Origin of the sequence: Gilvibacter sp., assembly GCF_013214815.1 — a bacterium.
Classification (GTDB): Bacteria; Bacteroidota; Bacteroidia; order Flavobacteriales; family Flavobacteriaceae; genus Gilvibacter.
This window is the reverse complement of record NZ_JABSPU010000019.1, coordinates 1-42,901: the sequence shown is the minus strand read 5'-3', so window position 1 is coordinate 42,901 and position 42,901 is coordinate 1. Positions and strand designations below refer to the sequence as shown.

Sequence of the window (42,901 nt, the reverse complement as noted above, 5' to 3'; positions counted from 1 at the left end):
AAAGAGCGTTTTCCAATGCTTGCGGTTCAGGAAATCAAAGAAGCGTTTTCCCTTTGGGCCTCGAAAAAATACGATGCCAATTGCACGGCCTACGGTGGCCGCCTTCCAATAGGCGACATCGGGAATGTGCTAAGCGCCTACCTCCATTTCAGAAAGTCCGTGCTTGGCGCCTATAGTCAGCAACTCGATTTGCTCCAAGCTCGTAGCAAGGACGCCGAGGCAGAGCAGAAAAATAAGCAAGTTCATGAGCATGTGCTAGTAGAGTACAAAGCAATGGTCAAGTATTTCAACGAGACAGGCGATTTGACCAAGGCTGAGGAGAGTATCAAGGCGTTTTGGGGGAAGATCCTAGTGCAGGAACTTGGGGTCATTCAATTCAGCGAAGAGGAGAAAGCCGAGATCGTCCAAGAGGCTAAGGCTTTGATTAAAAAAGAAACGCTTGAAAAGGCCAAAAATCCAGATTTACCCAAAACCGAGCGCGAAGATATTCGCAAGATGGTCCATTATTGGCAAAAGAAGGCTGATTTAAGCGCGTTTCGTGATGAATACGACCCCAAGTCTATCGCATCTATTTTAAAGCCCTTAGAAGACGGATTTAAGGAATCGAGCTTTCGAGACAAAGTTGTACAGCGGTATTCAATTCTGATCGTGCTTAAGGGGATTGTTAAGGAGTCACTAAAAAACGAAGAGGAATGACAGAGCAAGAAATACTACAAAAAATACAGGAATCATGAACAAAGAACTATTCGACAACGCCAAGCAATTGGTAGTTCTAGACACTTTCAAATAGACTAACCATGACAACCAACAATAAATACCAATTCTACGCCACGCCGCCAGAAGTGGCACGCAAAGCCTTAGAGGGCATTGACCTAAAAGACATCAAGACCGTACTAGATCCAAGCTGTGGCACAGGCGCCTTCTTGGACCAACTGAGGATCTATCAAGGCAAGTACTACGGCTATGAGATTGACCCAGAAAGGCACCTAGTGGCACATGGCCGCGACTACGGACACGGCAGAACCATGACCATGCTAGGTTATGACTTCTTAGATCAAAGCCAAGGTATCGCACCCATTATTGATTTGGTGGTAATGAACCCACCGTTCAACAAAGGGGCCGAGCATTTCCTTCGAGCGTATGACTTGATGATGACGCAACCCAAGCAGTCTACCATCGTTTGTTTGCTCAATCAAAAAACTATTGACAATCCCTACACCCAGCAAAGAAAGCGCTTAGCGGATGTTATTAAGATGCACCAAGGGACCATTGAGGAATTTGGACCCTGCTTTGATAAAGTGCGCGCCAATGTAGCCTGTATCAAAATCACTGTGCCGGGGCGAAGCATTGACCGCGATTGGTCAGGGATCATTGATTGGGATAAGTGGGAAACGCTCAAGGACCAAGACGGCAATGCACGAACAGACCTAGCACCTTACACCAAGGGAATCGGCATTGCCAAGGATGAATTGCTCTTGATGGTGGAGGCGTACAATGCTGCCATGAAGACGCACGCTGATTATGTACGCATGTATGAAGAGTTGGATAAGTTTTGCGCTGTCTGTGCAGGTAAACAGAATTATTTACAAGGCTATCGAAGCCAAGGGCTAAACATTGACTTTCATGAGTGGCGCCTTCAATTCACCAAGGATGCATGGCTAAATCTGCTTTCTAGATGCACCCGTGGTCAATACATGACCAGAGCCGTACGTACAGAGATCACAGATCGCTTCGAGAACGGGCACGCTGGATTGGCATTCACACTAAAAAATATTGAGAACCTGTTCTTGGTGGTGCTCAATATGCGTCCTAAGATCATCGAGGATACCACCAAGCAAGTGTTTGATTTTTTGACCAACCATGCCAACGGGTACGGTAAGAAGTTGCGCCACAATCGCACTAGTAAAATGGATTCCAAATTTATTGTTTTTGGCGCTATTGGAGGGTATATTTCACGACCTAGCATAGTCTATGAAAAGCGAGACAACATACAAGCAATTGATAAGCTATTATGCCTACTGAGCGGAATGCGCTACGAAGACATTGACAACATTCAAGATAGCGTAGAGAAGGCCATCAACAACGGTCATCCGCCACGAGGAAAACACGAGAAGGACGCCATTGATACGACATTTTTCAAAGTCCTTTGGTATGAAAATGGCAACCTAAAATTTTGGGTCAAGAAAAGTGCCGCGCCTTATTGGCTTGAGGCGAATCGTAAAGCTGGGTCGATACTGGGCATGGCTCTAGCTGATGGAAACGATTGGAGAGTAAATCATAAATGGGCACCAAATTATTAGCACTATGGACAGCAACCTAAAACACATTCATGCCACCGAGCTCAAACAAGCCGTGGACAATGTGACTAGAAACTTAGATGGTCAAACGTTGACCTACATTAGGAGATATTTCGACAAGCCTACCAAGGACTGGATGCGCAAGCATGACATCGTTGTAGTATGGCTTGATAACAAATTCAACCTCAATGTTGACGGGGCGATAACCAGCAGAGTGTTTGACTTTCAAATCCCAAATAGCGGGCTTACAATTGGACTTATGGAGACGGTAGGATGCACTGATGTGCCAATGATCGTCAAGTGCTCAGAAGATTTAGAGTTGTCGGCCAATATGGAATCCAAGCGATTTCAGACCAAGGCCAAGAATGGGGATTATTCCACTTGTAGAAGTGGCATTGTGTTTCACTTAGAACAGTTTTAATCATGGACGACATTGACAAAATAAAAGAACTGCTTGAGACGCACGAACAAGCTAATTTTGAACTAGCTCTTAACATGGTGATGGGATTGGATATTCCGATGTTTTTAGATGGATGTCAAGCCGTACGCGTGTATGTCAGCATTCTATGCTATGAGTGTGGGATTGCCGTAGAGGATGCCATTAAGGAAAGTAATGATATGCCAAAGGGGGCTGATTCAAGGATGAGTGTAGCAGACCTCTGGAAGCATGTCCTTGATGCGACAAATCTGTTTGTAGACATCATGAAGCGCCACATGACCGTTTCCGTTTTCTGTCAGGAGACAATCGAAAAACTTATCAAGGGCATTGCCTTCGTTGAACTAATGCCTGATCAAGTCAAAGGTAAGCACCTTGCAAAGATATTGCTTGAAACTCTTATTGTTGTCCCTTCGTTCATGCTAAGCGAGGAACTTGGAGCAGAGATAGATAAGTTTGTGCAGCCCAGAATGCGCGCTTTAGGGATAGTTAAAAGCAAACCTGATGCCTAAGCGATCCCTGCTACCATACGACCCACAAGCCCCGCTCCTACGCGGCCACATCGTAGGCGTTGCAGCACGCGCATACCGAGAGAATCGGGCGGTCTGGGCAGAGCTGTGGCTGAAAGTGCTGCACTGTGTTGGAGCGCACCTAAAGACGCCAGTGCCTGATGAACTCATTGAGTCACTGGGCGAGGAAGCTAGAACGTATACAGAGACAATGCTGATTGCTTTGGAGCAGCAGCGGATTGAACAAATTGCTAACGATGAAAAAGATAAACGACGTGGAAAAGCAAAACGAAGAAAACGGCAGAGGTGATGACAACCCGAAGCGAGACAACTACGTTTTGACGAAATAAGACCCCTGCCCTACTAATCAACTTGTTAAACGGGGATAACTCAATTATTATATTCCCCCATATATTTTATATTATGTTAAGTAGGAATACAGCCCCCAAAGGCTCCTACTTCGCCTCCTACTCTACTACAGAGAAAACACTAACTGAGGCTCATAATGCGTAATACACACACCAACGGAGGCAGCGCGAGATTGCTCATTTCGGATGTTGTTGACACAAACCGTAGCTACTCCGTTGGCTTTTTCTCGACAACTAATTGAAAAATATCATGGCATCAGAAATATCAACCAACAAAACAGAAATTTCAATAGAAAGAGTAAAAGACTGCCTTAGCGGCAAATCGGAAGACCTCATCAAGCGCTTGCTTGATGATAGCAACTCTACCGCACTCAGGGCAATGATTGGCTCTAGCGTTGACATTTACATGCTCAACAAGCAAGGGCAACCACAGGCGATAGTAGGTAGGCCAAACAAGTCTTTGACTGTGGATTTGATAGATGGTCAATATCGCATCAACAGCAAGGACGGAGGCATGCCCTTTCAAGTGCTGGACAAATTTGGACGCAAGCTTTACAAAGGTCTTATCCAGGACAGAATCCGCAATATTCCCCCAGAGCTAGAAGCAAAAACCAAGGATTTACTAAACGAGTATTCGGGCGCTCCGTTCCACATCCTTAGACAAATGGATGTTGAAATGCTCAAAAACAGATCTTTGGTTCTGGTGATACGCGACAACAATGGCAAGCTCTACATCAAGGGCGCAAGGGGGTGCTATGATTACCAAGGCACACAGGGTTTTATCGCGAAAATGCATTACGGCGCCAAGGTTACGAATGTGACCAATGGTGCGAATTTTACCACTAGCTCAGATGGTATTGAGTCTGAGCTGCCCATGGTTGCCTTTATGGTAAAGTGGAGGGCCATACCTTGTCACGCGGCTTTTATTTTGGTGTAAAAACAAGTAGTTATGAAAGATTTAAAGGATAAAAAGGAACTGGTCGATTTAATGACCATAGCATTGTTGCACGCTACTCAAGGCCTTGAGCAAGGTCGATTAATCGCGAACACGCTACTTTCTCAGACCTGTTTTAGTTACCACTGGTCAGAGTATTGCGAGATTGGATTGCAGGGCGTGCATGTAGCTGAGGGAATGGATGTGCCCACATACACACAGGTATTTATGTGGGTGTGTGCACTGAGTGAGCAAGCTACTCAAGGCTTCGAATTCACACCTAGGACGGAAAGTGCAAATGATGCGGCAAAACTCAGGGCTTTTGTGATCAATGTTTGTAGAGCGATTAAGCAGGCTATCCTTAGGAATGGCAATCTACCAGAGCAGACGCATGCTAATTGTATGCGTCTGGTACAAGTCGATTATGTGTATCTGATTAATAATAAGGTGTGCGGCCTAATGAAGGATTCGGAGGCCACTAGAGAGCGCTACTATAGGCGAACTGCACCAATGGGCATTGACATGAAGGTTGAGCAAGCTAACCCTAAGTGGAACTAGCTTCTACTCCGATTCATTCATAATGAACTACAAGTGGAGTCAGACAGCATCTGTTGTCTGACTTTTCTTTTTCAAAAGCCCTTGAAAGTAATCCATGCTGGTGATTTTGAGAAACGCCCAATCGCTCAGCCTCATCTCAAACTCATTGTGGTAAGTTGGTGTGCTAGATATACATTGTAGCTCATTCCACATGAAGTGATTGCACTCATGGTGAAGTGTCTTGAGTATGGAGTATGCGCCATATTGCTCATGCATGCCCTTATCAATGTTGATAAGAATCATCTGCTGGTCAAAGCGATTACTTATAGTGTACCCTCGGCTATCGATTAGATCCTGACGGCTTATGTTATGATCGCCTACGACCTTGTGTATTTTCTTGAACGTCTTAGATACTTCCTTTTGGATGCTTCCATCAAATACAATCGCGTGTAGCGTCACTTGTAGAAAGTCCGATTCAAATTTATTATACTCCATCTTGTCTTTGGTTTTTCCATAATTCATAAATCGAAAGTGCCGTCTCTACTGCCGCATGTAGTCGCATTTCATCCCCCTTTGAATTGAGAAGATACTTGGACACATCGGCCTTGCTGGTGTGAAATCCCCACTCCTCTAAGATGGCACCAAAGAACTCCCATTCGCCCGTATCGGTATCGCGCAGCAATTGGAAGTTGCCATCTTTTACGCCTCGGTAAGTCCACTCTGAGTTGGTCGCCGAGCGAATGTTGCGCATGTGCTCCTTGGCAATCATTCGGGAAAACTCCGTGCCTATCGTGTAGACGGTAGCACCCTGCGTGCGCTCCCTGAGCTCGTCCGAGTAGTCAGAAGGAACGGCATCCGAGTGGAACGAGTGTAGATACCCGCTAAAGCCTTGTTTCAACCAATCCTCTACCGTTGCCACACGCTTGCTGAGCTTGGTGTCTCTCCACGGGTGATAGGTTCGGATACATGGGATGTTCAAGTCCGTACACGCACGAATAAAGCGCTCTGCGAACTCTCGGTTCTTCACACCCTCGTAGTAATCTCCAATGCCCTCGTGGTAGTATCGCTTACCAGCCGTCACGTATCGCCCCTGTGCGTCCATCCCACCGTGCCCAGCATCGACAAAGATCACAAACTGACCATTGCCCAAGCCTTGGTATTGATCAGCCTTTTGCGCATACACACGATTGATCGAGGCCATGGTCTGAGGTCCAACGATGCCATCAACGACTAATTCGTCGATGCTGGTCTGATACATGCGCACAGCGCGCGTTGTGGCAGGGCCAAATTGACCATCAATAGTGAGGCCTAAGCCCAATACTGTGTTTAATTTACGCTGCAGATCGCGTACGTCTTGGCCTGCGCTGCCTTCTTTAATCAACTGACTCATAAGTTTGCGCAAAAATTTCAGGATCACAAGGGTAAAATTCGCCCTTGATTCCTTTGATGATGTAATGACCTACAGGTGCTCGCATTTCGCCCTCTAGCGTCTTGATGACCAATTGTCCTTTCTCAAGACGAAGCGACCTTTCGCTTCCACTAGCCAAGGCATCATAACACTCCTTGGTTCCATCCCAAAGTATGGCATCTATAACAACTGGTTTCTTTTTGTACTTTTTCATTGTATTGGTAAAATTAACACAGCACCGCTTGCAACGGCGATGCTGTGGAGTAAAAACAGATGAATCAGAGACATCCAGAGAAGAAAAGCGACTAGTTTTTAATCAGCTCTACAAGAGTGGTGATTTTAGACGACATCGTTAGAGCAATATCAATGCAGTGCTCGACAATGCGCTCAGCTTTTTGGTCGGACAATTCAAACTCGCGAGCAAAGCGTTGAATGATGATGTCTTTTTCTTGTATGGATAGATCAGCTAACTCCTGACCGATATCTTTGAATTTGGTCGCCAAGGACGTAGCCTCTGCTGTGTTGTCCCAGAGTCCAATGATTTCCATTAAGGAGAATTTGCCGTCTTGTGCTGCGGCTTCCACTTCGTTTACTGTTCCAGCTATCCATAGGAGTAGCTTTGTGGTGTTATCGATTCCGAATTGTTCCATGATTGGTGTTTTGTTAAAAGGCGTCGTTGTTGGTCAATGCCTCTTTGAGCTTATCGGCAATCCATCTAGCTAAGCGTTGAGGATTGATACCGTCCTGAGTGGACACAGAAGAAAGATCAAGAATGATCTCACCTTTATTGTAGACTTCTGCTCCTTGCGTGGCCACCCAATCCAGCCAAGTGACACCGTTACTGTCTCGGTAGATCGTTGCGGCAAAGCCTTGAGTTGATTCGCTATCTTCTAACGAATAAGTCATAGCAAAGGCTTGCACGCCATTGGAAGTTGTGCCGGCAAGTAAGAGGCTATCCATCGACAGCCCGTTTTGAATGATTGTTGACATTTATTTGATTTTCATTACGTAGTCATCGGTTGGGGGATCGCTACCTCTAAACGGGGCAAAAAAGTCGAATCTGAATTCATCGACAAATTGCTCCTCTTGCTCGTTTGTGTCTGCCATTTCAGTTACAAAGGCTTGCTCCGATCCAATAACAATGAGGCATATGACAAAGCCAATGATGCACCCCTTTAATAGTCGCCAATCGAATGGAAACACGTTGGCTCGATAATTTTCAATTTGTAATGTAAATCTATCCATCGTTATCTTGTTGCTTGTCCTGCCTTTCTGCATTTTGGGACGACTGCTCTGACAGGCTTTGAATTTGTTGCTTAAGGCATTCTATTGTGCTCTTAAGATCTTTTACTTGGTCTCTTGTGGCAAAGGTTTCAGCCATTTGTTTGCTCACAGCTGATATGACCGTCCTGCTGAGGTCGCCTATCATATTCTCTATAGACTCCCTGAACTGGGACAGAATCACCTCTATAATATATTGGTAATCCTCTAAGCTTTTGAATGCGCGAGTGTCATAGATAATCTTCCAGATTGAGAAGATTATTCCAATAAAGAATAACAGCGTCAGTATGTAGACTAATGTCAGCATTGTAGACTAAATATCCAAAAGCCGATTGAACTCATCAGCTAACTGCTGGTTTGTTGTTGCCGTAACAGTAGTGCCGTTCAGATAGACAAAATCCATTGTTTGATTGAAGCCGAGCGCTATTAAATCGGGGTCTTCAATGGAGACCTCAAGAGGCTGCGATCCGTCTTGGAAGTTTATGATAATCCCATTGGAAGCTGGATTTTGCACTAACATGGTCCCTACGGCAGAAAAAGGAATGGACTCTCTCAGGTACGAAGGGTCTACCACTGGGGATGGAGCAGCATGCGATGCGAAATCAATCTTCACTCCATTGTTCCCTTCGGTGATGGTGGCAATCAGTAAATTGGTCATTATTTGTAAATTGAGTAGATTATGTAATATCTAGATCCAGAGCTAGTTCCCTTTATTCTAAATAAACTAAGGTCTATGTTCTTAATAGGATTAAAACTAGCAGATCTGCTAGTTATTCTGGGGCTATTTGTATTATCTGGGGTGCTCCCGTCAATAACAAAAACTACACTACCAGAGGAGTATCCCGTAATGCTACTTATTTCACCCATTGTGCCCGACGTGAGCCCAAGATTGATAACGTCATTGCCATTGTATGCTGTAACAAAAGTTTGATCAATGGCTGTTTCATCAATCTGGGCTTTAATGGCATTTAATTCAGCCTTTATGTTGGATAGTTCTGTTAGCGCAGCGCTTTGGTTCGCACTCGTACTAAAGTCTGTCTGATTAGCTACCACCGTTACGGCACCTCCTGTTATACCTTGGACGGGCAATGCCCTCAAGTATGTCAACGCCTCAGCTTTTGTGTTTCCGATTGGACTGCCATTGCTGTCAATCAAATTAGTGTAATTGACAAAAAAAGCCTGTTCGGGTGTCTGAATGGCAAAAAGTCGTACGTCGTCTGTCAGCCCTACGAAATTAAACATAAAGCTATTGAGCGGAATTTGCTCCTCGTGCGTGGCATCTTTGATGATAATAAATCCACCCTCTGCCCATATTGTAGTACTCATTGTAATGTTTTTTTGCTTCTATAAAAATAGTAAAACTGCTATTGATAATAGCATTTCTATCAAACAATTAGCAATTATACTTGCGATTATCTTTAAATCGGTCTGATAATGTGATTTCTATGGTAGCCCCTCGGCTTGTTGTGTAGTATTCTGGTTCCTGAGTTGACGTTAACTCAACAGGATAGACCTGAAAACTATAGCTAGGATTATTCGTGTTGTAATCGCTTACAAACAACTCATTGCCCAAAAGGGTGAATTCCATTAGCTCATCCAATATGCAATCAGGCAATAATTGACCAGTAAACAAATACTGCTTGTCTACAGACATAGACGCTTGCTCAACCTTGTAAGAGCGCTTGGAAACATTGTTTTGTTCGTACTCATATCTTGGCCTGCCAAAAAAGCCCATAAAACGCTGAGATGTTTTAAATCCAGTGTTGGAAAAGTCGCCTATACGTAGCAACCGCCCGTCTTGCGTACAGTCTATGCGGACCGTATTATCTGCATTGGCGTTGCTAAAAGGAAGTAGTCTAACTGTACTATAATAGAAATCTTGAGAGATGCCAACGGTACTGACTTCCTTTTTTACCTGATAATACCCTTGTCCAAAAGCTGAAAGCACCGCACGCCAGTCTACTATGATGTAGCTCAAATCAGCATTATCGGGACCTCCAAAATCTAGGAACGTGCCATAGGTGTCGTCATTTAAAGTTGTTTCTGATCCGTCGGATTTTCTTACCAACTTGAAAACGCATGTTGAGTTGTTAGAGGGTCTAAAATGATAATATCCTGTAAAGTCGTTTTTGTAGGGATCGGCGTCGGACAGATCAGCAAGTACTTTGTTTTCAAAGCAACATTCGTCAAAGCCTTTGTCTTCTGGCGGGGCAGAGGGCAACTGAGCGCGAATAGCATATCCTATGGTTCGCTCACCACTTGCGCACAACTCAATGGCAGCGGCGTCTATACATTCTACACAGGTGGAGTATTCGACATAATTACTGATCAATTCGTCTGCATTGTTATCTTCTCCAACGTATTGCCAACAATCGCAATCACCTTCTTTTCTCAAGACCTGATTCGTAGGATCTTGCACAGAAAAAGCAAAGGTGATTTCCTCACCTGTTTTGCAATTTGCATATTTGAAACCGTATCCAAAACTAGGGCTACAATTGTCAAAAGTTGCAAAGTCAACCTTGGGTACATAGCCTTGGGATAGACATGCATTTTCTCCCAAGTACACAAGGTCATAAGTTTGAAAAGGATTATTCCCGGCTAGCAAATACACTATACTCCCCTCTAGAGGGTGCCTAGAGTCCCATGATCGGCAAATTATGCTAGGGTAAGAACTTGGATCGCAAGATATAAGGTCATAATTAAACATACTAAGCAGTTTTGCAGCCGATTCGACCAGTGACTTTGTATTGTGTTGCTACTCCTAGTTTGCTCGGATTTACCAAACAAATGGTTCGCACTAAAACAGGAGACACCAAAACAATCTCTAAGCGATTATTGAGTAGATTTGATTCAAGTGGATTAGATGATTGAGCAGCAAACTCGGTAGATATCTGCTGATATTGAGGCCGACCAGCGCCATCTTTTATTTCAATGCTTGTTAAGCTATAAATTTCAGAGACGTTTGCCCATACGCCTGTAGAACGTTCATATTCAATCTCAATCTGAATCTTTTCATCCGATAAAATTACACCCAACGGATCGCTGGTAATTGGGTCAATGCCCCCGCTTATGACGACTCCTGTTGATGCTACTTTGTAGGTGATTGTTGGCGTAATAGAAAAATTGGAATCATAGTCTTTGAATCCAATTGGCAGAGTATTGATGTAGCGTACTGCCCTGTTATTGAGCTGCGCATCCACATGCACAAATAAGCTTAATTGCCAGCCCGATGTTTGCAAGTATCTATACCAATCGTTGCTAAGTCCATTAGATGGAAGTGAGTTGTCATAAAACACATTGCGTACATCCAGCGGCACATTTCGCAGAGCCAACCAATCCTCCCATCGAATCATAAAGCCAAAGAAAGATTGAACCCCCTTTTTTGCACCTGAGTCCAATGCAGGATAGTAATTTACGCTTACTTCATCATTGGGGTTGCCTATACCCAATTGGTAATCTCTTTGCCCTGAGAAGGCGTACTGAGTTGGATTGGGATAGTCTGTCAACCCTACGCTATAATCATCCAGCTCAAAAGCAAAACCATCGGAAAGGCGCTCTAATTGAATACCAAACCTTAGCCCTGTGGGAATCGGAATACTAGGATCTATTGCCGTGTCAACTTGGAATTCAATTTTGGCTCTCAAGTCGTCTTCTATGAATAAATCGACACCGCATGGATTAGGCGTTGCCATATTGGAATCTACGTGAGATAGTAACTCTATAGCCATGCCGTCCCATGCACCTATGGGCTCCACATAAGTATCCATTTGACCAAAGTCAAGCAAAAGGTTTGTTCGATCAGAGGCATTGGCAAGTAGCGTTTGGTCCCCCACGCCTACCCAAATAATATAATTGCGCTCATCTAAACCTAATGCACCTAGTTGATTCGCAAAGTCTGCATTGGGCATAAATTCACAAGTGAACGTAATTTGATTGGCTCCTGTCTGGGTAAATGCAATGTTTTGCACATCCATGCGAGCATCGTCGTTTGAATAGCCCTGTCGAGGCCCTGCAATGGGCGTTCCAACAGTAAACACATCCCCAAAAAAATCAATCCTACCGCCTGTGTTCATTTTGACATTTTGATAGAACGGGGCATCTTTTATCTTGTAATCCTCTTCATCCGTGGGAACCAACATAAACCCAAAAGTACATTTAGTAGCGTTAGATAGGTTTTGTACGCCATCCACTACCGCTGTAAGCAATGTTGGTCCAGCATAGTCTAGTTGTGGGGTAATATTGTTTGATGGCGTCCTATATTCTACTAAACTCACACTATGAGGTTGCGGGAACCCGTTGTAATTTTCATTAAACCAGCCAACGTTACCCTCTTGAGCGGTGTCGTTCAGGTCGTTGACCATAAATACATTAGGGTTGTTCTGAGTCGGGAAGGCCTGAATGAAATAGTTGTCTGCCAAACTTTCCGCGTTTAGCAAAGCTTCTGGGGCGATATCATTGACAAAGTTGTTTAAGTCCTCAAAAAACACGGATGGCATGAAAACCAACTCTATTAAATATCGGTACTTAGCATAAGGATAGGCAGGAACACCACCTGATGTGCTACCAATGTAGGTGATGGTTGACCTCGCTATGCTCATGCCGCTTTGCTTACCCAGTGGCGTAAAATTGACCAAGCTGCCAATTGTTAGGCTACTTAATCCTTCGGCAATGAAATCAGTGTAAGTGCCATCAATCAAAGATCGCAAATTATTAGCCCTGATTTCTGAGTTTTTCATGTGCCCATACCTAAAAAACAAAGAGTCTGGCCTTTTGTCTGCAGCAATGAAAACGTTTTGAATTTTATCTTCCCCTAATTGCGTTGGGAAAATACTGGAAACCTGAGCGCCAGCACCCAGGGTTGTGTTATTAGACAGCATTTCACTCCCCTGGATAGATACTATTGTACCCGTAACATTGTATGCCGTAGTGGACTGTGATGGTATGTTGTAAATCTCCCAATACATCACAAAATTATCACCCACCTCAAATCCGTTTTCCCTCCAATCTTCCCCATTATTAAGTATAAATCGGTTAGGCTCCTCCATATTCAGTGTATTGGACAAGCTGAATTCAATGAAGGCCCCTACTTCAATTTGCAAACGTAGCTTTTGCCACGTGCCTACATTTCCAAGTAGCCACGTTATATTGCGGTCCAAGCGCCTTTCTATGGGTGTGTACTCTCTATTTGTAACTAATACGCTCATTATTTATAAGCTTTGGTGATCCGCTGAGTCAGTTTTCCAATTTCCTTCAAGGATTTCTTCGGCGGCATCTTGCCAATTTTTGAAAGTAGCAATTGTACTGACTGAATATGCGGAATGTCTTTTGAAGTTGCATTTTTAGAGGCAACGGATATGGCTTCTTGGGCCGCTTCCATGCTGGCATCTTGCAATCCCTTGTATTGATCTGCCAGTTGTTGCAATTTTTGCAACTGCTCGTTTATTTTTCTCATAAATACTCTACTTTTAAATTGTTCGTGTAAAGCCGATTTACTCTATAGTCAATAGTAGCGGTCCCTTTTTCTTGATCCCAAACAATGCGTTCTACTTCTGCTAATTCGCCACTTTGAATGGTGACTTGATTGGTTTGTTCAAGCGTTTTGAAATCGGAATAGCAAAATGGTATAACTTGATCTTTGTAAGTCCAATACTGATTATGAGTACCATTGATCGGAGCAAATGAATTGATAAAGTGGTAATCATCCCAAAGCTTTTTAGTGGACAGCAAAGATCGCTGACCCTTGGCAAGTTTACTACCGGATAAAACGACCAATTTGCCAATAGAGGTAAAATGATCAGAAAGTAGCAAGCTTCCTATTCTGCTGTTGATTTGCGCGGCCAAACCCGAAGAGCTACCTAATTGGCCCGTTAACGAATCCGCTAGCGTAGCAAGTGCCCTAAGCGCCACTTCAACGTCTGTTAACCCATCTTTTCTAACCCCCATGCTAAAAGGAATCAAAACTTGCTCTAAACCTCCCAAAGACACCAAGTCTTGATTGCCTGTTTGCATTGGAGAGAATTGAGCTTGAAATGAAAAACCTTCAATGTTGTCTAGTGTATTTTGATCTTGCAAATCGGTAGAATACACAATGTTGTAATTGGATCGGATTTCATCCGTATTGAATCCTGAGTAATCGCGCCATTCTTCTTGATCGGTAAAGGTATCGGGTATTACCCAAGGGCTCGCTATCTTAAATTGGTCCTTGCGTTCAAATCGAAAAATGCCATTGTCGATCAAAAAGTCTGCATTAAACATTTCCTTGAACACTCGTATCACTCCTGCTGGCGTATCTAATGCAGAATTAGCAAGCGGCAAGCCTGTCTCCTTCCATGTATTGGGCGCTCCTGTCGGCCTGTCGCCGCCTTTGTTGTTTTTTGGTGGTATGTAGCACCATTTGTTGGACGATTGGTCTAGGGCGTCTAGGAGTGTTGATTGAAGGGTTAGCCCAAAGTAATCACAAAACCGCTCAAAAAACAATCGTATTGGTATGCCTTTATGGTACCTGAGACGTGGCATAAGCTGCTCAAAAAGCTGATTCATTAAATCAACTATGGCAATAATCATAAAAGCAGCATAAGCAATCTGAGCAGCTAATTTTAACACAGCCAATATGATGTTACCAATGTCCCATGCCGTCACGGCTACGGCGCCAGCCCCCACTCCAACCCCAATAACAGGCGTAGCAGCATCGGTTATATCCGCTACACGCTCAGCGATGGACTGAGTAAGCTCTAGCAGTTCTTTTGTTACCGCAAACAAGGAAAGTCCTATTATCATTAGCTGTATGCCATCGGGCACGTAATTAATCACGTAGGGCACATCAACAAAGTCATTGTCTGTTATCGTACCTTGGTCGTAAAGATAGCGAAATGTTACTCCATCAGCTCTGTCGTTGAGCCAATCCGCGCCCTGCCTAACCTGTGCATCAACTTCGATTCCGCATTCCCCCACCAAAATACAGTCCTTTGTAAAATTAATGGTCATGTCAAAAATAGAAACATCTGCTCCCTCCCCTATCTCTACTTGATAGGGCATCCCTTCAAAAATGCCCACACCACCACTTAGTCCACTCAAAGCGCGGTCCTTGATGTGCGACCCATCGCTGCCTTCAAAGCGAAGCTTAGGAAGGTTTATGTACGCTTGTCGCTTGCGCTCTACCCATTCCATTTCTATTTGAATGGGCAACGGTTTTCCGTTTTCCTCTCCCAAAGGAAACACGCGCCTGCCACCTGCATAGTGTTTTGCTGCTATCATAATCCCTTGGTGTATTTTTCACGTTTTTTCATGCCAGCGGTAATAGTCGCCTTTACGCGGTGCTCAATACCGTTCCTGATAGCTTCTTGGTGATCCATGATCGTTGGGCGCTGGGCGATCTGCCTAAAGTCCCTACGCAGCAATTGAACCCCCTTCTCTAGCCCAGACAAATCTGGCATGTGCGCGCCCTTTGTGCTAATGGCATCGGCGTTGTGAGCGAGGGTCTTGCCAAGTATGGCGTATTCCACTACGTCACTATTGCTCATGTCAGCAAGCTGCTGATTTTGCGCACGGGTCATAATTCGTTCATGCGGGTGTATTACAGCCAACATGCCACCACGGTTATCAATTGGATTCGCGCTTATTCCAGTGTCCTCTGTTCCTTCATAAAAGCTGCCTTGTATAGCCCCAGAAAGCGCCTCAAGTGTCGCTATTTCCGCGATGGCTTTTAATGTAGCATTAGGATCGCCTTCCTTGGCTTTGGCGGCAACAAGGCTAAAAAGAGCACTGATCTTTTCCTGTTGCTGTCTTTGTCGCTCTGCTCTAGCCTGAGCCGCCTGACTTGCCGCCAATTGCTCCTGCTCAAACTTCAATGTGTTGCTTAATCCTTGGCGTGCGCGTTCCTCTGCTCGCACAACGGCGCTAGATTGGCGCTCTACAGCACTGGTAGTAAACTCTACTTGCTTTTGAAAGAATTCGCCTAAGCGTTGATTAAGCTGCTCTGTAAAGTCAACTGTTTCGTTAAGCAATGATTTTATAGCTTCTTTCTGCTTGGCGGTATTTTCAAGGCGTTTTTCTTGATCTGCATTGACCGCGTCTTGTGTGCGCTTAAGTTCTTGTTCAAACAAATCACCATCTTGCTCAGAAACCAAAGTAAGAGACGCAACGCTCTGCGTTGACAATGCAAATTCTTTTCTGATTTCTTGCTTTTTTTTCTCGGAAGCGATTAACTGCTCTTGTTCTAATTGATAGTTGATTTGTTCAGCGTTCAGGATTTGCTCACCTGCTTGTTTTCTAAACTCAACAACTTGTTTAGAATTCTCGCCAAAGCGCTTGATCAAAACCTGCTCTTGCTGCTCAATAAGAGCAACAAGCTTGTCAAAATTAGCCTCACGCTGTTTTTGCTCCTCTTTAAATCGCAATTCCTCAAGCCTAAATAGCCTTTCTTGACGATCCTTGATGTTTGCTGCCTCGACCTGAATAAGCTCCTGCTGTAAGGATTCTATAGCCTCTAAGCGTTGGCGTGTCAAGTCGTTTTGTCTTTCGATTAAACGATTTTGCTCTTCAAGTTGTTTTGTTGTGGCTTCGTTGTTGGAGCGTATCTTCGCCCCTAGCTTTTCTAATTCACCCTGCCTTTTACTAAACTCCTCTTCCTCTTTTTTAAATGCCTCAAAGCCTTCTTTGTAAGCATCAACGACACCAACTTGATCATTGCTTATTTGCTGCACTTGACGCCTTAGGCGCGCAATATTGCGTTCAATTTCTTCCGCATTGCGATCGCTAAATGGATTACTAAGCGCAATGCGTTCAAAAACTATTTGGAGTTCAAGGCTTAGCTTTTGAAAAGTTGCACTAATGTTAAACGCAAGCTGACGCCCTGCCGAGATAATCCCTGAGTAGACAGCAGGCAAGTCAAAAAGAAAATCAATGACGCTTGATATGGCATTGCCGATGCCACGAAAGACTGTACCTAGGAAACCAGCACTTTGGGAGACTTGGTTGATCTTTTCAATGATAAAATTGAAGCGATTAATAACTTTTTGGATGGTAGGCGCAAAGAATTGCAAGAGCTTTGCGCCTGCTCCAGTTAGAGTGTTAACAAGCCTGTTGCCAGACTTTTGAATGTCAGCCAACTCCTTACTCGCATCTGCTCCATTGTTAACAATGTCAACCAAAGCTCCTCCAACTCTTCTTATTCCGTCAACCAAGGCGCGGCCAATAAAAAGTCTAGTGGCAATCCTGCCAAGACCTGTGAGGCTGCTGCTGGACTTGCCTGCAACGATCTTCAAGCCTTTGAGTGCCAATTCGTATTTACCCACGCCCCTGCGAGCATCGCCCGTAGCACGCTCTAGATTTTCAAGCGTAGTGGTCAATTGTAATTTTCGAGCAGACAATTCTTTAGCCTGCTGCGCATTTTTACCTTCTCGATCTGTTAGATTAGCCCACTGGATAGACACTAGCGACAATTCGGCGCGCAGTCTTTTAATGTCGCCAGCCTGCTGATTGGTAATTACGGCTTGCAGTTTAGCGATCTTAATACGTTCACGATTGGCTGCGCGTTCTTTTTCTCGTTGAATTAGTTCCTCGTCTGTTAGATCCTTGAGCTGTTTGCGTGCGTTTACGGCCTTGGTGCGCTGCTGATTCAGTGATTTTTGCGCTTTTTCTAGCGCCATTGTTTGGTTGATCAGCTCCACAATGCCTTTTAGATCATTGGGATTGAGTTGCTGCTGGCGCAATGATTTAGCAAAATCCTTCAAACGGCCCTCTAGCTTGTCAATGCCTTTTATAGCATCGTCAAAAGCATCCGTCTTGGCTAGCAAGTCATCATAACTCAATACTGCTTGTTGTTCTGCCATTATTGATGGTTTTTAGGATCGCTAGCGAATCGCTTTAATTGATAAAATTGCATGGCGCTCATGCTTTCAATGGACTGATTCGTAAAGCGCTGTAGTACAATGCATAAATGCGCAAACGAATCGTTAATCTTGGCTATCATATTGGGGCTTACCGAAGGATGCCAATTGTCAGGCTTGGTCAAGCTTAATACCTCTTCTTTCCTGGATTGAACTTGCTTTTCGTCAGATATACCCAAAATCCTATCAAGCTGCGCATGGCATTGCTTGATAAGCGCAGTAGAAACCAGTAAATCTGTACCTGCTTCCTCTGGAAAGAAGACATCCATTTGCGCTTGGATTTTTTTTTTGATGCCTCTATGATTTCAGTTGCCTTTTTATGAGTCAACCCTAGCTCATTTAATTTATGCAACGTCAACAGTAAACCACGCTCGGTTATATCATCACATGAAGTACCGTTAATGCTTTTCACCATGACCGCAAAAGCAAGGCCGTCAGGCGGTGTTCCCTGCTCTAGCATACTAAGCCCTAGTTGCACGTTTGCTAACTCCGTCAACCCCGCCTCCTGCTCTTCCATTTGAAAGTACTGAGAAGCCCTAGAAACCCTATGCGCTACACTTTCTTTACTTGAACCAACGGCCAAATCTAGCATAGTATAAAAATCATGCTTTTGCTTCCTAACGATTGGCAGATCGTCAAGCTCTTCGTACATTTCAATTTTCAAGCTCATGCGATAATTCGATTGACTAAGTTGTTAAATCCTGCGCCAGCAATACTGCAAGCTAAATAGTACATGTTTCCCGTGGCAATCAAGCAAGGCACCCCAATTGCCCAAAAGCACATGTGGGAATCCATGCAAAACGTACACATGAATAGGCTGTTCAGAAAATTCTTCACGCGGCCATCTTTCAGGCTATGAACTTTTTGCATTAGCCATCCATCCATTTTGTCAAGCCCCGTTATACGGTGAACAAAGGTAGATAGCCACCAGCAAAATAGTAGTAATACTATTAATTCTTCAATGCTTACTATTTCAAAAACTAGCATTACGGTACGTCGGTTGTGACGCTGCCAATAGGTACGCCTGATGTTTGAAATCCAGCTACCGTATTGGCTTTGTCGGGCATTGTGTAATCGGTTGCACCAAATTGGGCATTGTTGCCACATTCGCACCATAAGACTAGGCCACTGGTAACGGGTGCTGTTAGGCTGGCGCGGGCATTGTATTCAGCGGTTACTTCTTGATCTGTCAACTCCCTATCCCAAACCTTAAAGTCGGCCACTTTGCCCTGTAGGCTATTGGTGCCATCCATCGTTTGCCCAAAGAATAACATCAATCCATTTCTTATGCTGTTGGTTCCAAGTGTTTGCGTTGAAGCCGCCTTTAATTGCAAGGCGGAATCGACATAAATATTCAAACCAGCTACCGTGCTACTTCCGTCATAAGTCACCATGCAATGCACCCAAGTATTTAATGAAAAAGCACTGGGAGGCGTCGAAATAGAAAGCCTGAGTGCTTGAGTGTTTTGCAAATCTACCCTAAAGCTTCCATCGGGAAGCGTGATTAAAAAATAACCAGTGCCAGATGAAGACGTGTAGTGGTTGAATAAATTATTCACGCCGTTAGAATCCACCTTGATCCAACAGCTCAATGAAAACGGTGTATTGTACTCAAAATCATAAATTGGATCAGCAGAAGCAAAAATACGACCCGTCCCACCTATGTTGGTCGATTTTCTGACAGGTACAGGAGCACTACAAAGCCAATCGCTCAATTGGATTTGCTGATTAGGTGTCACATTGGATTGCACTGCGCTACTAGAGAAGTCATAAGTTGGCAACAAACATATATTCCGATCACTATCAGAAAGATTGTTTTGCAATGCAGTGCACCTATCATATGGAACAGTCGTGCATCCTTCATCTAAAGAGATGTTGCACTTTACGCGAAAGTGCTGCAAAGGCGCCTTTTCAACGGTTGCAATTTCTACCGCTAAATCTCTCCACACATCCCTAGATTCATAGAAGACTTCTTGGACGTTTACTCGGTAAGCTTTGCCCACATTTGATCGTAAAACGAGTCTTATTTGGGATTCCAGATTTGCAGTAAACAATTCCGTCTCAAGCAGCGGGTTGTTGATCAATGATAAATTCACAGAAAATATCAAATCAACGTCGTAATTCAAACGGCCCTTTACAAACCAATCATCTGCATCAATAGATAATCGGCGCACCATGAAAAAACATTGCCCTTGCTTGTCGTTGTCTGGGGTTATAGATGAGTATCGTTTACTAGCATCCGATCCACCTAGGTATACCTCTGGCAAAAAAATCGCTTGGCCTTTGGTTTGGTCCACCATTTTATAGGTTCTCCCATATACATGGGTGAGCCAAGGTAGATTCGTTGCTAATACAAGCTGCAAATCTACAATTGCCCGATCTATGTCAACAGGATTTGTTGGCACTGGCACTATGGGACTTTGCAATCTTATCATGTGAATAGCAAATTTTTAGCGAACCTTTCGTAAAAAGGCAAATAGTACTTTTCTAAAAACTTCTCCATCTCTAAATTTTGGATGCCAAAAATATCGGCTCCATATTTAGCAGTTAGGTATTTTGTATACGGCACATTGGTCGTGATTACCAAGCTATCGTCCAATGCTTCAAATTTCACGCTATCATATAGCGCTCCTGTATCTTTTAGCGTCACCCTATTAAAAGGCTGATTTTTGCGCCTTTTCTTATTGATGGTGCTCTGAGCGTAACTTGGAGTAATGCTAATCCTCTTTGATGTTTCGCCCTTTTGGAACAATTGGATTTGAGTTTGTATCTCAATCAGTAAATCCTCATTTTGACTAAACACGTCTTTTAGTGCTTGATTGACTAAAAGCTCAAGAGAAACAACTTTTTGTTTCAAATAGCGTATGGGGCCAAGATTCAGCATTACATTGCCCGGTATTTGATTCCTGACCTTGCACATGGTAAACAAGGGTGATCATTAACATCTCCTTGTTCCAATCGTATCGCTTTTATTGCTCGGTCAACTCGGTATGGCAAAGCCATAGCTTTTGTATCCTTATCTGCCTCCAACTCGCGCAAAGCCAAGGGTTGAATGTTTTGCTCTACAGCGCTTGACTGAGAAGAAGCTTTGTACATCTCTAGTACCTCTTGCTGCGTTTGCAGTTGTATCGCCTGAGCAAAGGCCAAACGGTTGTCAATCCAATATTGAGTAAGGTTACACCAAACACTCATATTGAAGTTAAAGCCGTGGTTATTGCTTTGATCAAAAACACAATCCCTTTCGTCAAAGAAATTATTCCTGTCCGCAGGTAGCGAGGCGCCAGCAACGTAAAATGGTACCATCTCAACATGACTGGAAATGGACTTCCAATTTTTGTGATAAGTACCATAAACAGAATTTCCACAAGTCGTACAGTATCCACTCAACCAATTTAATGTGTCGTATCTGTAGGCTTGACCAACAAGGTCATCTTGATAGTACCCTAGATACCACACGGCACCACTATTAGAATTGGCCTCGTCTACGTCCATTTTGACGGCATCATCTTCGTTGGTCCACGAAAATTGCCCCGCGTTGTTGATCACCAAATTGATGGTGTTTATGACTGTCGGGTTCAAGCTGTTGAACAAGTACAGTTGCAATGTTTGAGGTGCAGACAAACTAAGCCCAATACGATTTAAAATTACTCTAAGCCCTGTGGAGCGCTTCAACTTAAAGCGTATTCCAACAAATCGACTTTGATTGATTAAGGGGTTTGCGGCATAAAGCTGCTGTCCAATAAGTTTTCCACTTACCAGTGCATTGCCTGTGCCCGTCAAGCTTCTTGAAGTTGCTACGCGATTAAGCACCATAATGATGGCACGGCGGCGAATCTGAGCAAGGAAATCTTGAAGACTACGACCGCTTTGCAAAAGCGCCTGAATGTAATCTAAGCGAACTAGCCCCATGCCATCCTGAACACGAAGGCCACTTTCTGTTGTGGTCAAGCTAGTAGGAAGTGCAGGTATTTCAGTAGTGTCGTGAAAATCTGCCCAACCAACCACATTTTCTAGTCTATCTATTGCAATGGTGTCGTATAGCATAATAACAAAAGAGGCGAGTGAGTAGATTGCTCCACCCACTCTGAGGTAATAAAAACAATGAAGCTAGGGAACAATATCTAGTTTCTTGATGCCGCTATTGGTGCGTGTACCTTTGTAGGGAGACAACAAAGCGAAGCTCACGCCCATTGTGAATTTTTCTCTTCTGGTTGCTCCGTCATAAGCACGATTTGTAACGGTTTGCCCATCAATACAATCGGTATCGCGAATCACCATTACAGGCAAGCCCAATACAGGTGACTGATAAATGGAAAACTGTTTTGTGCCAACAGGAGTAGGATCAAGGAAGTCGGCTGGTGTGCGCCCATAAATGCCCATACTCCCTGGCACCATCATGAATCCCGTAGCATTTGCGCCAGCGGAAACATTGGCACTGTGCGCGCCTGCCATTCTGATACCATTGTAAGCCCAAGTAAGGTTTTCAGCGTTCTGAGCACCTTGATTCATGCTGTAAGCAAATTCAGAGTTGAGAGAGTGGCTTCCAACCAAGTCAAAATCCATGCCGCTAAACTGATCTTCCATGAAGATGTTCTTCATGTACACCAATCCGTCTTTTTTCTGCGCTTGAGTAATCTGGGCCGCATCAGCCACGACAGAGAAATAGCCACCCCAATACGCACTGCTACTTGTGGTCGCCTTGGCGGTATCAATAGCATCGCGGGTCGCTTGGTCAATGTAAAGCGCGGCACCCATCTCCCATTCGTGAATCTTGCGAGACAATTCCTGTTCGTAGGAAATCATGTTGCGTCTAGACTGACGCGGGACCATGTGGAAGCTGTTGTAAAACGCATCCCATGTTGGTGTCACCATTGCAGTTGTGATAGGAGTGTCGGTACTGTCACAAGGCATTGGGCCTTGGGTCATTGTAGAAACTTGGTGAACCATCACAGGAATCTCCACATCAGGCTTGCTCCAAGAGTTTTCTAGCTGGGTGCGCCCGTCGTCATTGATTACTAGGTCGGTATTGCGAAGGGCATAGTCAAGGAATCCATAGTTTTGATCCCTGAGTTGTTGTCCGTCTAAGCCGTTAGGGTACTGCACCCGTGCTTCTTGGATCAACGTTGCTACTGTAGTCATTTTTGTTAAAAAGTGCGAATAATGAGCGTTTGACGCGGCGACTCTAGCTTTTTCACTATTCTAATAAAGTTGACCAAAGACTTAATTGACTCTTACTAAATCTTTTGGTTATGTTCTTATGTTTTAGCCCTCTAGGGCTTGGTATTTATCACTTGATTTAAGCGCATTAAAAGCGTCGTTCCATTGCTTGGTATTAGGCTTAACCTTGCTTGCTGTTAAGCTAGCGCTCAGGGCGTTCAAAGCCGCTCCCTTTGTTGTAATCCCTTGCAATGAAAGTCCGTTTGTGTTGGCGATCTTGGAGGGGTCAGCGCTGCCACCCTTTGGCTTAGCCAAAACGCCCATAGGCTCCAACATTACCTTAGCCGCCTCTACTGCTGTGGCAGGAGACTGCTGAGCATTGAGGATTGGTTTCCCGTCGTTGCCATAAAAAACAACATTACCTCCGTCATCCACCTTGGCATTCTGCACTAATGCAGCCATCACAGTCTTCTTTACGGATGACAACAAATGCTCGTTGACTTGGCTATCGAACGAAAGGGAAGAAAATCCCACAGATACCGTATTGCCTACGGTCAACTCCCGAATTTTGGCGGCGTGATCTTGAGCGGTCTGCTGCTGCTTGGACTCAAATTCCTTGATTTTTGCCAATGCTGCATCAAGTTGATCTTTTGCTATTTGTACGGCCTCCTCGTTGCCCTGTGGCGCGGTAGCCTGAATGCATTGCCTGAACCAATCGGTAGTCTTAAGGCCTTCTGGTTTTTCTGCTCCAAAAATTTCAGCGCCTAACTTGTCTAACTGACCGTAGGCTTCGCCCATACCCTGCTTGTAGGAAGCTGTTTGGGCTGCTTGTATTGCTGGTGCAGACATAGTCTCGTAATAATTGTTGAGGTAAGTCTTACCTATCTCAGTTTGGTTGGCTGCAGCAATTACCGTTTGAGCATACACTTTGTCTTTACCAAGGCGCTCAATAGCCTGTTCGGAGGTGAATGTGTAATCAGGAGCCGCATCTTGCCCACCTTCGGGCGTTGGTGTGTTGTCTGACATTTTTTACGTGTGTTTATTACCTACTGTTCCCTACTTCAAGTAAGGCTTAATTCTTTTCTGGGTCACGCCAAGTTGCTCAGCAATGTCTTTTAAGGAATCGCCGTCCGCTGACATGATTTGGACTTGTTGAATTTGCTGCTCACTAAGCGCCTCAATCTCCTTTTTCTTTGGGGACGCTCCCTGTACAGGCTTGAACATATCAAGCTTCGGATCGTGCAAAATAATTCGCGTGTCAAATTCGCCCCTGGTGTTTTGCCAGCGCCTGTTCATTTGGTCATAATCAGGGATCGTCTTGGTGTAGTAAACCAATTCATGAGTAAACGTCGCGCTATTGGGAACCTTTTTGCTAGTATATCCAATAAGCGTGTAGCAACCTTTGTTGTATTCGGCGATATTAGACCGCTGCTCTAACTCAAGCGCCTGCTGCTGAGGAAGCATCTTGTATAGCTGCTGCACTTCTGGGCTGTTCCACTTGTTGGCTTTGAATGTTTTCATTTGCGTATTCTATTAGATGTTTATAAATCTGATCAACAAGCTCTCTGTAAGATAGCTTTCCAGTTTCAATATTATAATGCCCCACTTGAGTCAATGGCTCAAATTCCCTTTCATATCGAGCAATGTAGCGGGCAAAGTTTGTCTTAATTACTAAGTCAACTTGGTTTATTGCGCCCCTATCACGCATCGCATATACCTCCTCATCTGTCTTGTGAGGAGCTGGATCCAACTCAAATTCTAAGCGCTTTTTACGCAGCATTTGGGGGTTTGTTTTGTGCCTTGTTGAAAGGTGTAAATTGTAGAGCGAGTCTAGCTCCCCAGATCCTACTCCTGCTTCTTTCGCTTTTTGGTAAAGCGTAAGCGTTTGGTCGGGGGTGAGTACAAACCAGTCTGTGCCCCAATTAGCATAGCGGACCATATCAGCCCCAAAAGCAGCCCTATACAGCGTCTCATGCAGCCACTTATCAATATCGTTTAATTGCTTGGCAATGACCAACAATGGCCTCTTGGCAGCCTCCATGACCGCATGGACTTGCTCGATGTTTACCGCTTGGGTGGCAATCATTTCATTGATACCTGTCACCGCTTTTTTAAAGGCCATACGCTTACCTTCAATAGACTTTCCATAAAGCTCAAGTCCTTTTACATCAGGTGATTCAAATCGAAACACTCTAGCATCCTCTGAGACGCCTTGAATAACCAAGGGGTCAACATTGACAATAGTGCCTGGCCCTCCAAAAATATCAGGCTTGGCGCACTTTTGACACTTTTCTTTACGCTCTACGATTTGCCCTAAAACAGTCGTCTTGGAGTAAATGTATCCATCCACACAGCCTTCTTGATCGCACTCACTTTGGCCTTCTGGTCGAACGGTAACAGGAAAAGGGATGTAGTTTTCTCCGTATTTTTCAAACACGACGGATAGCTGGTAATCCAACAGCATGCCTATGCTTGTTGCCAATGGATTGTAGCGGTCGGCGCTCATTTCATAACGAACCTCTGACAAAAACGGCCTTGCTGGGCAGTATCCTAAATTGTGCGGATTGTCAAGAATCAGCGTTTTTGGGCTGCCGTCGCGACTTTCGTAAACCCTGTAAGACTCAGCATCGTAAAAAGCATATCTTTTCCACTCACCATTGGCATCATGACCAACAGAATGCAAAAAAGCAATGTAGGCCACTTCTACATGAGAATTTGGCACAAAGGCAACGTTAATCAATCGCTCTTCTTCTACCGTGATGATGTAAGGGAGTCCACTACTATCATAATCAACAACGCAATAGGTGTTGGGCTTGTTGGTCAGTACGCGCTGGGCGGTATTGCGAATGTATTGCCCAATATTTAGCCGCTCGAATAGTTGTTCACCTCTCGATGGATCGACACCTAAATAATCTTCCGAAAAAACAGCATCACGGGCCTCAAACACTCTCCAAAGATCTTGAAGGGCTGCTTTTGCTACACTAACACATTCCATTGGGAAAGTGAAAAATGCCATTGTTCGCTCCTGCTTTTCAGGATGCAACCTAGAGGCTACGAGTGCTTCTATTTCTCCCCATCCTCTAAGCCTTGGCAATTCATCAGCAAAGATAGATTGGGTCAAAACAGTAAGCAAGCTCTCATAATAGCCCCTATTGTTCGACAACAGATTGGCCTGACTCAGAGCTCTTATTGCTTCTTCGTCGGACAATCTCTCCTTGAGGATTGGTTGTTGTGTCAAAATAGTAGGTGTCATGTTCGGCTAATGTTATTGATGATCCGCCTTGCCTGTGTTGGCTTCTTAATATTCGCAGCGCGTGGTCGTAATCATATTCATTAACTACAACCGACGCCGCTACGAATCTCAATGAAATTTTCTTCATTTTTAGGCAACCGCTGTCAACGGTGAGAATGGTGCCGTCGGGGTGATAGTGTGTAACAGTTCGTCAAACTTGGGAAAGAATTGCATATTGAAGGCATTAGCGTCAATGTTGTCGCGATTTCCAAAGGTTTGATCCGAAACAAAAGGTGCCTTTTGCAAGGGAATACCCGTGAAGATGTCCCCATCTTTGTGCCCTGTGATGGTGTTGTCCTCATGGATCAAGAACACCTCTACGTCTTGGCACTCCAAATCACGCAATGCTGCGATTTGGTCGCCATGCAATTGGTAGAAGTTACCGCTAAAGGTAGACGGGTCACGCCCTAAGCTAAACAAGACGCCATTGGGCGTTTCATTGGCGCCACCAGTGGTCAACTCGCCGCCAGCTTCAATATTAGGTGCCCCTAACCGACGCACTGGCGTATTGACTACCTTGGTGTCGTCGGTAGCATTCCACAGCACCGTCCAAGGTGCCTGTGTGTCAGGGTCCATGCCTGAGATTGTGGCAGGCAGATTGTTGGTATTGTCAGCAAGATCAAACTTGACTTGCCCTCGCTTGACGAACCAAAGGCGCTGCGTTTGACCGCGTTGCTTGTAACAGTCTTTTTCAGGCGGGGCAACTAAGGGAGTTCCTGCGCCACATGTGCAAGCGCTCATGAATTGAAGAACTTGAGGAAATGGATACATGGCGATGTGTGTTTGTGAAAAAATATAGATTAGATAGTATGTTGTGTGTGCGTGTGTTATGCGAAAATGTAAATCCCTTGCAAGGATACTAACGAACTTCCTGATGCATCCCTAAAATTAAAGGTTGCGCTAAATTGAGTGCCAGGGGCACCTAACGGGGATGGATAAGGGTCAATTGACCAACCGACGTAATAAAAAGCCATTCTTCGCTTTCCGTTTACTGGCGTTACGTCTTTCAAAACAAAGGTTGTCAAAGATGGCGTATTGCTGGCAGACATCAAGTTTACTACTTCAACATCAGCTATATTGCAAGTGTAGTCGTTGTCAAATTCAACAATAAAAGCGTGCTCAAAGGTTGAACTAGTAACCCTTTGTTGTTGAAGTATGGTGAAGTCGTGATTATTGGGATCCCCGTAACCAGCAACATTAGGACCGAGGCCACCGATACTTGGCAAGTCTGTCCCTCCGCAAGCCGTAAAAACAGGACTGGGATTCAAGTGCGCTCTAATCTCATTGATTAGTGAGATGTCAGCGGTGGTTAATGATGCAGAGTCCCAAGGCAAGCTACTAACAGTGCCCAATACAATATCAAACGAATCCTGCGTAAAAGGAGTGCTCAAATTCTGCTCCAAGGCCGTTTTCATGTTGGCAATGGTAACGGGTGGCGTCAACGTACGAAACAACTGAAATGCCCCTATGGCAAAACAGGTTTCTACTTCGTTTTCTCCTTGATAAGCTACTGGTAGCAACATTTCTTGTGTGTTTTTTTTTGCATTCAGTAATGGCAGCATCTGCCTTTTGGCAGGAAGCAAACAGTGTGAGCGATGCGACTACAATTAAAGCATTCTTGCCAGATAGCGCATGTGCTCGTATGGTCTTTAACTCTTCCTTGGTGTTTCGGCCTTCTACTTGAGATCCAAGCGTAAAAAGGTCAATAAGCGCACCGATGCCAAATACACCTCCTGTAAAAAGCCAAATCAAACCTTTAATCGGTTTTCCTAGATAAAAATGGTGGAATCCAAGCAGTCCGAATAGCCCGACAATCCAAAGCAAGTAAGCTGTTCCTTTTGATTTCATTGAAATTGAATTGTAAGTATTAATTAAAGTGATTAATTGGTCTGCATTTTATTCGTATAGCGCAAACCTTGTATGGCGTAACGCATGGCGTCCATTGCGTCGTCTTTGCCTATTTTCTTGTCTGGTTCGTTGGTCAATTCCCCTGTCATGGGATCTTTGAGGTATTTGTAAGACTGCTGCTCTAATCGAAACGCTGGATTATCGACTATGCAGAGGTCCTCAAAAGATTTGACCAGAGCAATGCCATCTCGGACGCTGTTTGGTCCTTTCCTAGCGGCTATTACTCTTTTATACCCCAATCTACGCAAATGAGCAATCGTGTCAGGGCTCGCGGCATCTGCCATGATGAACTTCTTGCTTTTCTTGAGATTGCCCAACCCGTGCCGTTTCGCGGCTTTTTCTATTTCTTTGGCGATGTCTGGGGCCAATAAGCCAGTAGCGTAGAAAAGCAACTGTACGTATAATCTCCCATCAGACACCACGCATTTAACAAAAGCCGTTTTGCTGTTGCTAAACCCAAAGTCAAGCCCATAGGACACATCCGAGCTCTCTGGCAATTGATCTACCCATGTAACATTTGGGTAAATTATAGCTTCTGTGCTTCCAGTTTGACCATTGATGTAAACCTTCCGCCACTCTGGATTGTGTCGCCCCTTTGCGATAAGCTCACGCTTAGTCTTTTCGTCAACCCCAGGATTATGCGTGAAGTTGGAAATACACAATTGCACGTGACTTTTGCCGTGCATCTTGTGATGATACCAAAACGGAGCATCTGAGTTATAATCTATGATCGTACAGACCTTAGAACGAAATTCTAATTGCTCAGCAACTGCCCATCCTATGCCATTTGCCTCGTTAACAAATGTAATATGGCGTTTGCCGCTTTTAGCGTCCTGCCCATCCTTGAACGAAGCAAAACCAATAGTAGCCCCATTGTTAAAGGTAGCTATTTTATCTGTCTTGTTGTATTTGTACTCAAAGATAGGGCGCAGTGCTGGTGGAAAGTCATCAATAATGGCCCGTATAACGGACTCAAAATCTTTGATGGCTCCTTTCTTTAGGTTGGGTACGTCTTGACCAACTATCAAAATAGACAGCGGCTCCCTTTTGCCTTTCTTATTGTAGTACTTGTAAGCAATTGCTGCAAATACAAGCGCTTGGATAATGGAGTAGGTCTTTCCGCTCCATGTTCCCCCTTGATGTGCTAAGAACGTTTTCTGTCGCTTCTTCTTATGCGGATCAACCGCAAAGATAAAAGCCAATGTCGTTACAAAGACGACGCTTTCTTTAATCGGGTTGTCTAGTAACAGTCTCCCCGAATCAGAAGGAGCCCGCTCACCCCATGTTTGCAATGCGCCACTTTGCGCTGTATTACTCCTCTTCATCTTTGAGAAGGTCTTCGTGCATCTCATCCAAGTCTGGTGCTAAATCCTCGGCTTCTTGCTCAGAGGTGGCTAATTTGGCGCCTTGTAGTACTTGGGTGCCGATGTTTAAATTTACATCTGGTATACGGTCTCCTGACTCGTCAAAGTTATCAGGATTCAGCTTCCATTCGCCTTTGGATCTGTTTGCGAGCATCCATCTCAAACTATTTGCATCTGGCGCTTTATAGTATGCCTCTTCCCACTCTTCTACTATTTCCTTTTCTTGTATTTTCGTGCCGTCAGGCAAAACCGAATATATCTTCCTAACAGTTTTTTTAGGTATACGCTCTACATGACCTTCGGCTACCTTTTTAAGATTGCCTAACAGAAAAGGCACAGATACCTCTTCCCCTTTTTGTATAGCCTCCGCAAACTCCAAAAAATTTAGCTTCCATTGATAAAAAGTCGATTCCGATATTTCAAGAGTCTCGTAGATTTCACGATGGGTGCAACCCTTTGAGGCTAACTCCTCAGCCCTTTTGGCATAGGATTCATTGTATTTTGACGGACGCCCAAGTTTAGCCTTCTTTGTGTTCTCGTCCATCAATCATGTTGTTTTTAGTCTCAGTAAAGTTTCTGTAAAAAGCTATGTTGCTTTTCAGGATCGTATTAAGCTCACCAAGTTTGCCAAACTCATATTTTAGCATGGGCAACTCAAAACCAATTTGGTCTCTTATGCCCTGACAAGTGCTATCAAAATGAGCTTGAATAAGTTCTTTGAATGCTTGCGCATTGCTTGGCTTGCCATTTTTTATCAAAGTCAGTATGTCAAGATCTTTGCCAACATCTAAAACATCATCTACGATCAACTTACTAAAAGCTGCTGGGATGGACATCTTACGAACGACCAAAAAAACACTTCTAAGTAGTGTTATATGATCGTAGATTTGCGTCAATTTCAGAATGGTTTTCTTGGTGAAACTTTTCATAATGATAGTAAATCTACTAAAATTAATAGTAAAAAGAGAATTTTGCAAACAATTACTACCTAACACCCTATCAAAGTGATCTCTGTTCTAGGATTTAAGCCGTACCATTTTGAGAGATGGTTGCACTGTTGAATGAGTGCATCGTCTTTGTAGACGAAGGGAAACCCGTCTTTCTTGTCACCCAAGCAATCGAGTGGGAGCTTGTTCAAGTTATCCATTACGTCTGGGCGAGTGGTCTTAGGTATGAGGCCACCTATTTTAAGCCATCGACTTTTGCGTTTGTGCTTGAGCTGGGCTTTGGTCGGTGGGTGGATGTAGCACACGCTATCAACACATACCCAATTCATGAAGGGCTCAAAATCTTTCGGCAGCTGCTGAGCAACTTGGTAGCGAATCAACCACTCCAAGTCTTTGTATTTTTTGGGCTGGTAATGGCGTCCATTTTTACCAGACCGAACGGATTGCTTGGCGACGGGGTCAATGTCCAGAATTATGGTGATGCTTCTCATGATTTACGGATAATCGTCTTTAGGTGTCCCTTGGGCATTATCTGGATCAAATGGTTTTGGGTCATCTTCACAGAGCAACATGCCCCAATGCAGCAGGATAACCCACAGCAAATGAATGATGCTTCCCAATATCCAGAACGCCACACCGAGACCCAAGCTCTTTTTAAAGGATTGCCCCAACATCTCGTAGTAAGTGCGGCTGCTCGACGCTATCTTGTCTCGGTACCACTGTCGGTTTTTGCTCTCTTCTTTCTGTGACTGGTAATCGTCTAGTACTGGCATGATGGCTGTTGATTCCTCCTGAAAATGGCATCGTCTTTCCCTTCTCACAAAAATCGGCTATTACATAGTGGATAAAGGCGTACTTTGTAGGATGCACAAAGCAACGATTTGAAGGGCTGTGAATGCGAATTTCAGGCATTATAAAATTATCATCTTTGGACATAGTGAATTGTTTAAGACTGGGACCACACTACTAAAGCCGCGACAGCAATCAGTTAGGCGCGGCATCAGTCTGCTGTAGTCTTTCATTGATTTCTTTGTTAGTGATTAAGCCAAATCTATATTTATACCTGTAACACAAAGGAAATTCATTCCAGTAATTTGAAGTTCGTTTAAGCGCCTCAAGGACTTGCACTGTTATGAAAAAGTCTTTATCGCCTAAGGCTACTAAATCGCCGACCTGTGGATAATAATTGAAATCCGCATGAATCAATTCACCGTCATAAGGCGGGGCGGTCAAAGCATGTGCTGCCTTGTAGCCTTTCTTTTTGAGAAACCTAATCCAATCGGCGTGCTCTTTTTGGCGTTTTAAGATATGGTCCACGAACCCCTGAGCGCGGGCGTCATTCACTTTTAATCCACTCAATAAATTCTCCTTCATTGCTTCTTGCTTGATGCACGTCCTTCAAAATCCAACTTCACCCAAATCACCGCACCTTGAGGAATGTTATCACCCCCCTTGATGTGCTCTTCCATGCGTATTACTCTAGGCATAATTACTATATTTAATCATTAACACCGCCCTCGCCTCTCTTAGAAGCGCACTTTTGGGCGGTTTTCTTGTTTGAATATCTTGCATAAACTTCCTCTATCCATTCCTCGCGATCGAGCGTATTTTGCCTTGACTCAATCAAAAGCAAAGGAAATATGTACTCCCAAAACAAACCCTTTTCCCCGTGCTCCCAAATAATCTTGCCCTTTATGTTCACTCCAATAAAAAGCAATTCTATCAATTCTCCCTTATTGGGCTTTAGTGGATAGTAGATGTGTATGTCGTCAGCCGTTAAATCGTCGAAAAAATAAAGCCATATTTTATAACCATCTATGCGGTCGCATTCAGATTGCTTTATGCTGCCCTTGTAGTGCCAAAAATAGCAATTGGGCTTGTATCGCCCATGCGAGTAATAAAGATAAATCGGCTCCGACTCATTAACAAGACTCTTGAAGTTATCTTTTTCTTCGAAATGAAACACCAGCTCATTGAGATAATTCATGCTGCTGGTTGGTTTAAAAATCGTTCAACTTCTTTTTTCATCAATTCGTGAGCTGCTGCAACTCTTTCTTCTATTTGGTCGCAAGCCTCTTGTATTTGCTCCACCTCGATTACATGTAAGGCCCTGTGAGGACATTTTTCAGAATGCAACAGCCTTGGATCAAAGCTGCACCAATAAGCCCCGTCAGCTCGCATCAACCACATTTGATGGATTAATTGCCATGCCTTTTGTTTGTCGAATGCTAGCAGCTCTTCGAGTGTGTTGATTTGGCAATGCTTAAAGTGATTGGTTGGATTGTACGGGCACTTGTATTCCGCTGGCATACCATCAACCACATCATCAGGGGAACCGCCCGTTGGCAGCGACTCAGACGCAATGAACTGCAAATCTTCATCATCCTTAAACAACAACCTTGGATGCAAGTAGGTCTTATCGAACTGCTCTGCTGCGATAGGCTCCCACTCCTCACCCCATTGGATTGCAAGGCTTGACGCAGAAGGCGACGGAACCCCGTAGCACACCTCCTGAGCTTTGGCGGATATATAGGTCAATCCAGATGCCGAAAACTCCGACTTGGAAGATCTGGGTTTTTGCATCAGCTTGTAAATTTCGGATGAAGTAAACTTGCCGAGGCGTAAATCGTGCCACTCCTGAGTCCTTTGCTGCCCATAATAGAGCACCCTATCCTTTAGCTTTGGCAATGGCATCTTGTATGGTTTTTTGCTGTTGAGCTGTTGGCTTGTAGTGCTTGAGCAGGGCGTCCATGCCCTTGGCAATGGCAAACTTAATGGCATCAGGCATGTTCTTTTCTCCTATCGGCTTTGGGCCATTGGATTTATTCGCTGTCTCCACATACATTCTAAAGCGGATGCCCCCTACTTGCTTTTTCCCAAAGGTTACACCGTGTTCTATGTATAGATACACCTGCTTGCCTTTCCAGTCCTTGGCGTGCGGAGATTGGAAAATTCGCTCAAGCTGCTGGAATTTTTCCGTACCCAACAGCAAAGGCAACACCTTGTGTTCTTTGAAAAATAGAGCTGGCTTCTTTTCTTCTACCCCACGATGGGAGATAGTAAGCTTTTTGATATCCTTGATGGTTACAAGCAGACCATTTTTAGTGAGCCGGCCTTCATCATTGAATACCTCAAAGTGGTGCTTCCCCAAGAACTTACTTTCCATATAAGTCTTCCAATGCAATTCTGGGTTTATGGATGCTGTCGTTACTTTCATGATGCTTCTCTATTTTAAAAACGAGGGGCTTTGCTGCGGACTCCACCCCTCTAACACAAACTTTATTTCTTTGCCTTGATTAGCTTTTGCCTCTTTCTCGTTCACCCGTACTGGCGTCAAGCCACATATGATATACTTGATTTTCCGAGTCACTATGCATCGAAGACCTCCACAAGGCCTTGGTGGCATTCTGAGCAGCTTTGTGCGAGTTGAATTCAAAAGGCCAATCATCCAGATTTTCGTCCGTTACCACTAAAGTGTTGCCCTCAATTCTCGTGTGAATTGGACCCTCTGCCTGAACAAACTTATCTTGCTCTTTGAAGGATTTTTTGCCTGTGTAATAGATGTTAAAAATAATTCTCATGCTACTTCTGCTTTTCCGTTAAAAAATAGGGCGGCAATCACTTGAGAGGCGACCACCGCCCGAAAACTCCATTTATAAAAACCTAAACCAAATTCTAGTGGTCCCGCTCGGACTCGAACCGAGGACCACCCCGTTATGAGCAGGGTGCTCTAACCACTGAGCTACGGGACCAAATGCAAGCGGGTAGACCACACCACTTAAATGACATATCCTTTGGTTAAAGAAAAATAGAATAGTCGAACCCGCTTGCTGTTTCTTATTGCTTCTTTGCCTCGGTTGTAATTGCTGTTGACATGGTTGTATCTTAATTGTTCTAAATGTATGCTCTATTTCTATCTACTTCTACCCGAACTGCTTGAATACTAGCAAGGTCTGAGGGGTCGGGTAATCGTATTCCTGCTTCCTTAGAAGACCAGTTCAAAAACCGATCAATAACCAAGCTACATTCCTCTTTGGTCAAGTCCGACCAGCTTCTAAGATCAGGCCGCATCTCCCCTGTCTTTCTATTGGCACGCTCTGTGACAAACACATCAGGACAAACTAGGCGCTTTACAATCTCCTGCTTTACATAGTCGGTTGTTTCTCCGTATTGCAGCGCGAAGTAAGACACGATCAAATGGAAGTAGCTGTTTTGACTTAAGCTCTTCTTGCTCTTGTCGGTCAAGTCTACCAAGGCACCGCGCTCGTATAGCTTCGCAAGGCGATGCTTGAAACGGTTTTGGTCTACTATGTTGCTTAGGTCGTAGAGCATTGCTTTGTTATTAGTTGCACGGGCTGGACTCGAACCAGCGACCTCTGGGTTATGAGCCCAGCGAGCTACCAACTGCTCCACCATGCTATTTTGCTTGCTACACCCATGCGGCAACTTCTTCGCTCGCATGGATCTCAAATCACCACGAGACACTTTCCCGTGGTGGCCGCTGGTTAATTATTTTCTAACATTTTCAAAAAAGTATCACCACCAAACTGCCCATGAACAAGTTTTTTCACTTCAGCCAAAGGCATTTCAAGTGAAGAAATATTTCTTGTTCTTAAAAAATCAAGACATCCAACTTTACAAGCCCCTGTAATTAGCCTATACTGAGCAAGCGAAACAAACCCAGTCCTTTGTATCTCCTTAATGATTTGGGAACAATCCGCTGATTCTTGCATTATTTTAAACCTACAATCTTCAACAGCCTCTTTTAGAGATAACCCATGAGCTGTAAAGCCTTTCTTCTTAGCAACAAACCTTTTTCTGGCTCCTCTGGCATCACCTAAGCTTTTCATACCTATATAGGTACACAAGTAAATAGTGTAACCATTTACTTCCCTAGAACTATCAACAGACATTGCGTTCATGTCAACATTTATGATAGGTCTGCCATCAAGCAAAGAAGTAATGCTCGTGCCTCGCAAATACAGAGAGCCACCTACATGCAAGCCATCAGGCAAAGAAGTAATGCTCGTGCCTCGCAAATGCAGAGAGCCACCTACATGCAAGTCATCAGGCAAAGAAGTAATGCTCGTGCCTTGCAAATCTAGATAGCCACCTACATGCAAGTCATCAGGCAAAGAAGTAATACTCGTGCCTTCCAAATCTAGATAGCCACCTACATGCAAGCCATCAGGCAAAGAAGTAATGCTCGTGCCTCGCAAATCTAGAGAGCCACCTACATGCAAGTTGTTATTGATAGTGCAGTGCTTGCATCCAATGCTATTAAGGATTGACAAGAACTCCTGCTTTATTTCGTTACTAGTTTCCATAATTCTGTTTTTTACGATTCTCAAATCACCACGAGACACTTTCCCGTGGTGGCCGCTGGGTGTTCTGGATGCCAACATTGCGGCTGTGCTGGGCTTGTTGCACGCTTTTACGTGACTGACAAATAGTATGTCTTCACTTTACTCTTCTTTAGTCTTTAGCTTCCACGCGCGAACACGACCTACATCACACATCTTCACATATCGCCCTGTGGTAAGTAGATCCAGCGCAACGGACTCGCGCACTAAAGTAGGCTTAGAGCCTTTTTTATTGCATCCGTACCAGTATCCGTACTCTTGAGAAAGTTCATTGAAATACTCTTGAGACCTCTCATAAAAAACATCCTGTTTATGGTCTTGCGAATGCTCTAAATAATCTTCCATCTGCTGTTTGATTATAGGTTCAATGTAATGCTATTCAATAAACTGGAGTAGCTTCTTACAATTACTAATCAATCCCATGTTGTGAATCAGGCACTGATCAAAAAAATCAAACGAAAAAGGCATAAAACCCGTGACTTCATAGTAGCCCATATAAAAGGCATCAACAGTATTTTGCAGAGCTGTTGTGATTTCATCGAAGTCAGCAGAAAAAGCCTTATTGATAGACTCAGAATGGTACTTAACCTGATTCTTAAAGGAGGGCGCTTTCATGGCATCCTCCAAACTCTGCACCTTGCGAGTAAACATACTAATTTTCAAGTCTGTAACCCATTCGTTTAATTGTTCTGTCGTTGGCATCTTTAAAAATTAAGTCTTTTTATCTAAATATAACAACTTTAGCCCTAACCGCACTAGGCAGCAGGGCAAATTTTTAATTCAGGCAAGGCAGTAGCCACACCATGCACACAAGGCGCACAGCGGAACGTATGAACCTGACCACTCGGCTTCAACTCGGAAGTTAAGCACACTTCCACATCGTCAAACGCTACGTCGATAAGCTCAGCGATAGCATCCCAATTGTCTTCATCAACACTGTCAATGTCAACACCAGCAGCCTCTGCCAATTCTTCTAGATCGAAAGAAGCAGTGGCAGAGCGAACAAATTCCGCGTCGCTAGTTTCAACGATACAACGAACATAGCCGTGGCGCACGTTGATAAATTCAACAAATGAAAGCGTGTTATCATCTTGGGCGGTGGGTGCGATGTGTTGCTGAGTAGTCATGATGCCGTTGTTTTGTGTCTCTACCTGATTGGTATGTTACAAATGTACGGCATTGTTTTTTATCATCCAAATTTTTGGATGACTTTGTTTTATTTTTTTAGATCTAGCACCATTAAATCTTCATTAACATTAATGCCTAACCACCCACAAATCTCGATATACCTCATCCGATTTAGGTTAGAGTTGGTTTTCCATGATCTAACTATTATTCTATAAGAGACACCTTCTGGCGGTTTTTGGTCTTCTAAGAATTTCATCCAACCTTTCTTAAATTCTGAACGCTTCCTAACATACGTATAGTCGTTCAATCCATAATTTGTTAATAACGGCTTAGACAGCGCCTTTATGGCATTGCACAAGTCTTCTGTTGCTTTCTGTTTCATAATTCTCTGTTTGTTTACACTATAAAGGTAATCCAATTTTTTGGATAGGTAAACTTTTCTGCAAAAATATCATCCAAAAATTTGGATGATACTGAAACATGCCCTATATTTGTATCAACAACAAACCACAACACAACTACACAAACAACAAATCGTCATGACTACCACAGCACAACACATGCAAATAGCAAAAACAATTCAGCAACAACTAGGCGGCAATCGCTTCATCGCCATGACAGGCAGCAAAAACTTCATGGCTACACCTCAAACAGAAAAAGCATTTGCAGGACTGCGCATGGACCTAAAACCGAACCAAAGCGGCGCTAACCGTTTGCACATCTACTACAATACGCGCACCGATAGCTACGACATGTACTTTTACAAAGGAACCCTCAATAAAAAAACCTTCGATTACAAAATAACCAAAGAACAGCGCTTTAATGATGTCTATTGCGACCAATTGCAGTGCGTTTTTACTCAAGTGACGGGAATGTACACAACGCTAGCACCTGTACTACTTGCGGGGATTTAAAGTGGATTGTTTCAGTATGCTAACTGGCATAGAACACACGATTTTCTAACTTTTCAACGATGTTATCATGGAAAACAACAATGACAACATCACTCCAACCAACTACCCAACCATTATTGGCTACCTCTTAGCCGCATTACTAACAATAATTTTATACACCATGTCCGAGGCACAAACAGCACCGCATCAAGCACTAGACGACACTTACCAGCAGTTGATAGAAATCAACAATAAAAACGCACACAGACCAGTACACGCCGTAGACTTGGATGCCCCAAAAGGGGCAGTAGCTCAATGGGTTTACACCAACAAGAGACTTCAAGCTATCGCCCACGGTGCTGGCTTGCAATACTGCCTGATGCAGCAGTACGAAATATTTATTGCAGAATACCCCAACGAATTACCAATAGAGTACCTGCACTCTAGCGGATACTTGCACACATTGGGAATCCAACAAGGGAAATTCGTGGTACATACTTATGCTCGACGCCCAGAGGACTCCCTGCACCCTGCCACTCCAATTGACACAACGTTCCTGGATGACTTCATTGAGAAACACGAGGATTCCTATTGGTGGATCGTCCACCCTCAGAAACGTTTCTTCTAGATTACATGCAGGATTTTATAAGTTTTCATTAACTTAGGAATCCTGCCAACCTATCCATTTCCTTGTATAGGTTATCCCACTTCCTTTTTCTTTTTCTTGTTCATATCCCTAAAACCATAAACAAAAACCATGAGTGGATTTGTCAAAATAATGCGATCAGTTTACGGAACATGGGTGCATGGAAAGGACCACTATTTCCGTGCATGGGGCGATATTTTAGCCCACGTGAATTACGAAGAAAAGCAAATAAATGTAGGTGGTCAACACCTAATTTGCCGAGAAGGACAGGCGGTTTATTCCCTCGATAGCTGGGTGGAAATATTTAATTCAAATAAGTCAAAAGGGTGCTATAAGTGGAATAAGAACAAAGTTAGGCACTTCTTAAAATCCTTAAAATCAGATGGATACATAGACTTAGAAGGCATGAAAAACACCACAATTTTAACCCTAAAAAAAACACACGATTTCCACACGATTTCCACACACCAAAACACACACCAAAACACACGGACAACAACCGAAGAATCAGTTGGTTATGAAGGCTCGCCACACACCAAAACACACACCAAAACACACGATTCCCACACGATTTCCACACCAACTAAAGAAAGAAGAATAAAGAATAACTCTTTTAAAGAAAAAGATAAAAAAGAAAAACCCGTAAAATCCAAGCAGGACGCAGAGCCAAAAAAAGTTGCGCGAAAAAAAGGTAATGTTTGGGATGGTGTGGAAGTGCCCCCTGAGTTTGATGATGAAGTTTTCGCCGCTTTCCTTGAGTTCATGCGCTACAAGCAAGAGCGCAGAGAGCGCTACAAATCTTCTAGAAGCATCAAGACCCTTTTCAAGCAATGGGCGAAGGCAATTCGAGAACATGGCAAGCAAAACTTAATTCTATCCATTGAACAGACTTTTGCAAATAATTGGAGCGGAGTCTTCCCCAAAAATCACACAACCAATGCACAGCAGCGATCTAACAACACAGGACAACAATCAAGCAGCGTTACAGCCGACCTCCTTAACGAGTTCTCAAGCGATTACTATCAGCTCGACAGCGAAATTGACGGAGGCCAGCATTGACCAAGTGGAGAAAATCGTACGAGCTAGCGCTTCCAACATGCGGAGCACCCTCAAGTCTGGCAACGCCAAGTCGATGGCTCGGCAAGACACACTCCTCAAAGCCGCGATCACGCAAACCTTGAAAGCCTTCACGGGCATCAACTTTTCAGCGATGCAGGATCTGGTTCTAGTTGGGCGCGGGGAAGACGGGGCTCCAATCAAAAAATCAGAGGCTTGGCTTTTTGTCTCGGAATGCGCCGACTTCATCAAAGAGCGTTTTCCAATGCTTGCGGTTCAGGAAATCAAAGAAGCGTTTTCCCTTTGGGCCTCGAAAAAATACGATGCAAATTGCACGGCCTACGGTGGCCGCCTTCCAATAGGCGACATCGGGAATGTGCTAAGCGCCTATCTCAGGTTTAGAAAGTCCGTGCTGGGCACCTACAGCCAGCAACTCGATTTACTAGAAGCTCGCAGCAAGGACGCAGAAGCTGAGCAGAAGAACAAGCAGGCCCATGAGCACGTCTTGAAGGAGTACCGCGCCATGGTTGAGCACTTCACCCAAACGGGCGACTTGTCAGAGATTGAAAAGCACATCAAAGCATTCTGGGGTAAGATCCTAGTGCAAGAGCTTGGGGTGATTGAGTTCTCCCAAGAAGAGAAAGCGGATATCGTGCAAGAGGCAAAGGCTTTTGTCAAAAAACAGACACTCGAAAAGGCCAAAAATCCAGATTTGCCCAAAAACGAGCGGGAAGATGTTCGCAAGATGGTCCATTATTGGCAAAAGAAGGCTGATTTAAGCGCGTTTCGTGACAAATACGACCCCAAGTCCATTGAATCAATTTTAAAGCCCTTAGAAGACGGATTTAAGGAATCGAGTTTTAAGGACAAAGTTGTCCAAAAGTATTCGACGCTGATCGTGCTTAAGGGGATTATTAAGGAAAGTTTGAAAAAAGAGTAACATGGAAATGCAAGAAGAAAACCTAGCAAAAGGAATGCATGATGGAGAAGTGCTATGGGTTTGCGACCTACGGTATAGGGATTATGCAGACAAGCCGATTAGACACATCAAGCCAACAAAGGTGTTGGTGAGATCGAACAAAAAGCTAGAAGGCAAGAAGAAAATATATTACAGCGACAGCCATTTTGTTGCCTTTGGCAAAGGCGATAAGCTAACCAAGAAAGTCATTGCCCTATTCGATAACACAGGATACAAATGGCGTACAGGCACTTCCCTTCGTTGTTTTGATAACGAGCAAGAGTGTATAAAGTGCTACAATCGGCAAGTGAGGGATGCTGTTGCTGGGATGATCGTGTACAGGGATTATGTCTTAGCAGATATTAATCAGAAAATTGACAAAACCACTAATCTAACTATACGACCATGAACAGAGAATTATTTGACAACGCTCTAGCGCTTATAGCATCCTTTGACGAGGCAAGCGTCGAAATAGGGCGCATGCAAATTGAGACACAAGGCACAGATGCCCAGAAAAAACACGCACAAACGCATCCTTATGTTTCTTGGCTGATGAATGGGGATGAGGACAAGATTGATCACGCGCTAGGCTTGCTGTTTTATCAGGACAAAGCAATGCAAACTAGAGTGGCAGGGCGTGTTATTGAGTGGTTTTATGAGTGGAGTGCGGGCTCTATGGGAAACGTACAGGACACCAAGGAAATGCTTGACTATATAGACTTTCTGCTAGAGTGGGAGCCTTATTTTTACTGCGAGCTACAGGGAATAGCAAGTGATAGAACTTGGCACCTATCAGAAGTGTCTTTTTTTTGCTGCGACAAGGATAAGAGCAACTATACGCCATTTTTCTATGAAGATGCCCCGAATAAAAAGTACGAACATTGGGTCGAACTTAGCCCCGTGCGCATAAACACCAATAGCGATTGCCTTACAACAGAACTTTGGGACGCAATAAATACGGGGCAAGAGGTATTCCTGAGCAACAAAGGCGAGGCTGTTAGGGTGCTTCTCAGCGAATCAATGGATGAGCTTGATGTAGATAATCAGAACAATAAATTGAGGATCCACGAAAAGGAATGGATAAGCCTACCATTTTAAAATCAATAAGAATCATGAACAGAGAATTATTTGACAACGCAAAAGCACTGGTTGAGTCCAGAAAGATTGAGGCCGTCGAGGTCGCCCTTCAAACGGTGTATGGTCAGGGGACGGATGCGCAGAAGGCAGAGATTGAGGAGATGGCTGTTGTGTTGATGATGGTCAATCGCGACAAGGGTTGCATTAAATGGGCGAAGTCGCGCCTCGAAAGCACTCAGTTTGTAAACAGCACAGTTGTGATTCACTCCATCGCATCTTTGCTGCTTAAAACATCCCAACAAAGTCTGAAATGCAGCTTAGAAAGGATGAAGGATCTCTGTGGCATGTGGGACGCTATGAGTAGATGCGAATTGCCCGAAATGATTGATCTAGTGCTTGAGGGTATCATGATCCAGAGAATCGTTTGCTACTATGAATTAGTGATCACTCAGACGAAAGGCTCGTGGAACTGGAGCTTTAAGCCTCACCTGAATACGCCATTGGGAAAGGTTGTCATAATCGACAAAGTAGGCTGGATTGATGACGATATAGATGTTGGAAGCATAGCTTTTTTGTGTCGTGAAGTTTTGGATCACATGCCAAGCTATGTAAAAACCGAGGAAGGCTACACCCTCAAGGTTGAGCCGCGACAGCAATGTATTGCTTATGTGTGTTTTTTAGATGGCTCACAATTAGAAGTAAGCTGTTAGAATAACCATTTACCATTCATTACCACGTTTACCGTTCGGTAATAAAAAGTAAACAAAAACCGCCCTGCTCCAAATGACCCAGCGCGATCTTGGACGGGATAATGGAGAATTATGAGTGAGTATATCAACGAAATAAAGCAGCTTATTAAAACGGGCGAACAAGAGAACATTGCATTGGCTGAACAGCTTTGCGTTGGGCAGGGGCTTGACTTTATTCGCTTGGCCACGCCTTTTGTGATCAGTGCAATACACGAGCAAGAAAAGCCACACCTTGCCTATGTGTTGTTTGAAGCAATGCACCAATACCACCCTCAATGCCGAAATTACCTAAAGCGAAAGCTATTGAATCTGTACAATTCCTCGGAAAATTTAGAGCAGGTGGCTAAATGGCACGGCCAAAACTCTAAAGCACTAAGACACAAGTCATACGTTGAGATCAATGACATTTCATCAGCTTACATGGCTTATATAAGTTGCCTTATTGATTCATGCAGAGCCCTTAGCGATCAGCTGGGAAATTGGAATGACTTTCCACTAGACGAGTCAGACGTTATAGACTCATTCAAATAACCAACCATGATAAACGCACAACGACAACACATCGACCAATTCTACGCTACGCCACTAGAAGTGGCACGCAAAGCCTTAGAGGGCATTGACCTAAAAGGCATCAAGACCGTACTAGATCCAAGCTGTGGCACAGGCGCCTTCTTGGACCAACTGAGGATCTATCAAGGCAAGTACT

General features: G+C 44.0%; 54 protein-coding genes and 2 tRNA genes. 14 read left to right on the top strand and 42 right to left on the bottom strand.

Annotated features, from left to right (window positions below):
- From HRT75_RS06275 to HRT75_RS06250, 6 genes are all read left to right on the top strand, one after another.
- On the top strand, nucleotides 1-696 hold a 696-nt coding region (locus HRT75_RS06275; RefSeq protein WP_291183990.1), incomplete at its 5' end, for a hypothetical protein.
- 101 nt (nucleotides 697-797) lie between these two features.
- On the top strand, nucleotides 798-2,300 hold the full coding sequence (locus tag HRT75_RS06270) for a DUF4942 domain-containing protein (protein WP_291183987.1): 1,503 nt from the start codon (nucleotides 798-800) through the stop codon (nucleotides 2,298-2,300).
- A 4-nt stretch (nucleotides 2,301-2,304) separates the two neighbouring features.
- Complete coding sequence (locus tag HRT75_RS06265; RefSeq protein ID WP_291183984.1) at nucleotides 2,305-2,718, top strand: hypothetical protein; 414 nt, start codon at nucleotides 2,305-2,307, stop codon at nucleotides 2,716-2,718.
- Between the two features lie 2 nt (nucleotides 2,719-2,720).
- Nucleotides 2,721-3,245: a hypothetical protein gene (locus HRT75_RS06260; protein WP_291183982.1), complete on the top strand. Its 525-nt coding sequence runs from the start codon at nucleotides 2,721-2,723 to the stop codon at nucleotides 3,243-3,245.
- Between the two features lie 615 nt (nucleotides 3,246-3,860).
- Nucleotides 3,861-4,547, top strand: a complete 687-nt coding sequence (locus tag HRT75_RS06255) for a hypothetical protein (RefSeq protein ID WP_291183979.1) — start codon at nucleotides 3,861-3,863, stop codon at nucleotides 4,545-4,547.
- A gap of 12 nt (nucleotides 4,548-4,559) precedes the next feature.
- Complete coding sequence (locus HRT75_RS06250) at nucleotides 4,560-5,102, top strand: hypothetical protein (protein WP_291183976.1); 543 nt, start codon at nucleotides 4,560-4,562, stop codon at nucleotides 5,100-5,102.
- Between the two features lie 39 nt (nucleotides 5,103-5,141).
- Here HRT75_RS06250 and HRT75_RS06245 read toward each other — a convergent pair whose 3' ends face one another.
- The 42 genes from HRT75_RS06245 to HRT75_RS06040 all read right to left on the bottom strand — a co-directional run bounded on the left by HRT75_RS06245 (nucleotide 5,142) and on the right by HRT75_RS06040 (nucleotide 37,198).
- Nucleotides 5,142-5,576 carry a hypothetical protein gene (locus tag HRT75_RS06245; protein ID WP_291183973.1) on the bottom strand — a complete coding sequence of 145 codons (435 nt, stop codon included), beginning with the start codon at nucleotides 5,574-5,576 and terminating at the stop codon, nucleotides 5,142-5,144.
- The gene (locus tag HRT75_RS06240; RefSeq protein ID WP_291183970.1) at nucleotides 5,566-6,471 is read right to left on the bottom strand and encodes a peptidoglycan-binding protein; all 906 of its coding nucleotides are present in this window, start codon (nucleotides 6,469-6,471) and stop codon (nucleotides 5,566-5,568) included. Before HRT75_RS06240 ends, HRT75_RS06245 begins: the two co-directional genes overlap by 11 nt.
- Nucleotides 6,455-6,703 carry a hypothetical protein gene (locus HRT75_RS06235; RefSeq protein WP_291183968.1) on the bottom strand — a complete coding sequence of 83 codons (249 nt, stop codon included), beginning with the start codon at nucleotides 6,701-6,703 and terminating at the stop codon, nucleotides 6,455-6,457. The genes HRT75_RS06240 and HRT75_RS06235 overlap by 17 nt, the downstream gene beginning before the upstream one ends.
- A gap of 91 nt (nucleotides 6,704-6,794) precedes the next feature.
- Entirely contained in the window at nucleotides 6,795-7,139 is a 345-nt protein-coding gene (locus HRT75_RS06230; protein WP_291183965.1) for a hypothetical protein, read from the bottom strand.
- A gap of 13 nt (nucleotides 7,140-7,152) precedes the next feature.
- Nucleotides 7,153-7,479: a hypothetical protein gene (locus tag HRT75_RS06225; protein ID WP_291183963.1), complete on the bottom strand. Its 327-nt coding sequence runs from the start codon at nucleotides 7,477-7,479 to the stop codon at nucleotides 7,153-7,155.
- Nucleotides 7,480-7,734 carry a hypothetical protein gene (locus HRT75_RS06220; protein WP_291183961.1) on the bottom strand — a complete coding sequence of 85 codons (255 nt, stop codon included), beginning with the start codon at nucleotides 7,732-7,734 and terminating at the stop codon, nucleotides 7,480-7,482.
- A 349-nt stretch (nucleotides 7,735-8,083) separates the two neighbouring features.
- Nucleotides 8,084-8,428, bottom strand: a complete 345-nt coding sequence (locus tag HRT75_RS06215) for a hypothetical protein (RefSeq protein WP_291183958.1) — start codon at nucleotides 8,426-8,428, stop codon at nucleotides 8,084-8,086.
- Nucleotides 8,428-9,096: a hypothetical protein gene (locus HRT75_RS06210; RefSeq protein ID WP_291183955.1), complete on the bottom strand. Its 669-nt coding sequence runs from the start codon at nucleotides 9,094-9,096 to the stop codon at nucleotides 8,428-8,430. Before HRT75_RS06210 ends, HRT75_RS06215 begins: the two co-directional genes overlap by 1 nt.
- A gap of 67 nt (nucleotides 9,097-9,163) precedes the next feature.
- Complete coding sequence (locus HRT75_RS06205) at nucleotides 9,164-10,336, bottom strand: hypothetical protein (protein ID WP_291183952.1); 1,173 nt, start codon at nucleotides 10,334-10,336, stop codon at nucleotides 9,164-9,166.
- Between the two features lie 142 nt (nucleotides 10,337-10,478).
- Nucleotides 10,479-12,974: a hypothetical protein gene (locus HRT75_RS06200; protein ID WP_291183949.1), complete on the bottom strand. Its 2,496-nt coding sequence runs from the start codon at nucleotides 12,972-12,974 to the stop codon at nucleotides 10,479-10,481.
- The gene (locus HRT75_RS06195; protein WP_291183945.1) at nucleotides 12,974-13,222 is read right to left on the bottom strand and encodes a hypothetical protein; all 249 of its coding nucleotides are present in this window, start codon (nucleotides 13,220-13,222) and stop codon (nucleotides 12,974-12,976) included. The genes HRT75_RS06200 and HRT75_RS06195 overlap by 1 nt, the downstream gene beginning before the upstream one ends.
- Complete coding sequence (locus HRT75_RS06190; RefSeq protein ID WP_291183943.1) at nucleotides 13,219-15,024, bottom strand: hypothetical protein; 1,806 nt, start codon at nucleotides 15,022-15,024, stop codon at nucleotides 13,219-13,221. Before HRT75_RS06190 ends, HRT75_RS06195 begins: the two co-directional genes overlap by 4 nt.
- Nucleotides 15,021-17,600, bottom strand: a complete 2,580-nt coding sequence (locus tag HRT75_RS06185) for a hypothetical protein (protein ID WP_291183940.1) — start codon at nucleotides 17,598-17,600, stop codon at nucleotides 15,021-15,023. Before HRT75_RS06185 ends, HRT75_RS06190 begins: the two co-directional genes overlap by 4 nt.
- A 184-nt stretch (nucleotides 17,601-17,784) precedes the next feature.
- Entirely contained in the window at nucleotides 17,785-18,327 is a 543-nt protein-coding gene (locus tag HRT75_RS06180; protein WP_291183937.1) for a hypothetical protein, read from the bottom strand.
- Nucleotides 18,328-18,643: 316 nt separating this feature from the next.
- A complete protein-coding gene (locus HRT75_RS06175) occupies nucleotides 18,644-20,092 on the bottom strand; it encodes a LamG domain-containing protein (RefSeq protein ID WP_291183934.1) in 1,449 nt (482 codons plus the stop codon).
- Nucleotides 20,089-20,541 (bottom strand): hypothetical protein, encoded by a 453-nt coding sequence (locus HRT75_RS06170; RefSeq protein ID WP_291183932.1) that lies wholly within the window; start codon nucleotides 20,539-20,541, stop codon nucleotides 20,089-20,091. The genes HRT75_RS06175 and HRT75_RS06170 overlap by 4 nt, the downstream gene beginning before the upstream one ends.
- Nucleotides 20,541-21,740, bottom strand: a complete 1,200-nt coding sequence (locus HRT75_RS06165; protein ID WP_291183929.1) for a hypothetical protein — start codon at nucleotides 21,738-21,740, stop codon at nucleotides 20,541-20,543. The genes HRT75_RS06170 and HRT75_RS06165 overlap by 1 nt, the downstream gene beginning before the upstream one ends.
- Nucleotides 21,741-21,764: 24 nt before the next feature.
- Nucleotides 21,765-22,796: a hypothetical protein gene (locus tag HRT75_RS06160; protein ID WP_291183926.1), complete on the bottom strand. Its 1,032-nt coding sequence runs from the start codon at nucleotides 22,794-22,796 to the stop codon at nucleotides 21,765-21,767.
- A 123-nt stretch (nucleotides 22,797-22,919) separates the two neighbouring features.
- Complete coding sequence (locus HRT75_RS06155) at nucleotides 22,920-23,840, bottom strand: hypothetical protein (RefSeq protein WP_291183923.1); 921 nt, start codon at nucleotides 23,838-23,840, stop codon at nucleotides 22,920-22,922.
- Between the two features lie 30 nt (nucleotides 23,841-23,870).
- Nucleotides 23,871-24,335 (bottom strand): hypothetical protein, encoded by a 465-nt coding sequence (locus HRT75_RS06150; RefSeq protein WP_291183919.1) that lies wholly within the window; start codon nucleotides 24,333-24,335, stop codon nucleotides 23,871-23,873.
- On the bottom strand, nucleotides 24,253-26,022 hold the full coding sequence (locus HRT75_RS06145) for a hypothetical protein (protein ID WP_291183917.1): 1,770 nt from the start codon (nucleotides 26,020-26,022) through the stop codon (nucleotides 24,253-24,255). Before HRT75_RS06145 ends, HRT75_RS06150 begins: the two co-directional genes overlap by 83 nt.
- Nucleotides 26,023-26,196: 174 nt before the next feature.
- Entirely contained in the window at nucleotides 26,197-26,877 is a 681-nt protein-coding gene (locus HRT75_RS06140; protein ID WP_291183915.1) for a hypothetical protein, read from the bottom strand.
- A 56-nt stretch (nucleotides 26,878-26,933) separates the two neighbouring features.
- Nucleotides 26,934-27,521 carry a hypothetical protein gene (locus HRT75_RS06135; RefSeq protein ID WP_291183913.1) on the bottom strand — a complete coding sequence of 196 codons (588 nt, stop codon included), beginning with the start codon at nucleotides 27,519-27,521 and terminating at the stop codon, nucleotides 26,934-26,936.
- Nucleotides 27,466-27,954, bottom strand: coding sequence for a TM2 domain-containing protein (locus HRT75_RS06130; RefSeq protein ID WP_291183911.1), 489 nt, complete (start codon nucleotides 27,952-27,954; stop codon nucleotides 27,466-27,468). The genes HRT75_RS06135 and HRT75_RS06130 overlap by 56 nt, the downstream gene beginning before the upstream one ends.
- A 32-nt stretch (nucleotides 27,955-27,986) precedes the next feature.
- Nucleotides 27,987-29,339 carry a terminase large subunit gene (locus HRT75_RS06125; protein WP_291183909.1) on the bottom strand — a complete coding sequence of 451 codons (1,353 nt, stop codon included), beginning with the start codon at nucleotides 29,337-29,339 and terminating at the stop codon, nucleotides 27,987-27,989.
- Nucleotides 29,326-29,922, bottom strand: coding sequence for a hypothetical protein (locus HRT75_RS06120; RefSeq protein ID WP_291183906.1), 597 nt, complete (start codon nucleotides 29,920-29,922; stop codon nucleotides 29,326-29,328). Before HRT75_RS06120 ends, HRT75_RS06125 begins: the two co-directional genes overlap by 14 nt.
- A complete protein-coding gene (locus HRT75_RS06115) occupies nucleotides 29,897-30,307 on the bottom strand; it encodes a hypothetical protein (protein ID WP_291183904.1) in 411 nt (136 codons plus the stop codon). Before HRT75_RS06115 ends, HRT75_RS06120 begins: the two co-directional genes overlap by 26 nt.
- A gap of 59 nt (nucleotides 30,308-30,366) precedes the next feature.
- Nucleotides 30,367-30,816, bottom strand: coding sequence for a RusA family crossover junction endodeoxyribonuclease (locus HRT75_RS06110; protein ID WP_291183902.1), 450 nt, complete (start codon nucleotides 30,814-30,816; stop codon nucleotides 30,367-30,369).
- Nucleotides 30,817-30,819: 3 nt separating this feature from the next.
- Nucleotides 30,820-31,098, bottom strand: a complete 279-nt coding sequence (locus HRT75_RS06105; protein ID WP_291183899.1) for a hypothetical protein — start codon at nucleotides 31,096-31,098, stop codon at nucleotides 30,820-30,822.
- Between the two features lie 211 nt (nucleotides 31,099-31,309).
- The gene (locus tag HRT75_RS06100) at nucleotides 31,310-31,699 is read right to left on the bottom strand and encodes a hypothetical protein (protein ID WP_291183896.1); all 390 of its coding nucleotides are present in this window, start codon (nucleotides 31,697-31,699) and stop codon (nucleotides 31,310-31,312) included.
- A 124-nt stretch (nucleotides 31,700-31,823) separates the two neighbouring features.
- Nucleotides 31,824-32,312 carry a hypothetical protein gene (locus HRT75_RS06095; protein ID WP_291183894.1) on the bottom strand — a complete coding sequence of 163 codons (489 nt, stop codon included), beginning with the start codon at nucleotides 32,310-32,312 and terminating at the stop codon, nucleotides 31,824-31,826.
- On the bottom strand, nucleotides 32,309-33,019 hold the full coding sequence (locus HRT75_RS06090; RefSeq protein WP_291183891.1) for a YqaJ viral recombinase family protein: 711 nt from the start codon (nucleotides 33,017-33,019) through the stop codon (nucleotides 32,309-32,311). Before HRT75_RS06090 ends, HRT75_RS06095 begins: the two co-directional genes overlap by 4 nt.
- Complete coding sequence (locus HRT75_RS06085; RefSeq protein WP_291183887.1) at nucleotides 32,994-33,542, bottom strand: hypothetical protein; 549 nt, start codon at nucleotides 33,540-33,542, stop codon at nucleotides 32,994-32,996. The genes HRT75_RS06090 and HRT75_RS06085 overlap by 26 nt, the downstream gene beginning before the upstream one ends.
- Nucleotides 33,543-33,621: 79 nt before the next feature.
- Nucleotides 33,622-33,906 (bottom strand): hypothetical protein, encoded by a 285-nt coding sequence (locus HRT75_RS06080; RefSeq protein WP_291183884.1) that lies wholly within the window; start codon nucleotides 33,904-33,906, stop codon nucleotides 33,622-33,624.
- A 98-nt stretch (nucleotides 33,907-34,004) separates the two neighbouring features.
- Nucleotides 34,005-34,077 (bottom strand) — tRNA-Ile (locus tag HRT75_RS06075).
- A gap of 142 nt (nucleotides 34,078-34,219) precedes the next feature.
- Nucleotides 34,220-34,657: a hypothetical protein gene (locus tag HRT75_RS06070; RefSeq protein ID WP_291183881.1), complete on the bottom strand. Its 438-nt coding sequence runs from the start codon at nucleotides 34,655-34,657 to the stop codon at nucleotides 34,220-34,222.
- Nucleotides 34,658-34,671: 14 nt separating this feature from the next.
- Nucleotides 34,672-34,744, bottom strand: a tRNA-Met gene (locus HRT75_RS06065).
- An 86-nt stretch (nucleotides 34,745-34,830) separates the two neighbouring features.
- The gene (locus tag HRT75_RS06060; RefSeq protein WP_291183879.1) at nucleotides 34,831-35,652 is read right to left on the bottom strand and encodes a hypothetical protein; all 822 of its coding nucleotides are present in this window, start codon (nucleotides 35,650-35,652) and stop codon (nucleotides 34,831-34,833) included.
- Nucleotides 35,653-35,790: 138 nt separating this feature from the next.
- The gene (locus HRT75_RS06055) at nucleotides 35,791-36,033 is read right to left on the bottom strand and encodes a hypothetical protein (protein ID WP_291183876.1); all 243 of its coding nucleotides are present in this window, start codon (nucleotides 36,031-36,033) and stop codon (nucleotides 35,791-35,793) included.
- A 30-nt stretch (nucleotides 36,034-36,063) separates the two neighbouring features.
- On the bottom strand, nucleotides 36,064-36,390 hold the full coding sequence (locus tag HRT75_RS06050; RefSeq protein WP_291183873.1) for a hypothetical protein: 327 nt from the start codon (nucleotides 36,388-36,390) through the stop codon (nucleotides 36,064-36,066).
- A 53-nt stretch (nucleotides 36,391-36,443) separates the two neighbouring features.
- Nucleotides 36,444-36,815 (bottom strand): hypothetical protein, encoded by a 372-nt coding sequence (locus HRT75_RS06045; protein ID WP_291183871.1) that lies wholly within the window; start codon nucleotides 36,813-36,815, stop codon nucleotides 36,444-36,446.
- Nucleotides 36,816-36,904: 89 nt separating this feature from the next.
- A complete protein-coding gene (locus HRT75_RS06040; RefSeq protein WP_291183869.1) occupies nucleotides 36,905-37,198 on the bottom strand; it encodes a hypothetical protein in 294 nt (97 codons plus the stop codon).
- Between the two features lie 85 nt (nucleotides 37,199-37,283).
- Here HRT75_RS06040 and HRT75_RS06035 point away from each other — a divergent pair, with 85 nt between their 5' ends.
- The 8 genes from HRT75_RS06035 (at nucleotide 37,284) to HRT75_RS06000 (ending at nucleotide 42,726) form a co-directional block, all read left to right on the top strand.
- Nucleotides 37,284-37,730, top strand: coding sequence for a hypothetical protein (locus HRT75_RS06035; protein WP_291183866.1), 447 nt, complete (start codon nucleotides 37,284-37,286; stop codon nucleotides 37,728-37,730).
- Between the two features lie 67 nt (nucleotides 37,731-37,797).
- On the top strand, nucleotides 37,798-38,337 hold the full coding sequence (locus HRT75_RS06030; protein WP_291183863.1) for a hypothetical protein: 540 nt from the start codon (nucleotides 37,798-37,800) through the stop codon (nucleotides 38,335-38,337).
- A gap of 129 nt (nucleotides 38,338-38,466) precedes the next feature.
- Nucleotides 38,467-39,414: a hypothetical protein gene (locus HRT75_RS06025; RefSeq protein ID WP_291183861.1), complete on the top strand. Its 948-nt coding sequence runs from the start codon at nucleotides 38,467-38,469 to the stop codon at nucleotides 39,412-39,414.
- 4 nt (nucleotides 39,415-39,418) lie between these two features.
- Entirely contained in the window at nucleotides 39,419-40,351 is a 933-nt protein-coding gene (locus HRT75_RS06020; RefSeq protein WP_291183859.1) for a hypothetical protein, read from the top strand.
- Nucleotide 40,352: 1 nt separating this feature from the next.
- Nucleotides 40,353-40,778, top strand: coding sequence for a hypothetical protein (locus HRT75_RS06015; RefSeq protein WP_291183856.1), 426 nt, complete (start codon nucleotides 40,353-40,355; stop codon nucleotides 40,776-40,778).
- Complete coding sequence (locus HRT75_RS06010; protein WP_291183854.1) at nucleotides 40,775-41,467, top strand: hypothetical protein; 693 nt, start codon at nucleotides 40,775-40,777, stop codon at nucleotides 41,465-41,467. Before HRT75_RS06015 ends, HRT75_RS06010 begins: the two co-directional genes overlap by 4 nt.
- A gap of 14 nt (nucleotides 41,468-41,481) precedes the next feature.
- Complete coding sequence (locus HRT75_RS06005; RefSeq protein WP_291183852.1) at nucleotides 41,482-42,156, top strand: hypothetical protein; 675 nt, start codon at nucleotides 41,482-41,484, stop codon at nucleotides 42,154-42,156.
- Between the two features lie 111 nt (nucleotides 42,157-42,267).
- Nucleotides 42,268-42,726: a hypothetical protein gene (locus tag HRT75_RS06000; RefSeq protein ID WP_291183849.1), complete on the top strand. Its 459-nt coding sequence runs from the start codon at nucleotides 42,268-42,270 to the stop codon at nucleotides 42,724-42,726.
- The last annotated feature ends 175 nt before the right edge of the window (nucleotides 42,727-42,901 follow it).

Bases quoted from the DNA above. Each gene is read 5' to 3' on its own strand.
- HRT75_RS06190 (WP_291183943.1), bottom strand. From the start codon at position 15,024: ATGATAGCAGCAAAACACTATGCAGGTGGCAGGCGCGTGTTTCCTTTG.
- HRT75_RS06245 (WP_291183973.1), bottom strand. From the start codon at position 5,576: ATGGAGTATAATAAATTTGAATCGGACTTTCTACAAGTGACGCTACAC.
- HRT75_RS06060 (WP_291183879.1), bottom strand. From the start codon at position 35,652: ATGGAAACTAGTAACGAAATAAAGCAGGAGTTCTTGTCAATCCTTAAT.
- HRT75_RS06235 (WP_291183968.1), bottom strand. From the start codon at position 6,703: ATGAAAAAGTACAAAAAGAAACCAGTTGTTATAGATGCCATACTTTGG.
- HRT75_RS06000 (WP_291183849.1), top strand. From the start codon at position 42,268: ATGAGTGAGTATATCAACGAAATAAAGCAGCTTATTAAAACGGGCGAA.
- HRT75_RS06135 (WP_291183913.1), bottom strand. From the start codon at position 27,521: ATGAAAACGGCCTTGGAGCAGAATTTGAGCACTCCTTTTACGCAGGAT.
- HRT75_RS06005 (WP_291183852.1), top strand. From the start codon at position 41,482: ATGAACAGAGAATTATTTGACAACGCAAAAGCACTGGTTGAGTCCAGA.
- HRT75_RS06015 (WP_291183856.1), top strand. From the start codon at position 40,353: ATGGAAATGCAAGAAGAAAACCTAGCAAAAGGAATGCATGATGGAGAA.
- HRT75_RS06095 (WP_291183894.1), bottom strand. From the start codon at position 32,312: ATGAATTATCTCAATGAGCTGGTGTTTCATTTCGAAGAAAAAGATAAC.
- HRT75_RS06255 (WP_291183979.1), top strand. From the start codon at position 3,861: ATGGCATCAGAAATATCAACCAACAAAACAGAAATTTCAATAGAAAGA.
- HRT75_RS06250 (WP_291183976.1), top strand. From the start codon at position 4,560: ATGAAAGATTTAAAGGATAAAAAGGAACTGGTCGATTTAATGACCATA.
- HRT75_RS06100 (WP_291183896.1), bottom strand. From the start codon at position 31,699: ATGAAGGAGAATTTATTGAGTGGATTAAAAGTGAATGACGCCCGCGCT.
- HRT75_RS06180 (WP_291183937.1), bottom strand. From the start codon at position 18,327: ATGAGCTTGAAAATTGAAATGTACGAAGAGCTTGACGATCTGCCAATC.
- HRT75_RS06090 (WP_291183891.1), bottom strand. From the start codon at position 33,019: ATGCCATTGCCAAAGCTAAAGGATAGGGTGCTCTATTATGGGCAGCAA.
- HRT75_RS06130 (WP_291183911.1), bottom strand. From the start codon at position 27,954: ATGAAATCAAAAGGAACAGCTTACTTGCTTTGGATTGTCGGGCTATTC.
- HRT75_RS06010 (WP_291183854.1), top strand. From the start codon at position 40,775: ATGAACAGAGAATTATTTGACAACGCTCTAGCGCTTATAGCATCCTTT.
- HRT75_RS06195 (WP_291183945.1), bottom strand. From the start codon at position 13,222: ATGAGAAAAATAAACGAGCAGTTGCAAAAATTGCAACAACTGGCAGAT.
- HRT75_RS06030 (WP_291183863.1), top strand. From the start codon at position 37,798: ATGGAAAACAACAATGACAACATCACTCCAACCAACTACCCAACCATT.
- HRT75_RS06140 (WP_291183915.1), bottom strand. From the start codon at position 26,877: ATGTATCCATTTCCTCAAGTTCTTCAATTCATGAGCGCTTGCACATGT.
- HRT75_RS06240 (WP_291183970.1), bottom strand. From the start codon at position 6,471: ATGAGTCAGTTGATTAAAGAAGGCAGCGCAGGCCAAGACGTACGCGAT.
- HRT75_RS06150 (WP_291183919.1), bottom strand. From the start codon at position 24,335: ATGAAAACATTCAAAGCCAACAAGTGGAACAGCCCAGAAGTGCAGCAG.
- HRT75_RS06085 (WP_291183887.1), bottom strand. From the start codon at position 33,542: ATGAAAGTAACGACAGCATCCATAAACCCAGAATTGCATTGGAAGACT.
- HRT75_RS06055 (WP_291183876.1), bottom strand. From the start codon at position 36,033: ATGGAAGATTATTTAGAGCATTCGCAAGACCATAAACAGGATGTTTTT.
- HRT75_RS06120 (WP_291183906.1), bottom strand. From the start codon at position 29,922: ATGGACGAGAACACAAAGAAGGCTAAACTTGGGCGTCCGTCAAAATAC.
- HRT75_RS06215 (WP_291183958.1), bottom strand. From the start codon at position 8,428: ATGACCAATTTACTGATTGCCACCATCACCGAAGGGAACAATGGAGTG.
- HRT75_RS06185 (WP_291183940.1), bottom strand. From the start codon at position 17,600: ATGGCAGAACAACAAGCAGTATTGAGTTATGATGACTTGCTAGCCAAG.
- HRT75_RS06260 (WP_291183982.1), top strand. From the start codon at position 2,721: ATGGACGACATTGACAAAATAAAAGAACTGCTTGAGACGCACGAACAA.
- HRT75_RS06045 (WP_291183871.1), bottom strand. From the start codon at position 36,815: ATGACTACTCAGCAACACATCGCACCCACCGCCCAAGATGATAACACG.
- HRT75_RS06035 (WP_291183866.1), top strand. From the start codon at position 37,284: ATGATACTGAAACATGCCCTATATTTGTATCAACAACAAACCACAACA.
- HRT75_RS06220 (WP_291183961.1), bottom strand. From the start codon at position 7,734: ATGGATAGATTTACATTACAAATTGAAAATTATCGAGCCAACGTGTTT.
- HRT75_RS06155 (WP_291183923.1), bottom strand. From the start codon at position 23,840: ATGTCAGACAACACACCAACGCCCGAAGGTGGGCAAGATGCGGCTCCT.
- HRT75_RS06115 (WP_291183904.1), bottom strand. From the start codon at position 30,307: ATGAAAAGTTTCACCAAGAAAACCATTCTGAAATTGACGCAAATCTAC.
- HRT75_RS06175 (WP_291183934.1), bottom strand. From the start codon at position 20,092: ATGATAAGATTGCAAAGTCCCATAGTGCCAGTGCCAACAAATCCTGTT.
- HRT75_RS06225 (WP_291183963.1), bottom strand. From the start codon at position 7,479: ATGTCAACAATCATTCAAAACGGGCTGTCGATGGATAGCCTCTTACTT.
- HRT75_RS06125 (WP_291183909.1), bottom strand. From the start codon at position 29,339: ATGAAGAGGAGTAATACAGCGCAAAGTGGCGCATTGCAAACATGGGGT.
- HRT75_RS06160 (WP_291183926.1), bottom strand. From the start codon at position 22,796: ATGACTACAGTAGCAACGTTGATCCAAGAAGCACGGGTGCAGTACCCT.
- HRT75_RS06265 (WP_291183984.1), top strand. From the start codon at position 2,305: ATGGACAGCAACCTAAAACACATTCATGCCACCGAGCTCAAACAAGCC.
- HRT75_RS06230 (WP_291183965.1), bottom strand. From the start codon at position 7,139: ATGGAACAATTCGGAATCGATAACACCACAAAGCTACTCCTATGGATA.
- HRT75_RS06110 (WP_291183902.1), bottom strand. From the start codon at position 30,816: ATGAGAAGCATCACCATAATTCTGGACATTGACCCCGTCGCCAAGCAA.
- HRT75_RS06170 (WP_291183932.1), bottom strand. From the start codon at position 20,541: ATGCTGAATCTTGGCCCCATACGCTATTTGAAACAAAAAGTTGTTTCT.
- HRT75_RS06270 (WP_291183987.1), top strand. From the start codon at position 798: ATGACAACCAACAATAAATACCAATTCTACGCCACGCCGCCAGAAGTG.
- HRT75_RS06210 (WP_291183955.1), bottom strand. From the start codon at position 9,096: ATGAGTACTACAATATGGGCAGAGGGTGGATTTATTATCATCAAAGAT.
- HRT75_RS06080 (WP_291183884.1), bottom strand. From the start codon at position 33,906: ATGAGAATTATTTTTAACATCTATTACACAGGCAAAAAATCCTTCAAA.
- HRT75_RS06050 (WP_291183873.1), bottom strand. From the start codon at position 36,390: ATGCCAACGACAGAACAATTAAACGAATGGGTTACAGACTTGAAAATT.
- HRT75_RS06200 (WP_291183949.1), bottom strand. From the start codon at position 12,974: ATGAGCGTATTAGTTACAAATAGAGAGTACACACCCATAGAAAGGCGC.
- HRT75_RS06105 (WP_291183899.1), bottom strand. From the start codon at position 31,098: ATGCCAGTACTAGACGATTACCAGTCACAGAAAGAAGAGAGCAAAAAC.
- HRT75_RS06025 (WP_291183861.1), top strand. From the start codon at position 38,467: ATGAGTGGATTTGTCAAAATAATGCGATCAGTTTACGGAACATGGGTG.
- HRT75_RS06040 (WP_291183869.1), bottom strand. From the start codon at position 37,198: ATGAAACAGAAAGCAACAGAAGACTTGTGCAATGCCATAAAGGCGCTG.
- HRT75_RS06070 (WP_291183881.1), bottom strand. From the start codon at position 34,657: ATGCTCTACGACCTAAGCAACATAGTAGACCAAAACCGTTTCAAGCAT.